This window comes from Marinobacter persicus, assembly GCF_002934325.1.
GTDB classification, from domain to species: domain Bacteria; phylum Pseudomonadota; class Gammaproteobacteria; order Pseudomonadales; family Oleiphilaceae; genus Marinobacter; species Marinobacter persicus_A.
The window spans coordinates 1-57,671 of record NZ_PTIV01000016.1 but is presented as its reverse complement, the minus strand read 5'-3'; the positions used below and the strand labels follow the sequence as shown (position 1 = coordinate 57,671).

Annotated in this window: 46 protein-coding genes and 2 riboswitches (1 of these 48 running past the window's edge); of the genes, 26 read left to right on the top strand and 20 right to left on the bottom strand. The window is 54.5% G+C overall.

Annotation, left to right across the window (positions count from 1 at the left end):
• Nucleotides 1-371, bottom strand: partial view of a DUF3833 domain-containing protein gene (locus BY454_RS09900; protein WP_181049683.1) — the 5' portion only. It extends 121 nt beyond the left edge of the window; only the first 371 of its 492 coding nucleotides appear in the window; its start codon is at nucleotides 369-371; its stop codon lies off the left edge, out of view.
• A 281-nt stretch (nucleotides 372-652) separates the two neighbouring features.
• On the opposite strand from BY454_RS09900, the gene thpD reads away from it, so the two are divergent.
• Nucleotides 653-1,588, top strand: a complete 936-nt coding sequence (gene thpD, locus BY454_RS09895; protein WP_104417330.1) for an ectoine hydroxylase — start codon at nucleotides 653-655, stop codon at nucleotides 1,586-1,588.
• A gap of 85 nt (nucleotides 1,589-1,673) precedes the next feature.
• On the opposite strand, the gene BY454_RS09890 is transcribed toward thpD, so the two are convergent.
• The 4 genes from BY454_RS09890 to BY454_RS09875 form a co-directional block, all read right to left on the bottom strand.
• Nucleotides 1,674-3,746: a hypothetical protein gene (locus BY454_RS09890; protein ID WP_219820626.1), complete on the bottom strand. Its 2,073-nt coding sequence runs from the start codon at nucleotides 3,744-3,746 to the stop codon at nucleotides 1,674-1,676.
• Nucleotides 3,747-4,151: 405 nt separating this feature from the next.
• A complete protein-coding gene (locus BY454_RS09885) occupies nucleotides 4,152-4,937 on the bottom strand; it encodes an ABC transporter ATP-binding protein (RefSeq protein ID WP_104417328.1) in 786 nt (261 codons plus the stop codon).
• Nucleotides 4,937-5,752 (bottom strand): ABC transporter permease, encoded by an 816-nt coding sequence (locus BY454_RS09880; protein ID WP_104417327.1) that lies wholly within the window; start codon nucleotides 5,750-5,752, stop codon nucleotides 4,937-4,939. Before BY454_RS09880 ends, BY454_RS09885 begins: the two co-directional genes overlap by 1 nt.
• A 51-nt stretch (nucleotides 5,753-5,803) precedes the next feature.
• Nucleotides 5,804-5,917: riboswitch (guanidine-I (ykkC/yxkD leader) on the bottom strand.
• A gap of 193 nt (nucleotides 5,918-6,110) precedes the next feature.
• Nucleotides 6,111-7,145, bottom strand: coding sequence for an alpha/beta fold hydrolase (locus BY454_RS09875; RefSeq protein WP_104417326.1), 1,035 nt, complete (start codon nucleotides 7,143-7,145; stop codon nucleotides 6,111-6,113).
• Nucleotides 7,146-7,284: 139 nt separating this feature from the next.
• On the opposite strand from BY454_RS09875, the gene glnT reads away from it, so the two are divergent.
• Nucleotides 7,285-8,643 carry a type III glutamate--ammonia ligase gene (glnT, locus tag BY454_RS09870; protein ID WP_104417325.1) on the top strand — a complete coding sequence of 453 codons (1,359 nt, stop codon included), beginning with the start codon at nucleotides 7,285-7,287 and terminating at the stop codon, nucleotides 8,641-8,643.
• A gap of 21 nt (nucleotides 8,644-8,664) precedes the next feature.
• Here the strand turns inward: glnT and BY454_RS09865 are convergent, their stop codons facing one another.
• From BY454_RS09865 to BY454_RS09845, 5 genes are all read right to left on the bottom strand, one after another.
• Nucleotides 8,665-9,297, bottom strand: a complete 633-nt coding sequence (locus BY454_RS09865) for a TetR family transcriptional regulator (RefSeq protein WP_104417324.1) — start codon at nucleotides 9,295-9,297, stop codon at nucleotides 8,665-8,667.
• A gap of 72 nt (nucleotides 9,298-9,369) precedes the next feature.
• Entirely contained in the window at nucleotides 9,370-10,437 is a 1,068-nt protein-coding gene (locus BY454_RS09860) for a putative urea ABC transporter substrate-binding protein (protein WP_104417323.1), read from the bottom strand.
• 53 nt (nucleotides 10,438-10,490) lie between these two features.
• Nucleotides 10,491-14,123 carry an urea carboxylase gene (gene uca, locus BY454_RS09855; RefSeq protein WP_104417322.1) on the bottom strand — a complete coding sequence of 1,211 codons (3,633 nt, stop codon included), beginning with the start codon at nucleotides 14,121-14,123 and terminating at the stop codon, nucleotides 10,491-10,493.
• Nucleotides 14,114-14,752: an urea amidolyase associated protein UAAP2 gene (locus BY454_RS09850; protein WP_104417321.1), complete on the bottom strand. Its 639-nt coding sequence runs from the start codon at nucleotides 14,750-14,752 to the stop codon at nucleotides 14,114-14,116. The genes uca and BY454_RS09850 overlap by 10 nt, the downstream gene beginning before the upstream one ends.
• Before the next feature lie 12 nt (nucleotides 14,753-14,764).
• Nucleotides 14,765-15,490 carry an urea amidolyase associated protein UAAP1 gene (locus BY454_RS09845; RefSeq protein WP_104417320.1) on the bottom strand — a complete coding sequence of 242 codons (726 nt, stop codon included), beginning with the start codon at nucleotides 15,488-15,490 and terminating at the stop codon, nucleotides 14,765-14,767.
• A gap of 58 nt (nucleotides 15,491-15,548) precedes the next feature.
• Nucleotides 15,549-15,654, bottom strand: a riboswitch (guanidine-I (ykkC/yxkD leader).
• A 549-nt stretch (nucleotides 15,655-16,203) separates the two neighbouring features.
• Here BY454_RS09845 and BY454_RS17050 point away from each other — a divergent pair.
• Nucleotides 16,204-16,782: a HigA family addiction module antitoxin gene (locus tag BY454_RS17050; protein ID WP_258075619.1), complete on the top strand. Its 579-nt coding sequence runs from the start codon at nucleotides 16,204-16,206 to the stop codon at nucleotides 16,780-16,782.
• 43 nt (nucleotides 16,783-16,825) lie between these two features.
• On the opposite strand, the gene BY454_RS09830 is transcribed toward BY454_RS17050, so the two are convergent.
• Nucleotides 16,826-19,048 (bottom strand): TOTE conflict system archaeo-eukaryotic primase domain-containing protein, encoded by a 2,223-nt coding sequence (locus BY454_RS09830; protein WP_258075618.1) that lies wholly within the window; start codon nucleotides 19,046-19,048, stop codon nucleotides 16,826-16,828.
• Nucleotides 19,049-19,581: 533 nt separating this feature from the next.
• On the opposite strand from BY454_RS09830, the gene BY454_RS09825 reads away from it, so the two are divergent.
• The 16 genes from BY454_RS09825 to BY454_RS09755 all read left to right on the top strand — a co-directional run bounded on the left by BY454_RS09825 (nucleotide 19,582) and on the right by BY454_RS09755 (nucleotide 36,912).
• Nucleotides 19,582-20,430, top strand: coding sequence for a hypothetical protein (locus BY454_RS09825; RefSeq protein WP_104417167.1), 849 nt, complete (start codon nucleotides 19,582-19,584; stop codon nucleotides 20,428-20,430).
• Complete coding sequence (locus tag BY454_RS09820) at nucleotides 20,423-20,836, top strand: hypothetical protein (RefSeq protein WP_104417166.1); 414 nt, start codon at nucleotides 20,423-20,425, stop codon at nucleotides 20,834-20,836. The genes BY454_RS09825 and BY454_RS09820 overlap by 8 nt, the downstream gene beginning before the upstream one ends.
• A gap of 70 nt (nucleotides 20,837-20,906) precedes the next feature.
• Nucleotides 20,907-21,296, top strand: coding sequence for a hypothetical protein (locus tag BY454_RS09815; RefSeq protein ID WP_104417165.1), 390 nt, complete (start codon nucleotides 20,907-20,909; stop codon nucleotides 21,294-21,296).
• 120 nt (nucleotides 21,297-21,416) lie between these two features.
• Nucleotides 21,417-22,046 (top strand): recombinase family protein, encoded by a 630-nt coding sequence (locus BY454_RS09810; protein ID WP_104417164.1) that lies wholly within the window; start codon nucleotides 21,417-21,419, stop codon nucleotides 22,044-22,046.
• A 41-nt stretch (nucleotides 22,047-22,087) separates the two neighbouring features.
• The gene (locus BY454_RS16880; RefSeq protein ID WP_165794771.1) at nucleotides 22,088-22,243 is read left to right on the top strand and encodes a hypothetical protein; all 156 of its coding nucleotides are present in this window, start codon (nucleotides 22,088-22,090) and stop codon (nucleotides 22,241-22,243) included.
• Nucleotides 22,244-22,351: 108 nt separating this feature from the next.
• Nucleotides 22,352-22,924, top strand: coding sequence for a conjugative transfer protein MobI(A/C) (mobI, locus tag BY454_RS09805; RefSeq protein ID WP_104417163.1), 573 nt, complete (start codon nucleotides 22,352-22,354; stop codon nucleotides 22,922-22,924).
• Nucleotides 22,925-23,131: 207 nt separating this feature from the next.
• Complete coding sequence (locus tag BY454_RS09800; protein ID WP_104417162.1) at nucleotides 23,132-26,047, top strand: TrlF family AAA-like ATPase; 2,916 nt, start codon at nucleotides 23,132-23,134, stop codon at nucleotides 26,045-26,047.
• Between the two features lie 50 nt (nucleotides 26,048-26,097).
• Nucleotides 26,098-26,418, top strand: coding sequence for a helicase (locus BY454_RS09795; RefSeq protein ID WP_104417161.1), 321 nt, complete (start codon nucleotides 26,098-26,100; stop codon nucleotides 26,416-26,418).
• Nucleotides 26,419-26,445: 27 nt separating this feature from the next.
• On the top strand, nucleotides 26,446-28,545 hold the full coding sequence (locus BY454_RS09790; RefSeq protein WP_104417160.1) for a GmrSD restriction endonuclease domain-containing protein: 2,100 nt from the start codon (nucleotides 26,446-26,448) through the stop codon (nucleotides 28,543-28,545).
• 458 nt (nucleotides 28,546-29,003) lie between these two features.
• Complete coding sequence (locus BY454_RS09785) at nucleotides 29,004-29,594, top strand: TetR/AcrR family transcriptional regulator (protein ID WP_104417159.1); 591 nt, start codon at nucleotides 29,004-29,006, stop codon at nucleotides 29,592-29,594.
• Between the two features lie 26 nt (nucleotides 29,595-29,620).
• Nucleotides 29,621-30,760, top strand: a complete 1,140-nt coding sequence (locus BY454_RS09780; protein ID WP_104417158.1) for an efflux RND transporter periplasmic adaptor subunit — start codon at nucleotides 29,621-29,623, stop codon at nucleotides 30,758-30,760.
• On the top strand, nucleotides 30,760-33,807 hold the full coding sequence (locus BY454_RS09775; protein ID WP_104417157.1) for an efflux RND transporter permease subunit: 3,048 nt from the start codon (nucleotides 30,760-30,762) through the stop codon (nucleotides 33,805-33,807). The genes BY454_RS09780 and BY454_RS09775 overlap by 1 nt, the downstream gene beginning before the upstream one ends.
• 10 nt (nucleotides 33,808-33,817) lie before the next feature.
• Nucleotides 33,818-34,306: a small multi-drug export protein gene (locus BY454_RS09770; protein ID WP_165794770.1), complete on the top strand. Its 489-nt coding sequence runs from the start codon at nucleotides 33,818-33,820 to the stop codon at nucleotides 34,304-34,306.
• Between the two features lie 311 nt (nucleotides 34,307-34,617).
• Nucleotides 34,618-34,815 (top strand): helix-turn-helix transcriptional regulator, encoded by a 198-nt coding sequence (locus BY454_RS09765; protein ID WP_104417155.1) that lies wholly within the window; start codon nucleotides 34,618-34,620, stop codon nucleotides 34,813-34,815.
• A 15-nt stretch (nucleotides 34,816-34,830) separates the two neighbouring features.
• A complete protein-coding gene (locus tag BY454_RS09760) occupies nucleotides 34,831-36,507 on the top strand; it encodes a DUF927 domain-containing protein (RefSeq protein WP_104417154.1) in 1,677 nt (558 codons plus the stop codon).
• A gap of 60 nt (nucleotides 36,508-36,567) precedes the next feature.
• Nucleotides 36,568-36,912 carry a helix-turn-helix transcriptional regulator gene (locus BY454_RS09755; RefSeq protein ID WP_104417153.1) on the top strand — a complete coding sequence of 115 codons (345 nt, stop codon included), beginning with the start codon at nucleotides 36,568-36,570 and terminating at the stop codon, nucleotides 36,910-36,912.
• Nucleotides 36,913-36,957: 45 nt separating this feature from the next.
• Here the strand turns inward: BY454_RS09755 and BY454_RS09750 are convergent, their stop codons facing one another.
• The 6 genes from BY454_RS09750 to rpmH form a co-directional block, all read right to left on the bottom strand.
• Complete coding sequence (locus tag BY454_RS09750; protein WP_104417152.1) at nucleotides 36,958-38,148, bottom strand: site-specific integrase; 1,191 nt, start codon at nucleotides 38,146-38,148, stop codon at nucleotides 36,958-36,960.
• Nucleotides 38,149-38,318: 170 nt separating this feature from the next.
• Entirely contained in the window at nucleotides 38,319-39,689 is a 1,371-nt protein-coding gene (mnmE, locus tag BY454_RS09745; protein WP_104417151.1) for a tRNA uridine-5-carboxymethylaminomethyl(34) synthesis GTPase MnmE, read from the bottom strand.
• 72 nt (nucleotides 39,690-39,761) lie between these two features.
• Nucleotides 39,762-41,471, bottom strand: a complete 1,710-nt coding sequence (gene yidC / locus BY454_RS09740) for a membrane protein insertase YidC (protein ID WP_104417150.1) — start codon at nucleotides 41,469-41,471, stop codon at nucleotides 39,762-39,764.
• 4 nt (nucleotides 41,472-41,475) lie between these two features.
• Nucleotides 41,476-41,769 (bottom strand): membrane protein insertion efficiency factor YidD, encoded by a 294-nt coding sequence (yidD, locus tag BY454_RS09735; RefSeq protein ID WP_104417149.1) that lies wholly within the window; start codon nucleotides 41,767-41,769, stop codon nucleotides 41,476-41,478.
• Entirely contained in the window at nucleotides 41,769-42,167 is a 399-nt protein-coding gene (rnpA, locus tag BY454_RS09730) for a ribonuclease P protein component (RefSeq protein ID WP_104417148.1), read from the bottom strand. The genes yidD and rnpA overlap by 1 nt, the downstream gene beginning before the upstream one ends.
• A gap of 15 nt (nucleotides 42,168-42,182) precedes the next feature.
• Nucleotides 42,183-42,317 carry a 50S ribosomal protein L34 gene (rpmH, locus tag BY454_RS09725; protein WP_091704626.1) on the bottom strand — a complete coding sequence of 45 codons (135 nt, stop codon included), beginning with the start codon at nucleotides 42,315-42,317 and terminating at the stop codon, nucleotides 42,183-42,185.
• A gap of 652 nt (nucleotides 42,318-42,969) precedes the next feature.
• On the opposite strand from rpmH, the gene dnaA reads away from it, so the two are divergent.
• The 5 genes from dnaA to gyrB are packed head-to-tail and all read left to right on the top strand — an operon-like array spanning nucleotide 42,970 to nucleotide 50,445.
• Nucleotides 42,970-44,418 carry a chromosomal replication initiator protein DnaA gene (dnaA, locus tag BY454_RS09720; RefSeq protein WP_374953547.1) on the top strand — a complete coding sequence of 483 codons (1,449 nt, stop codon included), beginning with the start codon at nucleotides 42,970-42,972 and terminating at the stop codon, nucleotides 44,416-44,418.
• Nucleotides 44,419-44,470: 52 nt separating this feature from the next.
• On the top strand, nucleotides 44,471-45,574 hold the full coding sequence (dnaN, locus tag BY454_RS09715; RefSeq protein WP_104417146.1) for a DNA polymerase III subunit beta: 1,104 nt from the start codon (nucleotides 44,471-44,473) through the stop codon (nucleotides 45,572-45,574).
• Nucleotides 45,575-45,594: 20 nt separating this feature from the next.
• Complete coding sequence (locus BY454_RS09710) at nucleotides 45,595-46,851, top strand: ABC1 kinase family protein (RefSeq protein ID WP_104417145.1); 1,257 nt, start codon at nucleotides 45,595-45,597, stop codon at nucleotides 46,849-46,851.
• A gap of 13 nt (nucleotides 46,852-46,864) precedes the next feature.
• A complete protein-coding gene (recF, locus tag BY454_RS09705) occupies nucleotides 46,865-48,031 on the top strand; it encodes a DNA replication/repair protein RecF (RefSeq protein ID WP_104417144.1) in 1,167 nt (388 codons plus the stop codon).
• Nucleotides 48,031-50,445, top strand: a complete 2,415-nt coding sequence (gene gyrB / locus BY454_RS09700) for a DNA topoisomerase (ATP-hydrolyzing) subunit B (protein ID WP_104417143.1) — start codon at nucleotides 48,031-48,033, stop codon at nucleotides 50,443-50,445. Before recF ends, gyrB begins: the two co-directional genes overlap by 1 nt.
• Before the next feature lie 303 nt (nucleotides 50,446-50,748).
• Here gyrB and BY454_RS09695 read toward each other — a convergent pair whose 3' ends face one another.
• The 3 genes from BY454_RS09695 to BY454_RS09685 all read right to left on the bottom strand — a co-directional run bounded on the left by BY454_RS09695 (nucleotide 50,749) and on the right by BY454_RS09685 (nucleotide 54,740).
• Nucleotides 50,749-51,507 carry a VC0807 family protein gene (locus BY454_RS09695; protein ID WP_104417142.1) on the bottom strand — a complete coding sequence of 253 codons (759 nt, stop codon included), beginning with the start codon at nucleotides 51,505-51,507 and terminating at the stop codon, nucleotides 50,749-50,751.
• A gap of 110 nt (nucleotides 51,508-51,617) precedes the next feature.
• Nucleotides 51,618-52,895 carry a 4-aminobutyrate--2-oxoglutarate transaminase gene (gene gabT, locus BY454_RS09690; protein WP_104417141.1) on the bottom strand — a complete coding sequence of 426 codons (1,278 nt, stop codon included), beginning with the start codon at nucleotides 52,893-52,895 and terminating at the stop codon, nucleotides 51,618-51,620.
• 75 nt (nucleotides 52,896-52,970) lie between these two features.
• Complete coding sequence (locus BY454_RS09685; protein ID WP_181049680.1) at nucleotides 52,971-54,740, bottom strand: ABC transporter transmembrane domain-containing protein; 1,770 nt, start codon at nucleotides 54,738-54,740, stop codon at nucleotides 52,971-52,973.
• A 222-nt stretch (nucleotides 54,741-54,962) separates the two neighbouring features.
• Here BY454_RS09685 and BY454_RS09680 point away from each other — a divergent pair, with 222 nt between their 5' ends.
• Nucleotides 54,963-56,756 carry an ABCB family ABC transporter ATP-binding protein/permease gene (locus BY454_RS09680; protein WP_104417140.1) on the top strand — a complete coding sequence of 598 codons (1,794 nt, stop codon included), beginning with the start codon at nucleotides 54,963-54,965 and terminating at the stop codon, nucleotides 56,754-56,756.
• Between the two features lie 295 nt (nucleotides 56,757-57,051).
• The coding region (locus BY454_RS09675; RefSeq protein WP_146082704.1) for a hypothetical protein at nucleotides 57,052-57,671 on the top strand (620 nt) is incomplete at its 3' end.

The following is a 57,671-nucleotide window of genomic DNA, read 5'->3' as shown; positions in this document are numbered from 1 at the left end:
TCCAGGGTGTCATCACCGTAGGGCACCCGAAGCACATAGTTCATGTGGATGGCATTGCCCTGCCAACGCATGGTGCCCGCCTCAACGACATCGCCGGCAGAGGCGTGATAGGTATCGCCTTTGGGCACCAGTGTCCATACGCGAGTCTGTACCTCACCGTCATCAAACCGGAAGACCTCGTCCAAGGTACCTACTCCGTTGTCGTCCCAGCTAGCGATGATGTCGGCGTCAAAGGTGCGAATCACCTCTCCGGAAAAATCCTTCACCACCCCCCGGGCGGACAACGTCCCGGAAAAGAATTCCTGTGGCACCAGTGTTGGCCGATTGTCACGGTAATCCTCCAGCGATGGCCCTGCACAACCCGACAACATCGCCAGTAAAAGCAGAACAAACCCCAGCTGCCCCAGACTGGTCATCCGCGTTTTTGTCGTCATCATCTTCCCACTCCGTTTTCAGATTCACTGAACAACTCTCCGGCAGGAAGATACGAGCGCCCTTGAAATCCCGATCTAAATCCTTACATCCTGTGCAGGTTATTCCGACCAAGTTATTCACTGAGACGTTATCCACTGAGAGGTTTTTCCGTCATCCGCAGCCTGCGGCGGATGGCCCATGCACATTCAGACAACGCATAAAAGAAGGAGGTTCGAAGATGGCCAATCGTACTGACGACTTTTATCCGACTCGCCTGGAGCGCCCGCTGCAAAGCTTTGAACGCAAAGATCCGGTGGTTCACAGCCAGGGGGAGGCTCGCGCCAACGGTCCGCTGAGCGAAGCAGAGCTGGACCAGTACGAACGCAATGGTTTCCTGGTCTTCAACAACTTCCTGGACAAGGAAACGGTCCAGCGTTTCCGGGATGACCTGCGCGCCTACGAGGATGATGACAGCATCCTGCATTCCGAGGGCACCATTACCGAACCCGGGAAACAGGAAATCCGCTCGATCTTTGGCATCCACGAGCTGTCCGACCGCTTCGACAAGCTGACCCGGGACCGCCGCATCCTGGACATGGTGCACCAGTTGCTGGGCAGCGATGCCTACATTCACCAGTCCCGGATCAACTACAAACCCGGTTTCAATGGCAAGGGTTTCAACTGGCACTCGGATTTTGAAACCTGGCACGCGGAGGACGGCATGCCCCGCATGCGCGCGGTGAGTTTCTCCATCTCGCTGACCGACAACAACCCGTTCAACGGCCCATTGATGCTGGTGCCCGGTACCCACAAGACCTGGTTCCCCTGCGTGGGCCGCACGCCGGAGGACAACTACCAGTCCTCCCTGAAAAAACAGGAGCTGGGCGTGCCCAGCCAGAAAGACCTGGACCGGATGATTCGGGAAAACGGCATTGAAACCGCCACCGGGGGTGCCGGCTCGCTGATCATCTTTGAGTGCAACGTCATGCACGGCTCCAACGCCAACATGTCGCCCTGGCCGCGCAGTAACCTGTTCTTCGTGTACAACAGCGTGGAAAACCAGCTGGAGAAGCCGTTCTGTGGCAATCGGCCCCGCCCGGACTTCCTGGGTAACCGGACCAATACCGACGCCCTGGTGCCGGTGGATTCGCCGGATCTGCGCCGGACCGGCTAAGGACAGCAAGCGCGCTCGCCAATGGCAGCATTGCCATAAAAAAGGGGAAGCCACATGGCTTCCCCTTTTTGGTTTCCGGAACCGGTTAATCGTCGCCGGAGAGGGTCAGGCCTGAGCCAGAACCCTCCTCGCCATTGAGGCTGATCATCCGGGTCTTGCTGATGCGGTGACGGAAGATTTCCCGCAAATACTTGATGGCTTTCTTCACATTGCCTCGACTCAGGCGAAGGTCGTTGATGGACACGAAGTTGTCCTGGTCGTGGCACATCTCCCGGTATTTCTTCTCATACATGGGCTTGATGGCGTACCAGTTGGTGTCCAGGATCTTGGCCGGATTCTCGAACTCGTTGAGCATGCTGTCCATCAATTCCTCATCCAGCTCCGGCGAGCGGATGAAGTCCAGCATGGCCTCGTCCAGACTGTCATCATAGCGCGTCTGGTCGTTGGCAAAGCACCGCTTGATGTAGGCCAGAATCAATGTGAGGAAGTCGTCGCTCAGACAGGGGCTCTTCACCACCAGGGTGGTCAGCGACAGGTTCGCCGAAGCACCAATCACCAGCGCGTAACGCTTCAGGGTGGTGTTCGGGAACAGTGCGTTGAGGTGCGTCTTCAGACGGTTGAGGTCCATGTAGGACAGCTTGTAGTCCTTGGGCAGGGACACAATCGAGACGATGGACGAGCAGTTCTTGAAGAAATGCAGGTCTTTCAGGTGGCTGGCGTCGTAGCCGGATTCTTTGTACTTGTGCAGGGCCTCCCGGTACCGGCTTGCCTCAATCGGCAGCAGGCTGACCCCTTCAATGGCCTCGGTAACCTTGTTGAAGTGCGGCAGGTCGATGGACCGGAAGAACAGGTCGTCGATGTCCAGACGGGACTCGCCATTGATGCTCCGGAACTCGGTGGCATGGGCATCCGTGGGCACGACTGATTCCGCGTAGGCCACTGCCACGGGACCGGCCAGGCTCATGAACAGGTCGTTGGCATCCAGGCGGATGGTCTCGCCGATATCCACACCGGCGCGACGGAAATAATCTTCATCATAATCCGTGGTCACCGCCTGGGCGGTGAGGATGTTGAAGATCTGCTGGGAGATGTACTGGTTGGCGTACTTCTCCATCGCGTTCACATCCACATCGCGGATCTTACCTTCATCCTGCTGCTCGGCGTAACGCATGATGTCGTTGGAAATCAACATCATGGCGTTCCACGGGCGGATGCGGTGCATCATGTCGGCGTCGCGGGTCTCATCGGCATCGAAGTTGTAGGAGAAGTCCCACTCCTCAGCCAGGTACTTGCACAGCAGACGGCCAGCGTTGATGTGCAGGGCCTCGGACATTTCAATCCGGTTGTCCTGAATATTGGGCAGGATACAGATGCCGCTGGTGAAGATCGGCTCGAATACGAAGGAATGGTCGCGGTTTTCCAGCTCCCGGTCTTCGAGCTTCGGGTCGAAGGTCTTGCGCATGTAGGAATACTGCTGCGCCAAACCAAACTCCGAGGCCATGCCCGAACCGGTACCACCACCGGCACTGAAAATGTAGAAATACAGCCGGGACTGGTTGGCCTTGATACCACAGGAATCAATCAGATAGCTGTGGATAAACTTCCATTCCTCATTGGAGAAATGATCGGTGTCCTTGTTCAGGATGATCCGCGCCAGGTACTGACCCAGGATCGGCGCGTTACCCGCACCACCGGCATGGACCTCCGACAGGTCCATGATCTTCATCTTGTTGTAGTCTTCCAGGAAGGTGCTTTCGTCGGCCCGACGGGAAAAACGGATGCGCCCTTCGATGTCCTTGTCCAGATCCCCCAGCATCACCATGGGTTCAATCAGGAACACCGGCTTCACGGTATTGGCCGTGGGCAGGTTCAGGCTCTGACGAATCCAGCGCATGGGGCCGATTTCTTTTTCCCGGCTGCGGCGCTCTTCGTTATCCAGCTCCTGCAGGTAATAGGACCGGGCGCTGTGCACCAGCTCGGCGACATCCAGGGCAATGTTGGAGCCACAGCGGCCAAGACCGATCAGGCACACCGACGGAAAGAACTGCTGCTTGCCTTCTTCTTTCTGGCTGTCGGTGAAAACCCGCGGGAAAACCGATTCCCGAAGGTAATCCAGGTTGGACAGAATCTGGTCCAGGTCCCGCTCGGTAAAGTACATGTAAGAGTCCGGAGCTTGGCTATCGGCGGATTTCGCGGCCGGGGCCTTGGAGGTTTTGCGGCTTGAGCTACTGCTGCTCTTGCTTTTTGAGGTGCTTCTGCTGGTTGTGGCCTTCTTGACCACCCGGGCTTCCGATGCCACGGCGGAACTGTTGTCCGCTCCCCTGTCCTGATTGCTGTTCTCGATGCTCTCGTCCATATCCGCAGGGTGCCTGTTACTCATGTCCGTAGTCCGGCCTGTGCATAAATGTCAAAAATTTAATACACAAGATACCAATGGATCACAGAATAGCCAGCGGAAATAGGCTTTAAAAACCCTACGGTTACAATTTTAAACACTCAGGACGTGGTACCGGACACACTTGGAACTGGCCATCAGCCCGCTGTTGGTGTCCGGCTCCCGGGGTCAGGCGGCCTGATTTCGCGCCGTGTTGGTGACTGACTGGTCAATGTCCCGCAGCAAGTGCTCATCGGTCTGGCCAATGGGCAAATCGTACGTAATGGTCGCCCCATAGGCGTTCGGAGCATGGGGATCGTTCCGAAGCTTATCGAACACCAGCAGGCGGGTGCCCAGGTAAAAACCCTCGTGCAGATCGTGGGTCACCATGAAAATGGTGATGCCGATTTCGCGCCAGAGTCGCAACAGCAGCTCGTGCATATCCTTGCGAATACCGGGGTCCAGCGCACCAAACGGCTCGTCCAGCAGCAGCACCCGCGGCCGCATGATCAGGGACTGGGCAATGGCCAGACGCTGCTGCATACCACCCGACAACTCGTGGGGCCACTTGTTGGCGGACGGCCCCAGGCCCACCAGTTCCAGCATGTCATCCACTTTCTCCAGCGCTTCGGCTCGGGCACTGCCAAACAGTTTGCCCAGTATCGGTTTCTGCTCAAGCTCCAGCCCCATCAACACGTTCTGGCGAACCGTGAGATGCGGAAACACCGAATAACGCTGGAACACGATGCCCCGGTTGCGATCCGGCTCGGCGGGAAAGGTGTCGCCCTCCAGCAGCAATTCGCCCCGGGTCTGGACTTCCTGGCCCAGGAGCATTTTCAGAAAGGTGGATTTGCCACAACCGGACGCGCCCACCAGGGTGCAGAACTCGCCCTGCTCCACTTCCAGGTTCAGGTTTTCCAGCACGACCTGGTCGCCGTACTCCTTCCACAGTTTGTTGACGCTGATAAAACTCATCAGTGACCTCCGGCGTTGTACCAGGGAAACAACCTGCGGTTGGCAAGTCGCAGACACTGGTCGATGACAATGGCAAGAAGGGTAATCCAGATGACATAAGGCAGGATCACGTCCATGGCGAGGTAACGGCGCACCAGGAAGATCCGGTAACCCAGACCTTCGGTGGAGGCAATAGCCTCGGCGGCAATCAGGAACAGCCAGGCCGGCCCCAGGCTCAGGCGCACGGCATCAATCAGCCGGGGCAACACCTGGGGCAACGCCATGCGGGTAACCACCTGCCAGCTGTTGGCGCCCAGGGTCTGGATCTTGATCAGCTGTTCGCCGGGCAGTTCGCTGACCCGCTGGGCCACATCGCGCATCATGATGGGAGCGGTGCCGATGACGATCAGCATCACCTTGGACAATTCACCAAGGCCAAAAACGATGAACAGGATGGGCAGAATGGCCAGTGGCGGCACCATGGACAATGCCGAGACCAGCGGCGCCAGGTTGGCCCGCACCAGCGGCAGCACCCCGTTGGCCAGGCCCACCACCAGGGCCATCAACGCCGCCACCCCGACACCCATGCCCAGGCGTTCCAGGCTGGCCAGGGTGTCGACCCACATCAGGTAATCGCCACTGCGGCGGTCTTCCTGGAAAGCCATCCGGTCGACGGCGGCGGTCATCTGCTCCAGGCCGGGCAGCAGCTTGTCGTTGGGGTTGTCGGCCAGCCGCTGTTGCGAGGCGGCGCCGTAGATCAGTAACAGGATAACGAAAGGCAGGACACCAAGCGCGGTGGCGGTCAGCCGGCCAGGCGTGCGGTTTATCAATCGCATGATCTTTCTCCTCTGGTCACAGAACACGGCCATGGAATCGCGTGCAATCCAATCTCCCGGGCTTTTGTCCCGCCGTGTAACCCCGTCCAGAGGTCGGTGACTCTCGGACCAGCCATCCGGGAAAGAGACTGTCTTCGCCGGACCGGAACCCTAGTCACCCATTGTGTCCGTTTGTCTGGCCGCACGAGATGCGGTGTTGCTGTGAACGGATATGGGTCTTCCGCCCCGCGCATCGGGGCTGACAACAGAAACTCTGCAGGCACTGTGCCAGTACCCAGGGTTCTCACGATTCCGGGCCTTTTGACACTCACCGGCGCAATGAGATGCACCTGACCGGTGCGTTTACCCCGTTTTTGCCTCATGACAACGCACCCCGTTCCAGTAATTCGGCGGCCGCCGCCAGTATGCGGCGGTGACATTCCGGCTCTCTTCCGGGTCCGCCCGCCACATGGCCCCAGTCCGAGTCCATTGGCAGGCAACGGCCTGCGGGCATGGCGGCGGTGTCGGCGCGGGCATCGGTGGTGGTGAAGTAGAGATCGGTCGCCGACGGCAGCATTCGCGTGGGCATCACCAGCCGCCCCAGCGCTTCCCGGTAACGTCCCTGGAACACGGGGTTGGCACTGATGTCTGCGGTTTGCCAGGTATTGAGCACCGCCAGCAGGTCATTGGCATCCTGTTGCAGGTGGTCCTTTTCCCAGAACGCCAGCAAGGCTTCGGGCGATTCAAAGCCCTGCTGGCGATAGCCTTCGTTGCGGAAGAACGCCTGGGAATAGGCCCAACCGGCGTACACCCGGGCAAAGGCTTTCAACCCACGCTCCGGAGGCTTGCCATAATGGCCATCGCGAAAAGCCGGGTCGCAGGTCAGCGCCGCCTTCACCCCTTCCAGGAAAACATGGTTATGGGGATAACAGCGGGCGGTGGCACAGACCGCCAGCACCGCCGCCACCCGGTCGGGAAACAGACTGCCCCATTGCAACGCCTGCATGCCCCCCATGGACCAGCCCATTACCAGCGCCAGCCGGGCGCCACCAAAAACCTCGTCCAGCAACCGTTTTTGCAGCATCACGTTGTCGTACAGGCTGATGCTCGGAAAGCCCGGTCCCGCCTGGGCCCCAACGGTATTGGAGGGCGACGAAGACTCTCCGGCACCGAGCATGGCGGGCACGACAATGCAGTACCGCTCGGGATCGAGCGGTCCACCCGGCGTTACCCAGGGGTGATTACCGGCGGCCGCACCACCGTAGTACGTGGGCAGCAACACCAGGTTGTCTTTTGGTGCGTTCAGGCGACCCATCCGGTGGTAGCGCAACCGGGCATTCTCCAGGATTTCACCGCTGGCCAGGGGCAGCGGCCCGGCCAGAAAATCGTCGATAACCCACTCCAAATCAGTCACTTGAGTTTCCCCTTTTCGGTTTCCGGACGCCTGTCCGGGTTCATTTACATACATGCTGGCATGTAAGTTGAATGAAAGATCCGTGCCAGACACACAGACCCGAACGCCCGTCCAACCGGGCCGATATGAGGAATGAGAGATGACCGAAATGACCGATACCCAGGCCCTGAAACGGCAACTGACCGACGCGGGCGTGAAATACGCCATGGCCAGCTACGTGGATATCCACGGCGTGAGCAAGGGGAAATTCGTGCCGGTGGCCCACCTGGGCCAGATGATGGAAGGCTCCGAGTTATACACAGGCGCTGCCCTGGACGGCGTGCCCCAGGACATCTCCGATGACGAGGTGGCCGCCATGCCAGACGCCGCCAACCACGCTATCTGCCCCTGGAACCGCCAACTGGCCTGGTTCCCCGGTGATCTTTACCTGAATGGCCAGCCTTTTGAGGCCTGTTCGAGAAACATTCTGCGCCGGCAGCTGGAGGTGGCCCAAGGCATGGGCTACCAGTTCAACCTGGGCATCGAAACCGAGTTTTTTGTGTTCCGGGAGACCGAGGATGGCGGCTTCGCCCCGTTCAGTGACCGGGATACCCTGGGCAAACCCTGCTACGACCCCCGCAGCCTGATGGACAACCTGCCGATCATGGACGAGCTGGTGGACGCCATGAACGAACTGGGCTGGGACGTGTATTCCTTCGATCATGAAGACGCCAACGGCCAGTTCGAAACCGACTTCAAGTACGCCGATGCCCTGACCATGGCCGACCGCCTGGTGTTCTTCCGCATGATGGCCAACGAAATCGCCCGCAAGCACGGTGCCTTCGCCAGCTTCATGCCCAAGCCCTTCAGTGACCGGACCGGCAGTGGCGCCCACTACAATATGTCACTGGCCGATGCCCGGACCGGGGAAAACTTGTTCAAGCCCAACGGCGACGATACCCACAACTGCGGCATCAGCCGGATCGCCTACCAATTCATCGCCGGTGTACTGAAGCACGGCGCCGCCATCAGTGCGGTGATCGCCCCCACCGTGAACAGTTACAAGCGCCTGGTGCGCCAGGGCAGTATGTCCGGCTCCACCTGGGCACCGGTGTTCCTGTGCTATGGCTCCAACAACCGCACCAACATGATCCGGATTCCGGGCGTGGGCGAGCGCATCGAATGCCGGGCCGCCGACATTGCCTGCAACCCCTACCTGGGTTCAGCCCTGATCCTGGCGGCCGGCCTGGAAGGTATTCGCGAAGGCCTGGACGCGGGCGCGCCGCACCACGAGAACATGTACAACTACAGCGACGCCGACATTGCCGAACAGGGCATCGAATACCTGCCCCGCAACCTGGGGGAGGCCATCGAAGCCTTCGAGGCGGACCCGCTGGCCAGAGCCGTGTTCGGTGACGACATGTTCCGGGCGTTCGTCGACTTCAAGAAAGACGAGTGGGAGAGCTACCACAACCACGTCTCGGAATGGGAAATCCAGCGTTACCTGAAGATGTTCTGAAGCCTGAACAGGGCCGGGAGGCTATGCGCTTCCCGTGCCTGTCGACGCACTCCCCAGCAGATGCCGGAACTGGCGCTGGAAAAACGGGATCTGTTGTTTCAGTGAAAACAACCCGGGCGCAAACAGCCAGGTCTGGGTGATCCCCATCAGGAAGGTGTAACACAGCAGCCCCAGGTCCTCGGGCTGCTCATGGCTCTTCAACTGGCCCTGCTCCAGGGCCTTGCCCGCCAGATCGCCAAACAGCGCCACAATCGAGCCCGTCAGCTCCCGCTCCCGTTTCAGGGTCCGGCTCATGGCGTCGGTCAGTTCGGTCTTGTTGAGCAGGATTTCGAACGACTGCCGGTAACGCCGGTCGTTGGCCAGCAACGACAGCCATTGCTCAAGGAAATGTTCCATGGCCGCCACCGGCCGGTCGGCCATGTTCCGGCATTCCTCCACCAACGCTTCCAGGGGCTCCTGGGAATAGGCCAGCACCGCTTCGTACAGGTCGTCCTTGTTCTGGAAGTGCCAGTAGATCGGTCCACGACTGCAGCCGGCTTCCCTGGCGATGCGGCTCAGGGTGGTCAGCGAATAGCCGTCCCGGCTGAACAGCGTGAGAGCCGCTTCCAGTACCGTCTGGCGGGTTTTCTCGGCCTCTTCCTTGGTTCGACGCATTGTATTTTTCTCGTAAAAAAAGGGCACGACTATCGTGCCCTCAGGTTCCCAACGAAACAAGTTGTGGATAAATCAGATCTCGCCGTCGGCGGCCATCTGCATGTAGTCATCGTTGAAGCGCAGTTTCACGTTACCGGTGTTCCCCATGACGGTGCCGTCCGGAAACTCGATACCGACGAAATCCGGGCTCATGGCGCCCTGCCCCAGCAGGCCCTTGTCGAAGGAGAACTGGCGCACGCTGTCCATGGCCTCAAAGGCCTGCTCACTGTTGATGAAATCCACTGACATCTGTGGCTCCCAGAACATTTTCATACCCGCCAGCTGGGCTTCGTAGCCAGCCTGGTCGGTGCCGGACAGCTCACCCAGGTGGGCCCGGGCTTCCTGGCCCTTCTCGCTGTCGGACTCGAGGATGCTCATGGTTTCATACCAGGCGCCCACGAGCGCCTTGCCCAGCTTGGGGTTGTCTTCCAGGGTTTCGGTGCTGACCAGGGTCAGGTCCTTGATGTGACCCGGAATCTGGCTGGAATCGAACAGCTTGGTGGCACCGGGATAGGCTTCCACTTCGCTCAGCAGCGGGTTCCAGGTGGCCACGTGGCGCACGTCGTCGGTCTGGAAGGCTGAAACCAGGTCGGCGTCGGAGATGTTGACCACGTCCAGATCCCGCTCACTCAGGCCCACGCTTTCCAGCGCCCGGGCCAGCAGGTAGTGGGACACCGACAGCTCCACCAGGTGCACGGTTTCGCCGTCCAGCTCTTCGATGGAGGTGGCGTCCTTGGACACCAGGCCGTCGTTGCCGTTGGAGTAGTCACCGACGATCAGGGCGGTGGTGTCCAGGCCGGAGGCCGCCGGGATCGACAGGCCGTCCATGCTGGTGGCCACCACGCCGTCAAACTGGCCGGCGGTGTACTGGTTGATGGATTCGATGTAGTCGTTCACCTGCACGATATCCACCTCGATATCGTACTTGTCGGCCCATTTTTTCATGATGCCGCTGTCTTCGGCGTACTGCCAGGGCACCCAGCCGGCGTAGATGGTCCAGGCGATGCTGAACGAGTCTTTTTCCTCGGCCATCGCGGCGGGGGACAGGGCGGCCGCCAGCACACCGGCGACCAGGGGTTTACACAGGTTACGTGTTTTCATGGCTTCTCTCCTCGGGCATGGCCCGTCTGGTCATCACTGATTGGTTTCAAGTGTCAGCTTGTGAGTTCTTCGACGATCACCACCGGCGCTCCCGGGGCGACGGCCTGACCGGCCTCCCGCCGGACTTCGATCACCTTGCCCGCCACCGGACTCAGCAATTCGATTTCCATCTTCATGGATTCCACCACCGCCACCGGGCGCTGGGCCTCAATCATGTCGCCGGGTTTCACCAGGCATTCCCAGACGCTGCCCGCAACATGGCTTTCCACCGCGTGCTGGCCCGCCGGCAGGTTGGCCGGGTCGTCCTCGCCGGTGTCCTCGATGGGGGATTCGGCACTGAAGTTGATCTGCCCGGATTCGATCCAGCGCTGCAGTTCCTCGTCAAAGGCCTGCTTGCGATGGTGGGTGAAGTCCTCGATGTCGCTCTGGTTGTCGGCCAGGAACTGCTCGTAGTCCTTCAGGTTGAAGCGGGTTTCCTCCACCTGGATCGGGTAATCGCCGTTGGGGAAATCCCGGCGGATCTGCTGCAATTCCTTGGCGCTGACTTCGTAAAAACGAATCTGGTCAAAGAAGCGCAGCAACCACGGCTGGCCCGGCTGGAAGTATTCGGTGGTGCGATACCGGTTCCACATCTGCAGGGTGCGGCCAACAAACTGGTAGCCGCCCGGCCCTTCCATGCCGTAGATGCACAGGTAAGCGCCGCCGATACCCACGGAATTTTCGGCCGTCCAAGTACGGGCCGGGTTGTACTTGGTGGTCACCAGACGGTGGCGCGGGTCCAGGGGTGTGGCCACCGGCGCGCCCAGGTAGACATCGCCCAGGCCCATCACCAGGTAGCTGGCGTCGAACACGGTCTTCTTGACCTCGTCGATGCTCTCCAGGCCGTTGATGCGGCGAATGAATTCCAGGTTGCTCGGGCACCAGGGCGCGTCCTTGCGCACCGACTGCATGTACTTGTTGATGGCCTGCTGACAGGCCTCGTCGTCCCAGGACAGGGGCAGGTGAACAATCCGGGCCGGCACGTCCCACTCCGGCTGTTGCTCCAGTTCCTTTTCGGCGCGAATCAGCAGGTCCAGCAGATCGCGCTGATCCAGTTGCTGGCTATCGTAGTGCACCTGCAGGGAACGAATGCCCGGAGTCAGCTCCAGAATCGCCGGGTGGGCCTGCTCCCGCAGCCAGAGCATCAGGGCGTGGGCCCGGAAGCGCAGGCGGATGTCCAGCTCCATGTCGCCGTATTCCACCAGCACGTAGTTATCGCCGGCGGCCCGGTAGACCACGCCGGTTTCGTGTTCCTCGGTGTTCAGGGCATCCAGAACCGGGGTTACCGGCTGGACCGGGGTAATCCGGGCACTGGCACCGGTCAGGGTGGCAATGGATTCATCCAGCGCCTGGCGCAGGACCACGGCCTGCTCCTGGCTCACCGGCACAAAGCGGACTTTGTCCCCGGCCTTCAGCTGGCCGAGTTTCCACAGATCAGCACTGACCACGGTTACCGGACACACGAAGCCGCCGAGGCTGGGGCCGTCGGGGCCCAGGATTACCGGCATGTCCCCGGTGAAATCCACGGTGCCCACGGCGTAGGCGTTGTCGTGGATGTTGGAGGGGTGCATTCCGGCCTCCCCACCATCACTGCGGGCCCATTCGGGTTTCGGTCCAATCAGGCGCACACCGGTGCGGCTGGAGTTGTAGTGAATCTCCCACTCGCTGTCGAAAAAGGTCCGGATGTCCTGCTCGGTGAAATAGTCCGGCGCGCCATGGGGGCCATAGGTCACGTGCAGGTCCCAGGTCTTGCCGATGGCCGGTTTCAGGTCGTTGGGGAGCGTTTCGGTGCTCGCTGACTCTGGCTCTGCTTCTGCCAGTGCCAGCACATCCCCGGCCCGCAAGGCCCGGCCACAATGACCGCCAAACTGGCCCAGGGTGAAGGTGCTGCAGGAGGTCAGGTATTCCGGGCAGTCAAGGCCACCACGGAACAGAACGTAGGCCCGGGCGCCATCGGCGGTGGTGGCACCCAGCTTCAGGGTGGCGCCGGCCGGTACATTCACAACCTGCCAGAACTTCACCGGCTGGTCGTCCAGGGTGGCGTCCAGCTGGGCGCCGGTCAGCACGATCTGGGTGGCCCGGTTGAATTGCAACACCGGCCCTTTCAGGGTGATTTCCAGGCCCGGCGCCCCTTCAGGATTGCCCAGCAGACGATTGCCCAGACGGAACGAGTAGCTGTCAAAGGGTCCGGAAGGCGGAACCCCGATTTCCCAATAGCCGATACGGCCCGGGTAGTCCTGAATCGTGGTCAGCGTGCCCCCCGTAAGCACATCCACGGTGGCGGGCCGGTAGTCGAATTCATTGAGGGTGCGGGTAAACAGGCGCCCTTCAACAAAACGCGGGTCGGCCAGCACCTGCTGTACGTAGGCCAGGTTGGTTTCGATGCCATACAGCCGGCTGTCGCCCAGGGCGCTCAGCAGATGGGTACGAGCGGATTCCCGCTCGGCTTCGTGGACAATCACCTTGGCCAGCATGGGGTCGAACAGCGGCGAGACTTCGGTGCCAGGCTGAATCCAGGTATCGATGCGAAGGCCGTCGTCTTCGGGCCAATCCACGTTGGTGAGCAATCCCGCACCGGGCTGGAAATCCTTGTTCGGGTCCTCGGCGTAGATGCGGGCCTGAATGGCGTGGCCGGCTGGGTTCAGATGGCGACTCAGTTCCGCAAGATCTGCCAGGGTACCCATGCCCAGTTCCACCATCCAGCGAACCAGATCAACGTTGTACACCTCTTCGGTGACACCGTGTTCCACCTGCAGGCGGGTGTTCACTTCCAGGAAGTAGAATTCGCCATTGTCCGGGTCGTAGATAAATTCCACGGTACCGGCGCTGCGATAGGCGATGCTCTCTCCCAGCTGGCGGGCGGTGGCGTGCATCCTCGCACGCACGTCATCGGTGAGACCCGGCGCCGGCGCTTCCTCGATCACCTTCTGGTTGCGTCGCTGGGCGGAGCAGTCCCGCTCGCCCAGGGCCAGTACCTGCCCCTGACCGTCGCCAAACAACTGGACTTCGATGTGACGGGCGTGTTCCACAAACTTTTCCAGGAACACGCCGCTGTTGCTGAAGTTGTTCTGGCTCAGGCGCTGCACCGATTCAAAACTCTTTTCCAGATCCTCGGCGCTGTAGCACCGGGACATGCCAATGCCGCCGCCACCGGCGGTACTTTTCAGCATCACCGGGTAACCAATGTGGCTGGCCGCCGCGAGCGCGTCGTCCAGATCGGTCAGCAGCTCCGTACCCGGCAATAACGGAACACCGGCTTCTTTGGCCAGGGCACGGGCGGTGTGCTTGAGCCCGAACTGCTCCATCTGCTCCGGAGTTGGCCCGAGGAACACCACGCCTTCGGCCTCACAACGGCGGGCGAAATCCGCGTTCTCGCTGAGAAAGCCGTAACCTGGGTGAATGGCACCGGCGCCGCTCTGGCGTACCACTTCAAACAGTTTGTCCTGATCGAGGTAAGTCTGGGCCGGGGTGCCCTCACCCAGCGGCCAGGCTTCGTCGGCCTGGCGCACATGCAGGGAGTCGGTATCGGCCTCGGCGTAGACAACCACCGAGGTAATGCCCAGGGTGCGCAGCGTGCGAATCACGCGACAGGCAATGGCACCCCGATTGGCGATCAGTACCTTCTCGACGGGTCGGTTCAGCTCCATACCAGCACCTCGATCGGCGTGGGGTTCCAGCCGTTACAGGGGTTGTTGAGCTGTGGACAGTTGGAAATCATCACCAGAACGTCCATCCTCGCTTCCAGTTCCACGTATTTGCCGGCATCGGAAATACCGTTGGCAAAGGTGAGTCCGCCATCAGCCGTGACCGGTACGTTCATGAAAAAGTTGATGTTGTGGGTGATGTCCCGTTTGCCCATGCCCAGTTCTTCGTGTTCGGTGACCGCCACCAGCCAGCTGTCGCGGCAGGCGTGCATGCATTTTTTCTCCAGCGCGTACCGGGTGGTGTTGCTCTCCGCCGCGCAGGCACCGCCCAGGGTGTCGTGTCGGCCGCAGGTATCGGCGGTGATTTCCAGCATCGGGTTGTTTTCCGAGGACATCAGTACGGAGCCGGCGGTCAGATAGACATTGCCCTGCTCGCGGATAGTGTCCATTACGCTGTAGCGCTCTGTGGGGTTGTGGGCGTTGTAGAACAGGGTGTCGGCGGCCTGGTTACCTTCCAGATCGAGAATCCGCACGGTCTCGCCCGCCTTCACCACTTTCAGGAAATACTCGCCCGCCGGAACGGTCTCCCGGAAGCTTGCGTTCTCGGGGTTCAATTCGCTTGCTTTGATCATGTCCGGCCTCCCTTACTGGAACGAGTGGTACAGGGCGTTATTGGCGAAGGCACGGGTGGCCTCCGGCGACGAGGTCTTGCAGGGGTCGGCATCGGTGACCGGCGCCGCCTTGAAGAGCTGGTAACGCACGGGGTGGCTGGGGTAATCACTGGCCGGATTCATCGGATGCGGGCAGGTGTGCAGTACCACGATGGTGTCCATCTCGAACCGCAGGTCGACGGTGGCGCCGGCGTGGGAGTGGTTTTCGGCGAAGGCCATGTTGCCTTGGTCGTCGGTCTGCACCTTGCTGAACCAGTTCAGGTTGGCGGTGAGGTCTTTCTTGCCGAGCCCGTATTTGGCCAGTTCATTCAGAAAACTGCTGATGCCGTTGCGGTGGTAGTGGTTGTGGGCCTGTTGATAAGTCTTCCGGCCCCAACGCTGTTCCACCAGCTCGGCGTTGCAGGTACCGCTGACGGTGTCGTGCCAGCCCAGGTCGTCATGGATGATTGAAGCGAACACGCGCCCCATGTCGGACATGAGCACGTGGCCCCGGGTCAGCAGAAAAGTATGCTGGTTTTTCAGGGTGTCCGGCATATTGTACCGCTCGAGGGGGTTCTCGGGGTTGTACATCAACATGCCAACGTTAGCGCCACCGTTCTCGTCAATCAGTCGCAGCACGTGGCCGCGACGCATGATGAAGGACCAGTGGGATCCGCCGGGAATCAGATCGTCGTAGAGGGGAGCTGCCGTTTCTAACATGGCCTTTTCCTCCTGGCTGGGCGTTTCAAAAAAACGAGAGGCGTCAGTAACTGAACGATCCTCCCGGGCTTTTGTCCCGCCGTGTAGCCTTGGAAAAGGCCGTCAACTCTCGGACCAGTCATCTGCCTCGGAAAAGGCAGATCGGAACCCTAGTCGACCATTTGTCAGATTGTCGCGCTTTGATTGTGGTTTCAGTCACCAACGTCTCGCTGCGTGACACTACCCAATCAAGGTCTGTGCCATTTTAATTCAACAGGCTGATTTTAAAGGGATACTGGTAACAGGAAGGGAAAACCGGAGGTTGAGGCCGGCGGGCGTACTGCCCGCCGTTGGTGCGAGTGATCCGATACTGTGCACTTGTGCGCGGTTTATTTGCCGATGCAGAATGTATAAAATACTTTAAAAACATGAGCTTATGAAACTATTGGAGCACCATTGGAGTGCTGAAATTTGCGAAAAAAGTGTAAATATTGGCAAATTTCCTCTTCATCGGCTCCTGACGACCCATTTTAGAACTGGGATAAGTGGGAAACTGGGAGCCTTGTATACGCTTTTATCTCTATGAAATCAGCGCCTTGAGATCGCTCTTTCAGCCCCTTTTTCCGAACAAAATTATAGTAACATCGTTTTCTAAACGGATCCGTTCTCATTTTGAATGAACTTGACGCACAACATTGTTGTGCATAAAATGATTAAAAAGCGATCAGATAACTATGGCGGTTGAATTCAGGGATACGTGGCTGGAGGTTTTTTACGAACAAGACCAAAGTCATAAGAAAATACCCAGCACTATTGAAAGCGCCCTCTTTAGAAAGATTCAGATTCTGGATGCCGCAACGCAGGAGTCAGACTTGAGGATTCCACCGGGTAATCGTTTTGAACATTTGCAAGGAAACCTGTCTGGATGGCACCGCCCAAGATACATATCTAGACCCGCATGTTTACAAGGGCTAGAGGAGGTTATGGTAATGAGGAATACAAAACGTCGGCCAGTGACCGTTGGCGAAATGCTGGTCACCGAGTTTCTGGAGCCGATGAACATCGAAATCAGTGAACTTGCCGAAGCAATGGGTGTGCACAGAAATACACTCAGTCGGATTGCGCATGACAAAGGCACGCTGACAGCACCCATGGCAATCAAACTCGCAGCGGCTTTGGGGAATACGCCGGAGTTCTGGCTGAATATTCAGCACGCAGTTGAGTTATGGGACGTCCGTCATCGTGCCTATGAACAAGAAGCTAAGAACGTGAGACGCGTAAAGCCCCACGAGTTACCTCTGAAGCAGGCCTGAAGCACATTTCGTTTCAGCCATGTTTCCCCTTTCTTTGGAAAGTTTACAGTAGCCGTGTTTGCGGCTCGGATTGGGCAAACTGGTATCCCATCGCCTTATAACCTTTCTCGCGCTTTCGGAACATGCGTTCAAGCATTGGCAGACTGTTGTCCAGGTAGTCGTACACAGTGACTTCCTGCTTGCCGTCGACGTCCCGGTGAATCCTGCCAGCATACTGCGACAGCGTTCCTTTCCAGGCTATGGGCAGGGCTAGAAACAAAGTGTCGAGCCGAGGCAAGTCAAAGCCTTCTCCAATGTATTTCCCGGTTGCAACAATAACCTGAGCTTCGTGTAGCTGCGATTCGACACCCCGGCGCTCTTTGACGCGCATCCCGCCGCGCAACACAACCAACGATATAGACTCAGCTTCCAACAATGTTGCCAGCGTCTCGGCGTGCTCTCGTCGTTCGGTCAGCAAAAGACAGTTGGCCCCGTTTTGTACGCAGTGTACGACATCCTGAACAATATCCTGATTCCGGGCGTTGCTTTGGGCGAGCCAACGGTAAACCGATGCTATGTGTGGTCGTTCACCATTATTCTGAAAGATGTCCGTCGGTGGCGTTTCATGACGTTCTCGAACAATGACACGCTGGACAAACTTAGACCCATGGTCAGCCCTGACTTTGTGACGAACGGGTCCCGCGACCATAAACATGATTTTTTGGTGGCCATCCTGACGGTCAGGCGTTGCGGTGAGGCCTACAACATATCGGGCGCTGACTTCGTTAAGCAGCATTTCATAACGGGGAGCTGAAATGTGATGGCATTCATCGATGATGACTTGCCCGTATTCTCGGATCTTGCTTGAGACCGTATTATCTTTCTTGTTGATCAGGCTTTGATAGGTGGCAACGTCGATCTGACCGGTAGGTTTCTTTTTGCCGCCGCCAATCACACCTACGGAGGCACCCTCAATAAAGGTCTCCAGGCGCTCCTTCCATTGATCCAGTAACTGACGACTGTGAGTGAGGATCAGCGTGTTTACCTGCCGCTTGGCGACAATGCCAATAGCGGTTACGGTTTTGCCGAAAGCGGTCGGAGCATGAAGTATTCCGGTATCGTGATCGGCAAGCGCCGTCACAGCCTTTTTCTGATCACGACGCAGCGTTGCTTTCAGGCTGACTTCCGGCAGCAACTGGCCGGGCATTCTGCGGTCATCGATTTCTACTGTTATTCCCTGTTCGTGCAACAATGCCTGAAGATCATCAAAACAGCCTCTCGGTACCGAGATATAACCTTGCTCAATCCGGGCACATGATATGTAACGAGGGATGCCATGAGTTGAAAATCGAAGTGCCTGGGTTTTGAAAAATACTGGATTGGCAAAGCTCGCCATGCGCTTTATTCGTGCCGCCAGTGTCCCTGGTATGTCTGACAACTTCATATAAATGTGATTGGCCAGGGTAAGCGTGATGCTCTCGGGACATCCTGAAATTATCCCTGTATCGACCGGTAAAGCTTGTTCCCACGGCAACGCAACTTCTGCTATCGCATCGGAATCAGGCTCATTTCCAACGATATCTCGAAGCTGAGCCGGCGAAACGGTCTTTTGCTGACTAAGTAGCGCCCACTGATCCGGATACGGGGTTAGCTTATCGTCGACGAATACAGTACATCCACGACTTCGCGCCTCATGCTGAAGCGGAAGGGCAATCAAATTGCCAAATCCACCATCGGGCATCGTATCCTGGTTGGGGAATAGCCGGTCATACGAATCGAAGGACAGGCCCGGGTGACGTTCCATGGCTTTGTCCAGCAGCTTGAACCCCAAAGCCCTCGCGGACCAGGCTGGAACAGCGTCCGAAAAGAAGACCCATAGGTGGGCACCCGCACCGGACCGGGAGATCTCTACAAGATAAGGGACACCTTCATCACGACAAGCCTGGGCCAGCGCACGAACATCTGCTCTCCAGTCCTCCTTATCAAAATCTACAGCCAGCAGATAACAGGAACTGTCCGGCAACAATGGGTATAACCCTGCTACATGCTTGCCGGACAGGTGGTCATACACTGCACTGAAATCCAGAGGCTTGAACTTTTTGTGAGGGCACTCGCTACATTTGATCCGGGGTTTCTGACAGATGCCCTGTACCCACTCATTTGCACAGGCGACAGCATAACCGGAACGTCCATTCGAGCTACTTTCCCAGCGAACCGCATAGACATCCTGTCGGCCGCGAAAGAGCTCCCGAAATAACTCAGCTTTTTGATTGGGAGTCAATTGCATTGATGTGGGTGATTGTGCAGCTCGCTGAAGCTCGTTCCTCCGGGAAAGTAAGGCTACTTTTTCCTTCTCAAGCTCAGATAACCTCAATGCAATGGCCGCAAGCTCTTCTTCTACTTGGATAAATGCCTCCCAACGCTAAATCAGTCAACCACAATAATCTTTCTTTGAATATTTGACTGATCCTATCAGATATAGATTTCTAATCAGTAAAACAAATGACCGCGTTTTCTTACCAGTAAACAGCCGGAGTCAATAAGAATGGCCCCGCGACCTTGGTTCCGGGTCATCCAGAATAGCACCTGCTACCGCCGTCAGAGTAATTGCGGCGACGCTTTCCATAGGTAACCTCTGCTGATCAAAAATACCATTTTCTTTTATAGCCAATGATATGCATGCCCCGCCAACTTTTCGCTACGTCCGGTTTTGAACTTTGTTGTTTTAGTACAAACTATTGATTTAAAAGAATTATTTTTAGTTTTCCTCTTGCATATTCTCAACCTCATGAGAATATTTAATGAAAGCAGGAGGACATAATGAAAAGATTAGCACCCTTAACTACGGCAATATTGGCCGCTGCCCTGGCTGGCTGCGCGGCCACCCCACGAGTTTACAATCAGGAAGAGTCTCGGGCTTTAAACCTGGCGAGAGCCGGTGGCATCTACGATATGGACTTGCGGGATTCTGGGGATGGCACTCGCTCCTACAGTAAAGGCATGTTGGTGCCATTACTGGATCTCGCCAGCCTGGCGACTTCATTCGATGCACCGCTTCGACATCTCTCAGGTAACCAGACGTTTTTGTTCAACGCTACTGACATCATGATGACTCCAGACAATCCGTCGGCGAGACCAAGCCTGATGGGATGGATGCCAGCGTCTATGGCCAGTTCGGAGGCTCAGGCCTATGAGCAGTATGTGGATCTGGTGGACCAGGCCATCCGAGTAGCTGCCAATGATATGGCGTTGAGGGCCACCAAACTCAGTAACGTGGAGACGCCCGAGATTGACGGCCATCCACTGGTGCTTTGGTCGATTGAAAGCGCTGAGCATGGATGTGGTGTGAATCAATGTGTGGTTGCCTACAACATCAAAACTCCGAATCGCTGGAAGTCACCGCTCTACGTGGAAGGTACTGGACCTGAAAGCTTCAACATCGCGGCCAATCATCCAGAGAATTACTCTCGCCTCATTTTCCGGCAGTCAGGTGAACAACAAAGCTTCCCTGTGGACGAGTTCTACCGCACGGTCAGTGGTGCCTTACCATCCTGGATGGTGATGTATTTTCCTCCCGGCACCGTCGTCCAGGATGGCGAACCGCTGCCGTACCCAGTGCTTTACGAGCAGGGCCAGCGACTGATGTTCAAGGAGCCAGATCATGAGTGACTGGCATGATGAACTTGAGTTCGCGCTGTTGCCGCTTGAAGACGCCAAAATCGATAGCAACTGCATGACCTCTGTGATCAGCAATGCTCTGAGTGAGCAAGGCATCTTCCATCAATGTCGTATCGGATACGCAGAGGACCGACTGAGCCGAATGGCCACCGCTCCCCATTGCTGGATCGAGCTCGAACAGGGCTGGTGTATCGATCTCCGGCTCAGACAGTGGCTGGGCGATGAGGACGACCTCCCTCACGGTGTATTCCAGCCATCCAGCTACCCCAGAGTTCGATACCAAGGCACTGCGTGGCTGGTTTCACGCCTGGACACGGAGGATTTGAGGGCGATGACAAATGATGCCTACAGCAAGGTGAAACTGCCATGGCTAGCCGGGCAAGCCGCTGCGGCCTGACGCCGGGCAAAACTTGCATTTTCTCAGGTTCTGGTAGCTTCGAAGTAAAGAGCTATCGGGGGCTGAAACCATGGTGAGAGTAACAAAAATAGTAGTAGTGGGGCTCGCCGGGATCGGCTTTGTGGAGCTCGTCTTTAGTGGCGTCGATGCAGCGCTTTACGCATGGTATCTATTGTTCTTGCTCTGGGTGGTCGTACTGCTTATTCGTTTCGCAATGGCCGCAGTCGATGCTTACAAGACGGTTTTCGCCAAGGGACTCGATGGGCAAATGACGTTTCCTGAATTCGAGAAAAAGATGGCGTCGTTTAGTCGAGGCGGTGGTAGGGAAGAAAACGGTCCAAGCAGCACGACAACCTCCGATACCGGGAGTCAAGAAGGCGCAGGCGATCTCTTCGATGACTTCAGAGTCAATCCGATCCTCCGAGAGGATGATCCGTTCGGGGAGTTTTTCGACTCTTGAGGTGGTTCCTGATGGGTACACATCAGGGGAACCAACTGCTCAGGCCGCTTACCATGACAAGTAACCATTTAAAACAGACCGGCCAAACGGAACCACTTATAACAGACTGAGGAGGCATGAATGTTTATACGCGCCTATTTGAGAGCATCGACCCAGGAACAAAATGCCGAGCGGGCCAAAGCATCGCTAATCCAGTTTGCCGAGCAACACGGTCAGCGCATTGCTGCCTTTTATACCGAGAACGTCTCCGGTGCCACATTGCATCGTCCCGAACTGATGCGACTGATTGCCGAATCTGGTGAAGGTGACATTGTGCTGGTAGAGCAGATAGACCGGCTTGCCCGCCTTAAACAGCAGGACTGGGATACGCTCAAACAGAAGCTGGCAGCCAAGCGGTTGGCGATTGTCTCGCCCGAGTTACCAACGAGTTGGCTGGCTCTGGACAAGAAAGACGACACCGGCTTTACCGAATCTATCTTGCAGGCGGTCAACAGCATGATGCTCGACATGTTGGCAGCGGTAGCCCGGAAAGACTATGAGGACAGACGTCGCCGACAGAATCAAGGGATCAACAAGGCTCGCAGCGAGGGTAAGTATCAGGGGCGTCAACCTGATCTGAAGAGGCGGCAACACATCGCCAGTTTACTGCGCACTGGCCATAGCTATAACGAAATCCAGGACATCCTGGGTTGTTCGCGCCATCTGATTGCCTCTGTCGCAAAGGAACAAAAGCAGTCAGGTGCAGCATAGGCTGCAATTTGCAATCAAAGAACGAAAACAGGAGAACTCACATGATCGATATGTTCGTCACACTCATTGCTTTCCTCGGCTTTGTCGCCGTTATCCTGGCGATCTGCGGCATCACATACCTGAATGCTGACAAGCTGGAAGCATTTCTCAACCGGAAGCTTAAAGCACGCCGCCAGATCGATAAAAATTCCAGATAATCTGGGGTAAACGGCTACTTTTGCCCAAATTGGCAAATTACAGACCCGTGGGTTTGTCTCTGCGGCCAGTAGCATTTCTCTTGAACATCAACCAACAGGAGAATGCTAATGAGCAAACCCAAAACCATTCAGGAAATCACCGATAAGTGGCATGAGGTGGCGCGCGCCGGGGAGTTTGACCATCATCAGGGGCGCCGAATGGCACTTGGTCAATGCAGACAGTATCTACAATCACTTTCCAAAAGCCTGGATATGGAGCGAGCGCGCCTTCGCTATCTCGCTCAGCGACTGTCGGACCATTTCTGGGCGCATAATGAGGCTCATCGAACCAAAGAAACGAGAGGCTATCCTGGCCATCACGGCTGCCGGGTGAGAATGCTGCACGGCAGCTTGGAAATGCACTGGTACTACAACACCTTCGTAAGAGTGAAAAACGGTAAGGGACATGCGGTTTTCAGTGAACACATCCGCCGTGCCCTGAAACACCGGTACTCAAAACCCGCATTTAACCGCGCTCACGACTGGGAAAGGCCCATCATTGAGGAGACCGAAGCCGGGTTTGAGATAGTGCGTATCATGAATGCAAACCTCACTCACATGCGCCGTCTCGTCAGGGCAAACCTGAAGCAGTTGGACAGTTTGGAGGCGCACTTCGATGGCCTTCGGCCTCCAGAATCCTAAACAAAAAATCGTTCAGGCCCGTCCCTTTCCGACGGGCTTTATGCATCTATTTTAGTGGATGATTACAAACAGTATTTGGCTTGAACTACGTAATCCTCTGGGTACAAGATTTGTCGAAAGACCTAGATTTTTTTGTATTCGCACCGACCTGTGTATACGATAGTTTGACAATAAAAAGCAATTCTTACGGTTGACTGCGAGGGATATGTGAAAAACTGCTCAAAAGGATCAATTTGGAGAAAGTGGGACCTCCATGTCCATACCCCATTTTCAATTCTGAACAACCAGTTCGGCGACGACTTTGACAATTACGTCAGAAAACTCTTTCGGTCAGCAATAGATCATAATGTAAGTGCCATTGGCCTGACCGACTATTGCCTTCTTGACGGCTATAAAAAAGTAGTCGAAGACTATATTCTCAACGATGATAAACTATCTGAGCTATTTGATGAGGATGAAATCAGGAAAATTAAGAATATTGCTATTTTCCCAAATCTCGAGTTTCGCTTGGACAAACTCGTAGTAGGCAAAGAGGTCGACTTAAAATGGAATAGGCGGACCAACTTCCACGTTATCCTTTCCAATGAATTGTCTCCCACATTAATCCAAAGAGAGTTTTTATCTAGAATACAGTTTGAAACTCACGCTGAAACAGGGCTTAAAGCAGAGAGAAGAGCCTTAACCAAAGAAAACTTGATAGAATATGGTGAAAGACTAATTGAAGAACACCCCGAGTTTAGAGGCCAATCTGCCCTTGCGGTAGGGATCTGCAATGCCTCGGTCAATACAAGCGAAATAGCAGAACTGCTCACCGAAGATGGAAGATTCAAAAAAAACTACTTGTTAGCTTTGCCGTGTGACGAAGACCTCAGCAGAGTAAGTTGGAACTCGGCCGGTCACGGTACTCGGAAGACACTTATTCAACAGAGCCAACTGATATTCTCATCTAACAAGCGTACGAGAAGCTTCTTGCTCGGAGATTATCACGATAATCCTACCTCTTTCAGAAAAGAATTTGGCTTACCTAAAGCTTGTATATGGGGTTCTGATGCACATGCATACGACACACTTTTTGAGCCTGACGAAGAAAATAACACTTGGATAAAGGCTGATCTTACTTTTGAGGGCCTCAAGCAGGTAGTATTTGAGCCGAGGTCACGGGTTGCTATTCAAGATACCTGCCCTGGCGATAAGGTAAGCTATGAAGTTATAGACTCTGTTCGATTCAAAGATTCCAGTGGGAAAAATATTTTTCCTGAATATAAAATAGAATTAAATTCGGATTTAAATTCGATTATTGGTGGCAAATCCTCAGGGAAATCGCTTTTACTCTATCATATTTCAAGGACGGCAAACAAAGAGGAAACCGTAAAGAAGTGTGATCTAGCAAAGGCAAGTACTTATCCAGAATTTGAAAATGAATCAAATTTCGACTTTGAAATCACTTGGAACGACAACACTAAACAAAGCTTTAGAGAAACAAACGACCAACGACCAATAACCTATATACCTCAGCTATATATAAATAAATTAGCCGAGGAAAGTGGTCGAGATCAACTCAATGAGCTTGTACTCGAAATTCTATATCAAGACAGGGAAATAAAGCTAGATGCTGAAGAGCTTTTTAAAAAATGTGATTCGTTGAATGAGAGCATCAGTACACAGGTTACAAAACTTGTATCCCTCAGACACAAGTATGCAAAAGAAAAGAGCGAAAAGGAAAAAATAGGAGCTGAGAATTCGGTAAATAATGAAAGAGAAAAAATAAAAGAAAAAATAGAAAAAATAAAAAAATCATCAGGTTTTACTCCTGAAGAAAGCAAGATTTATAAAAAGCTTAGCGACAGATTGTCAGTTAGTGAAAAAAGGCGTTCGTCTCTTTTAAGATATATTGAAATACACACTGAGCTAAAAAATGAATTAGTAAGAGAGATGGAAGACTCGTTTAGAAACGTAGCTCTTATGACGAATTCTGAAGAGTCAGAAAAAAAACGGTTTCACACTGGAAGCCGCCTTGTTCAGATAACACTGGCTAAGATTCAGAAAATTATTGATGACCTGCCAATAGAAGCGGGAAAGAACATTCGCCGCGCTAATAGCTTGATAGGCTCGCTAGATGAAAGAATTATAAATACCACGGAAAGTCTTGAAAAATTCTCGTCTAAAGTAAAAAGCCAAAACGAATTGAAAGGACTTCTAGAGGCGCAAAAACGGGAAGAAGCTAAGCTTAGAGCTATTCAAGAAGCAGGCAAGAAGGTCAAAAGCACTCTCGAACAAGGAAAAGCAGCTTCTGATCAGCTTAAAGCCCTGTATGAGCAGTTGTTTGACACATATGGTGAAATAGAGGCGCTTTTCAATGGTGCTGCGAAGATAGACAATGAAAATATAACGCTTCAAGCTAGCCTAGAATTCGATCACAATAGTTTCGATTCTTTCATAAACTGTTTTGATGCCAGAGGAAGCCTTGCAAGTATTCTAGGCGACTCGATTGATAGTGAAAACAATTATATTTACTCAAAAGACACGCATTTAGACTCTATATTCACCCTGAGCGAGAAGGTTCGAGATTTCTCCCAGATCGCCCATAAAGTTCGAAAGAGTGCGAACGAGGAACTAATCCTTAGAAATCTACTTCAGGATTGCTTTTACATATCTTTTAACTTGCTTTATAAAAATGACGACATTATCAGCATGTCGCCCGGTAAGCGAGGACTGGTGCTTCTCCATCTCATACTACACTTGAGCAATTCCTCTCACCCTATACTTATAGATCAGCCTGAAGATAATTTAGATAACCGAACAGTTTATAATGAACTCCGCGACTTTATTAGGGAAAGGAAAGAGAAAAGACAAATCATCATGGTCACTCACAACGCTAATATGGTTGTATCCACGGATTCCGAATGTGTTATCGTCGCGAATCAGGCTGGCCAGCAGCATGATATGGAAAACGAGCAATTTAGATTCGAATATGTTTCCGGCGCCATGGAGTGCACGTTTTTCGAACCAGATGCGCCTTCATTGCTTAAGAAATTCGGCATTAGAGAGCATATTTGCGAGGTTCTAGAGGGGGGGCAACTTGCATTCGAAGAGCGAGAGCGTAAGTACGCTTTCAAGCGATAAGGACAACTTAAGGCCCGATCGAGGTCGGCACCGGCCAGGGAGAGGAAGAGGTGCAGTTATCGACGCTGGTCGACAAGCTCAACGAGCGATTTGGTACTGAATTTACCCCGGCGGATCAGCTGTTCTTCGATCAGGTGAAGGGAACCGCTGTTGCCAACGAACAGCTACGGCAGGCCGTCATGGCCAACAGCCTGGAGAATTTCGAACCGGTATTTAACAAGCAGCTTGAGAATTTGTTTGTAGAGCGAATGGACGGCAACGAAGACATCTTCATACGCTTGATGAACGACGAATCCTTCCGCAATATCGCTTCTCAGTACCTGATGCGGGCTGTGTATAACCAGGTCAAAACCAGCGTTGAATCACAGTAACAGAACAAAAAAGGGATAACGTCCGTTATGAAAGCTACAGAAGCCAAGTTGCTCGACTTCCTGAAGAAGTCGCCACAATTTGTCATTCCGATTTACCAGAGAACGTATTCCTGGTCTGAACAGCAATGTCGCCAACTGTGGGACGACATTATGCGAGCCGGCACCAACGATGGTATATCAGCACATTTCATTGGCTCGGTGGTCTACATCGAGAAGGGGCTTTATCAGGTGTCCAGTCAATCACCATTGCTGGTCATTGATGGGCAACAGCGACTGACTACCACCATGCTGATTCTTGAGGCGCTATCTCGACACCTTGGGAACACAGAGACTCTGGAGGGGTTTTCGGCTAAGAAGCTGCGCAATTACTACCTGCTTAACCCGTTGGAAGACGGTGAGCGAGCTTACAAACTGCTATTGACCCAGACGGACAAAGAGAGCCTGCTGGCGTTGGTCACGCAGAAGCCGTTACCTGATGACGGTTCTCTTCGAATCCAAGAAAACTTCGAGTTCTTCAACAGCCAGATTGAGCGGCTAAACGGGGAACTGGAAACCCTCTGCCGGGGCCTTTCAAAGCTCATCATCGTTGATATTGCGCTGAGCCGAGACCAGGATAACCCGCAACTCATTTTTGAGAGCATGAATTCCACAGGAAAAGCTTTGAGCCAGGCTGACCTGATCCGGAACTATGTGCTGATGGGACTGGAGCCGGAGCATCAAACTCGGCTCTATCGCGACCACTGGCGTCCGATGGAGGTGGAATTCGGGCAAGAAGGCTATGGCGTTTACTTTGACAGCTTCATGCGTCACTACCTCACGGTTAAAACCGGGGAAATTCCACGGTTAGATGAAGTGTACGAGGCTTTCAAACAGCATTCACGTCGCGCCGAAGTTGCGAGTGCTGGTGTCGATTCATTGGTTGCCGAAATACATGCTTTCGCTCGGTATTTTTGTGCGATGGCATTGGGGAAAGAAACAGATAAACAGCTCGGAATGGCATTTAAAGATCTGCGTGAACTCAAAGTCGATGTGGCATATCCGTTTCTGTTGGAACTTTACCATGATTACCAACAGGACAATCTGTCCCAAGATGACTTTCATAGCGCTATTCGGCTGATCGAGGCTTATGTGTTCCGTCGTGCCGTTTGTGCCATCCCCACAAACTCGCTGAACAAGACCTTTGCGACCTTTCACAAATCATTGCAGAAGAACCGTTACCTGGAGAGCGTCAAGGCTCACCTGCTCGGTTTGAAGTCATACCGGCGTTTTCCGAATGACGAAGAGTTCAAAAGGGAACTGGCAGTACGCGATCTCTATAATTTCCGCAGCCGGAGTTACTGGTTACGCCGCCTGGAGAATTTCGAGCGCAAGGAGCGGGTTCCGGTCGACGAATACACGATTGAACACATCATGCCGCAGAATGAGAATCTGTCTGCTAGATGGAAGGATGAGCTAGGTCCGGAATGGAAGCGTGTGCATGAAACCTGGCTGCATACGCTGGGTAACCTGACTCTTACGGGCTACAACTCAGAGTACAGCGACCGAGCTTTCATCGAGAAGCGCGATATGCAGGGCGGATTCAAACAAAGCCCTCTACGGCTCAACGAGGGCCTGGGAGCTGTAGAAGCATGGAATGAGGACTCAATTAAGAATCGGGCCGCCAAGCTGGCCCAGGAAGCGGTGCGGGTTTGGGCGGCTCCGGTATTGCCGGACGAGATCCTCGATACCTACCGCAACGTGGCCGTCAAACCAGAAGCCTACAATCTTGAGGATCACCCTCAACTAGCAAACGGGACCCCAATGCGCGCTCTATTTGAGCAGCTCCGAAAGGAAGTCCAGGCGCTCGACCCGAGCGTCACTGAAGAAGTTCTCAAGCTCTATATAGCGTTCAAAGCCGAGACGAACTTTGTCGATGTGGTCCCGCAAAAGACCCGTTTGCGACTGTCTCTGAATATGCCGTTTCACGAGTTGAGCGATCCGAAAGGGATGGCTCGTGACGTGACCAACCTCGGACGTTGGGGAAATGGCGATGTAGAAGTAGGGTTAAGTGAGGAATCTGAGCTGGCCTATGTAATGGGGCTCATTCGACAGGCGTTCGAAAAGCAGATGGGGAACGATGCTGATTGAGCAGTGGGAACAGCGCCCCGGCAACTGGGGCGGAAAGTAGTGGCTGGACGATCACAATGAGCGAGAGTTCTCCAACAGCGGTCGGGGACTCTCCTGGAGGACTTTCCAATCGCTACACATACCTATCTGATTTGGATAACTTTGAGCCCATTCCATGCGCTCTAATAGGTCGCCTCTTGGAGATATGAGCAGCACATACGCTACTAATCTGGATAAGTTGTCGCCGGAATCCCAGTGCGTGGTTTTTCCAAATCAGGTGGAAACGACGTGCTCTCAGTCCAGTAACCTCCCTGCCAGCACTTCTCCCTCTCTTAAGAGCCTCGAAAAGGACTCTTTGCGCGATTGTTGGTGTAGATGTTTACTAATAGGGCTTGAATGGGGCTCTGAAAGGACCTTTATGGTTGACAATGCTACCGGTATATTATATAAATGATTATTCACTTAATTAAGGTGTGAAGATGTCGAATATTGGCCGTCCAATCAATTATGCTGCTCGTGAAGCGAAAATAGAGCGAATCATTAATGGTGCCATCCAGTGCTTCGTTAAGAAAGGCTTTCACGGGGCTGGAATCGCTGAGATTTCTCGAATGGCTGGCGTTAGTCAAGCTAGCCTCTACCAATATTTTTCCTCAAAAAATGAGTTGATCTTGGAAATCGCCAAGCGATATTTTTCAAGAGACATGGCTGCCCTCAAAAGAGTAGAAAGCGCCGACGACTTTCAAACAGCTCTGGAGAAAGAAGCGCACCTCACCGGTGACACGACCGGAACAATTATGTACTTAGAAATACTCGCGGAATCGTCTAGAAACCCCGAGATAAAGAAGATTGTACTTAATTCAAGCAAGGAGCTTTATGATGTTTCGTGCTCGATGTTTAAAAAGTCACAAGACACGGGCGTAATTAGTAATCACCTAACGCCTGAACAGATAACTCATTTTATTTTCGCATATATTGACGGAATATCCTGCCATATTGCAACGGCTGACGCCGAGTATTCGCCTGACATGTTAAGGCTGTTTATACAAACGCTTTTAAGACCTCGACCTTAGTATTTTCGTTTATAGGACTTCACAAATTGACATCGCTTATTTATATAAATGATCAGTTACATATTTATTATGCACGGGCTAATCGAGTTTTCGTATTAGGCATGCTTATTTGTACTTTACTGCTGTTACAGGGCTGTAGTGAAGAACCGACCCAAACTGCTACAGAAAACGTAAGAGCCGTATCGATTAACAGTGTGGCCGACGATGCTTATGTTAATAGCATTCGTTTTCCAGGAGTGACACAGACAGAAAACCGAAGCCAATTGTCTTTTGGTGTTGATGGTACAGTGAACGACGTTCTCTTCGATATTGGCGCGCAGCTCAACACCGGAGATGTGATGGCTGTTCTGGATCAGGAGCCCTATAGGCTTGCCCTTGAGAGCGCTCGCTCTGAAGCTGAGAAAGCGCGGGTTACATTTGAAGAAGCTAAAACAAATTATGAGCGACTCGTGCGGTTGCGTGAAAATAACTCTGTATCTGAACAGAATTTAGATGCTGCCAGATCGACATACGAAAACGCTCAATCGACGCTCCGTGATGCCCTGGCACAAATCAGGCTTGCAGAGCGAAACCTTTCTAAAACCGCTATCAAGGCACCCTATGATGGGGTCATTTCAAGTCGTAGTGTCGAACCCTTCGAAGAAGTCACTGCAAATCAAGTCGCTTTTACATTTGACGGCATGGAGAAGTTCATCGTTGACTCATCAATTCCCGGTGATCTGGCAGAGTATATATCAAATGACAAAGAACTAGAGATCACAGTGAACTATCGGGGGTCATATTTTAATGCCACCGTCGAGCATTTGGGTGAGCGAGCAAACGAGGGATTAAATTTCCCCGTTAGACTTCGTCTCGACACTTCCCGAGAAAAACGCCCTTTGCCAGGATTAGTGGTTAGCGTCAGTTATCGAATGCCCGACGGAGAAGGCGCGATATTTGTGCCTCACAGTGCTGTTGTTGCTGAGCCTACTGATGGGAATCCTTTTGTTTACCAGTACAACGAAAAAACCGGGAGAGTTAGTAAAGCAGGCATCCGTATTGTTAACGCTGAAGAAGGTGGCTACTGGATTAAAAGTGATCTTCAGAAAGGAGATTCGTATGTTGCTGCGGGTGCTGCCTTTATCAGTGAGGGTCAGAAGGTTCGACCGGCTGAGGAAGTACGATAATGTCTATTACTGCTTTTTCGATAAAAAACAGCCGACTTGTTTTATTTATTTTCATAATACTAACGATCACGGGTCTGGCATTATATCCGGATTACCCTTCTCGGGAGGAGCCCACCTTACCTATCAACCAAACCATCATAACGGCTTACCACCCAGCCTTAGATGTTTATGAGACAGAAGCCCTTATTGCACGACCAATTGAGCGAGCGTTGCGAGAATTAGAAGAAACGAAAAATATTACGACCTCAATAAGGGCAGGAGAAATTTATCTCTCTCTTGAAATAAAAGATGGTACGCCAAGTTATTCGCATGCGTGGCTTAGAGTCAGAGCGAGAATGCACGATGTACTTACTGAGTTGCCGGAGGGGGTATCAGGGCCATTCGTTAATGATAATTACGATGCGGTAGCCGTGATGACAGTAGCGCTAAGTGCAACGGATTATTCTTTTAGAGAGTTGAGGGACAAGGCAAATGAGCTTCGCAATTATCTTTATAGTATTCCAGGGATGGACAAAGTTACGTTGCACGGTGTTGCCGATGAACAGATATCAATAGAACTTAAGCCGTTTGTGGCATCACAGTATGCGCTGAACCCTAATGACATCTTTTTACAACTGAGTAAGAGCAATTCTCTCGGGGAAGTAGCGCGTATCAATTTTGATACTCAGCAAAGCCGAATTTTTGTTGAGAGCAGTTATGACGAACTGGCTGAAGTTAAGGAAACCGTGATATCGCTACCAGACGGATCTATGCTTCCGTTGAAAAATATTGCCGATGTCACCAGGGTTCCGGCTAGACCTCTGAATAGTGCAGCATACCTTGATGGTGATCAGGCCATTGTTGTTGCTGGTTATATGGCGCCTGGGCTTAATATGGTGGATTTTAACAAGCAACTGCGCCGTAAGCTGGACGAATGGGGGAGTGAGCTACCGGTAGGTTACCAAATGAAAACCATCACTGATCAGGGGAAAGTCGTTGATCAAGTGATATCGAAAATGATTTCAACGCTGCTCGAAACTATTCTAGTGGTGACGATCGTCACTGTACTTGCCTTGGGTCTTCGTGCGGGATCTTTGGTGGCACTGGCTGTTCCTGTCACGGGTGTTATCACGTTAGTTTTTCTAAGAATTTTTGGCGTAGAACTCAACGAAGTAAGCATTGCGTCGTTCATCATTGCCTTAGGTATACTCGTTGACAATCCCATGGTCATTGTTGAAGACATCTCAAAAAGGGTAGCGCAAGGCGAGGAGAGAGAGTCGGCTGCTTTATCTGCGGGAAAGACTCTGGGGACGCCCATTCTTATTGCTAGTTTAACCGTGATATTGGCTTTTGCTCCCCCGGTGTTCACTGACAATATTACTGCTATTTATATGCAGACACTAACTATTGTCATTGGTGTGATGCTGCTTGTTTCATGGTTTGTCGCTACGATGTTAACACCAATCATGGCTAAATGGTTTATCAATCAATCGTCCAAGACCCGGGGGATCTCTGGCGGTAAACCTTCCTATGTAATGAACGTAATGTCTTCCTTTTGGGACAAGGTTATTTCGCGTCCGAAGTTGTTTCTAAGTGCTTCGGTTTTAAGTCTTGTAGTGGCATTGTTTGTGTCAAGCACCATCCCAGAGGCGTTCTTCCCGCCTTCAGAACGTTCTCAACTACAGATTTCTGTTGAGCTGCCAGCGAACACGCCAGCGGAACAAACGGCTGCTGTAGCTGAAGAGATGACTCAGTGGCTAAGTAATGATGATCGGTTCCCGGAAATTACAGGTGCAACAGCTTATGTAAGTGAAGGCGGACCGCGCTTTATCCTTGGTTTAAACCCTCCTGAACCAGCACCTCACTCGGCATATTTTGTTGTAAACGTCACCAAAGATACGCTTGTCAGCGAGTTTGTCGATAAACTAAGAGCAGAAATGCCTCCTGAATATCCTTTTGCCGAACTCGAAATCAACCCGTTCTTTATGGGCTCCACGCCGCCAGGAGAGGCCGCTATTCGTCTTATTGGTAACAAGCAATCGAATATTCTAAAGGCTTCAGATGCTATTCAAGGAGCTCTCAACGAGGTAGAGCACACTATTAACGTAAAGCAAGATTGGGAACGTTCCGTTACGAACTTTCTGGTAAAGGTTGATCGTCCCGCAGCTCTATCCACAGGGGTGACTCGTGAGGATATCTTATTAGCACTCCGTGAACATAGTTTGGGAGAAAATGCCTCAGTACTTCGGGAGGGCGAGTATCAAATTCCAATCGTACTGAGCACGAATTTATCGGAGAATTTATCATTATCTCAATTGGAGAATATCCAAGTATTCCCCGAGTCCTCGTCTAAACCGGTATATCTATCTGATATAGCGATCATTGAAACCAGGCATGATCCGTCACTTATTAAGAAGCGCAACCTAACACCGACGGTCACGGTGACAGCATTGAATCCTTCAATGACATCAAAAGAATTAGTTAACTCCATATCAAACACTATTGATGAAGTAAAAGAGCAATTTGGCGTTCAAGTACAGTTTGGTGGTGAGATTGAAGAAAGTGAAGTTACAGCAGAAGCGATATTTGCTTTCTTACCATTGTGTATCTTAGCAATGATTATACTGTTTATTTATAAGTATAATTCGTTTAGAAAAGTGACAATTATCGTCTTGAGCGTACCTTTTTGTGCCATCGGCTTGCTGCTCGCGCTAGTTATCTTCCGTCTTCCTTTCGATTTTATGGCGAATCTGGCCATATTCGCCTTAATAGGGATTATTGTATCGAATGCTATGTTAATTATTGAGCAGGTCGATATTGAAAAAGAATCGGGGAAATCTGAGCTCGATTCCCTTAAATCGGCTTTGATGGAACGATTTCGTCCAATTATGTTAACCCAAATAACAACGATACTTGGACTTCTTCCGTTACTCATAGCGAATGATCCCTTATGGAGATCGTTTAATGTTGTAATTATGGGCGGACTTATCTCGGGAACCGTGGCATCTTTTATCGTTGTTCCAAGCCTGTATGTACTGTTTTTTAATAAAAAGAGCGCGAACGCGTAGGAACTTTTTCATGAATGAGTTGATGCTTTATGTAAGTGTATTTGTTGGGGCCGCGATTCCGGTTCTGGAAGTGTGGATTGCCGTACCTTTAGGAGTAGTGGCCGGTTTGCCGTGGTTCCCCGCAGCTATGGTTGGCTTTATCGGCAACCTTGTATCTTTACTACCGATTATCTACGCCAGTGAAAAAGTAACTGCTTTTGTCCGCCGTTGGCTAAAAAAATCTGAAACTGATGATATAGCTGAATCCGTACCTGAACGTAAAGACAGAAAACACCGAATTCTTGAAAAGTTCGGTGTTCCTGGCTTAGCTTTTCTTGGTCCTTTTCTTATTGGGGTCCATGCTGCGGCCGCATTTGCTATGGCAATGGGAGCTACAAAACGAAGTGTACTATTTTGGTTTACCTTGTCATTGATTTTTTGTTCGTTGCTCTTCGGCTTTCTAGCGGGAATAGGCATTACCGAAGTGTCAGATGGTAAACAGCTACCATTTTCAGGTTAGTGGCTGATGTAGAAAGTGGTTATCAGTTTCAGTGCATCAAAAAATGCAGCTGATAACGAGCACTGACTTTCACATGTGAAAGACACATAGCTAATTTGATCATAAAATGCGCAAAACCCACTCGCGCAAGCCATAAATTTCCAGTAATGACTTGTTTTTTTTAATTTATTTTGATTTTTATCTATTAATTATCAACAAGTTATCATCCACCCTCGCCTTTGTGCCCTTTAAGGGCAATTCCACGGTTCTCCCCCAAGACGAATATTTCCGATGATTACCCCCGATTGATTCACAAAAAATCAGGAGTAGTCATGAAGAAACAGATAACCACCTCAAAAGAGTGTTTGCTGACCTATGAGGAAGTTTGCACTGTTTTGAAAATGTCACAGGCAACTTTACGGCGCTACGTAAAGCAAGGCCGGTTTCCGGCACCAGTGAAGCCAAATCCCAATGGCCGAGCCGTTCGCTTTCGCTACCAGGATGTAAAAGCGTGGCTGGACAAGCTGTGAGAGGGGCTGCGTGATATGCAATACAAACTGCAAGATGACGGGCTCTATGCCTTATCAGGGGACCATTGGCAGCGTGTCGGTGGCTGGATTCAGGTAATGGCTCGCACCAGGCTAACTGACAAACGGCACGGGCACGGAGCGTTGCTGGAATGGCAGAATTTCGATGGTGTGAAGTTACGCGAGGTCGTGTATGCGCGAGATCTCAACAGTGACAATGCCCGGCAGGTACGGGATATGCTGGTTGATACCGGTTATCCACTGACACCCGGGCAGGCGAGCTGGAGCCGGCTTCAGCACTATCTGTTGGAACAGATGGCTCTGGCCGAACCGGCGACAGTGGTTAATCGAACGGGTTGGCACGGTGGAGTATTTGCCACCAGTAACTGGACGATCGGCTCAGCTGAAGAACCGTACCATTTCGTAGGCCAATTATCAGGCTCTCCGACGTTAGAGGAGTCTGGAAGTCTCAGCGACTGGCAGACTTATGTCGGGCAGCTATGCCGAGGCAATCCATTAGCAATATTCAGCATTGGCACGGCACTGGCGGCGCCACTGATTGCATCTGCTGGGATGGAAAATGGCGCTATCCATCTGGTTGGAACATCGTCGACTGGGAAGACGACCTTGTTGCAATTGGCAGCCAGCGTCTACGGGAACAACCGCTATGTCCGCAGTTGGATCTCAACCAGCAACGGATTAGCGGCAGTCTCCTCAGAGCACAACGACATGCTGCTGCCGTTGGATGAGATCGGTATGGCCCGTCCGGAAGACATCGATACGGCGATATATCAGATCATGAACGGCTCAGGGAAGCTACGCGCAAACGTTTCCGGCGAGCTGGCCGCAACGTCGCACTGGCGAACGCTGGTGTTGAGTAGCGGTGAAGTCTGGATTGCTGAGCTGCTTCAGCAGATCGGTAAACCGTTACGCGCTGGTCAGCAAATACGCCTGGTGGAGCTCCCAGTGTTTGGGACCTACGGTGCGTTCGACGAATTGCATGGTCACAAGCATCCTCAACAATTTGTGGACGAGCTTAAATCGTCTTGTCAGCGCTACCACGGCTCAGTCATTCGGGAGTGGGTTTCGTTACTGACCGAGCGTCACACTGAGCTCAGTCAGTATCTAAATCACGAGGTTGGTCGTTTGAGCGGTGCGTGGTCAAACGATCAGATGGCATCCCAGGTGCAACGTGTCATCCGGCGGTTTGCCTTGATAGGTGCAGCACTTTGTCTCGGAAGCAGAAATTTCATCCTACCATGGTCAGAAGAGGAGTCTCTATCGGCAGTCCACAGAACTCTGAAGGCTTGGTTGGATAATAGAGGCCACTCCAGAAACTCTGAGGAATTCCGGCTTCTCAAAGCGCTGGAGCGGGCAATGAAAGTCTGGGAGCGTAGTCTCAGTGATATTGAACAAGCGAGTGGCCAGGGGGGTGCTGGTTTTCGACGCTCACACGATGGGCGCGAGTTGTGGTTGATCTATAAATCGCACTTCCTGAAGCGGCTCGGGCTGCCGACCCATTACATGAGGGAAGTGGAAGTGCTGTTACAGCGTGACTGCCTGGTAAGTAATGAGCGTTCTCGGGGGACCTACAAAACCAGGGCCAATGGAGATTTACAGCGGTTTTTCGCGCTCAGGCCTGACCAAGTTAGGCGGCAACTTGAAGAGCTGGAGAGGGTTGAACATGAGGACTGACGTGGTGTTCCCAATTTCCCAGTTTTCCCACTTTGGTTATGGCGGTGTAGGGGTAGAGCGATGACAGAAAAAGAAATGTTACAGCGAGTATTGCAGGACATGATGATCCTTAAAAAAATCATTTTAGACCATATCAATGATAGCAAGGCGCCGGAGGCCGACAAGGAGATCATGAGCCTTGAGGAGTGTGCGGAATACACTGGGCTAAAGAAAAGCACCCTGTACCAGCTAACCTCCCAAAAGAAGATCCCTCATTTCAAACCAAATGGTCACCGGATTTTCTTTCGCCGTGCAGATATTCTGAAGTGGCTCCAGTCGAATCGGATTGCGACGGCGGACGAGATCGAAAAGGCGGCTGCTCAGCATCTGGTGAGCCATCGAAGACCAGGACGGCGGAGTGTTTGATGTGGGGCAGGTGTAAAGAGGGGCTTTGAAAGCCCCTCTCGTCACTTAGGCTGCACATTCCCCAACCTCGTCCAGTGTCTCCTCAAATATGTCAGGAAAACTCCTCATGGCCTCTGTACGGCGAGTTTCGAGTATGTCCGCATAGATTTCCGTTGTTCTGAGCTCGCTGTGGCCCAGAAGCCGGGACAACGAGTAGATATCCACACCCCTGGCCAGTTGATTGACCGCAAAGGTGTGCCGTCCGGCATGGAAAGTCACACTCTTGGTGATACCCGCTCGCATGACCCATTGCGCCAATGCAACGTTGGTGTAGGAGTCATACTTCAGACCTTTGAATACGCGATCACCCGGCTTGCCGCGATTCTCCAGGTTTAGCAATCTCACAGCCGAGTCTGGAAGATCCAGGTATTGCAGTGAGTTCCCGGCGTTCACAAGCTTCTTCTGCCGAAAAATGATGCGGTAGTGGCCATCGGCGAATTCCTCTATCTCACCCCAGACCAGCTTGTGGATGTCTGACCAGCGAAGGCCTGTGGTGCAGGAGAAAAGGAAAGCCCGCCGCAGCACTTCATACCGGCATTCGGCTTTGGTTAGAGCCCGGACCTCTTCGAGGGTCAGGTAAGTCCGCTTCGTGTTTTCCGGCTTGATGGACTTGACCTGTTGAACCGGGTTGTCACGGACAATGCCATCCCGATAGGCCTGGTTGAGCGCAGCCCGAACCTTGTTGAAGTAACTGCTGGTCGTGTTCTTGGCCAGTTTGGTACCGGATTTGGTGGTGGCTTCATGCTGAAGGTAGTGCCGGAACCCCTCCAGGAATCGCTTATCGACTTGTTCAAAGGTCAGTTCAGACAAGCCATGGAAGCGGTGCAGGTGATGACGGGTGGAGATCCAGATCGAATGGTTGGATTTGCTTCCGGAAGCTTTCTCGTCAGTCAGTTGATCGAAGTAATCGAAGAAGCTGGCAGAAAGCTTGGTCCGATCATCCAAGCCATGTCGTGACGACTCGATTTCCAACAGCCGCTTTGCCCGGATGGCCTCAGCCTTCTGATTCACGGTCTTGTTGTGCTCACGCTCCGCCGGAAGGCGGGGTTTGTCGTAGAGGAACAGGTTCAGGGGCTCATATGAGCGCTTCTGCGCCCGAGAACCGTTCTGACCCGTCTTGGAACCGTGATAGTAGACCAGTCGCAAGGCACGGTGGCCGTTCTTGTCTGGTTCGCGTTTTTGGATAGTGATTTTCATGTTTTGCTCCTTTTGTGCTCCGAGTGCTCCGAAAACTTATACTCGGAGCACACACGGAGCAAGAGGGGGCAAAACGGATCAAATTGCCTGCAAAGAAATAGAATGAATTTCGTTATAAAACAATGGCTTATTTGTATTTTATTGGATGCTTTTCGATCTTTTTGGCCGTTTCACTTCCCGATACAGAAAGAACTGAAGATCTTGCCCAACAGCTCATCCGGAGTCAGATGTCCGGTGATCTCACCCAATGCGTCCTGGGCGACGCGAAGATCCTCGGCCAGCAATTCACCGGCGCCATAGCCATCCAGCTGGGTCTGGCCCTGGAGCATGGATTGATGGGCCCGTTCCAGGGCATCCAGATGGCGCCGCCGCGCCAGGAATCCGCCCTCGGTGCTGCTGGCAAAGCCAATGCACTCCTTCAGGTGATCCCGAAGGGTATCCAGCCCCTCGGCGGACTTGGCCGCCAAGCGAATGACCGGGGCCGACTGGCCGGGCTCGGCCGAAATTCCCACCGGCTCGCCGGACAGATCCACCTTGTTGCGAATCACCGTGACCGGCGCGTTTTCCGGTAACTGGTCAATAAAATCCGGCCAGATCTCGTGGGGCTCAGTTTTGTCGGTGGTGGTGGCATCCACCAGCAACAGAATGCGATCGGCCTTGCGGATTTCTTCCCAAGCCCGGGCAATACCGATCTGCTCCACCTCATCCGGGCTGTCCCGCAACCCGGCGGTATCAATGATATGCAACGGCATGCCGTCGATGTGGATATGTTCTTTCAACACGTCCCGGGTGGTGCCCTCAATGGCAGTCACAATGGCAGTTTCCCGGCCGGCGAGGGCGTTCAACAGACTCGACTTGCCGGCGTTGGGGCGGCCGGCAATCACCACGTTCATGCCATCACGCAGAATGGTGCCTTGCTCGGCTTCGGCCAGGATCGCCCGCACCTGGTCGATCAGCCCGGCGAGATCGCCGGCCACCTTGCCGTCGGCCAGGAAATCAATTTCCTCTTCCGGGAAATCAATCGCCGCCTCCACGTAGATGCGCAGGTGGGTGATGGCGTCCACCAGCTGGTCGATGCGCTGGGAGAAGACCCCCTGCATGGAGCGCACGGCGCAACGGGCCGCCTGTTCCGAACTGCTTTCGATCAGATCGGCAATGGCTTCGGCCTGGGCCAGGTCCAGTTTGTCGTTGAGGAACGCCCGCTCGGAGAATTCCCCCGGTCGGGCCAATCGGGCGCCCTGGTCGCAGACCTCGCGCAACAGCAGATCCAGAATCACGGTTCCGCCATGCCCCTGCAACTCCAGCACGTCTTCACCGGTGAAGGAATGGGGGTTGGGGAAAAACAGCCCCAGCCCCTCGTCAATCAGTTCGCCCTGACTGTCGAGAAACGGCCCGTAATGGGCGTAGCGGGGCTTGGGGTCAAAGCCCAGCATCTGGCGGGCAATGGTACCGGCTTTGGGGCCGGAGACCCGGACAATCCCCACCCCGGCCTGGCCTGGGGCGGTGGCGATGGCAGCAATGGTGTCAGTAGCTGGCTGCATGAAATCTATCCTGGATAAAAACAACAAAGGCTCCGCAAGGGAGCCTTTGAGTGGTGAAAGTGACTGACGGCGTCAGTATTTCTTGCCCGCGGTTTCCGCTTCGATCTTGCGGGTAATGTACCACTGCTGAGTGATCGACAGAATGTTGTTGGTCAGCCAGTAGAGTACCAGACCGGCCGGGAACCACAGGAAGAACACTGTGAACACCAGCGGCATGGCCTTCATCAGCTTCGCCTGCATGGGGTCCGGCGGCGTCGGGTTCAGGTGCATCTGGATGAACATGCTGGCGCCCATCAGGATCGGCAGAATGAAGTACGGGTCCATCTGCGACAGGTCGTTGATCCACAGGAAGAACGGCGCATGGCGCAGCTGTACCGATTCAAACAGTACCCAGTACAGGGAAATGAACACTGGCATCTGTACCAGGATCGGCAGACAGCCGCCCAGCGGGTTGATTTTTTCCCGCTTGTACAGCGCCATCATTTCCTGGGACATACGCTGACGGTCATCCCCATAGAGTTCCTTGAGGCGATTGAGCTGCGGCGCTACCGCCCGCATTTTCGCCATGGAACGGTAACTGGTAGCCGACAGGTGGAAGAACACCGCTTTGACCAGAACCGTCAACAGGATGATGGACACGCCCCAGTTGCCCACCACCTCGTGGAACCACTTCAGGATGTAGAACAGCGGCAGGGAGATGAAAAACAGCCAGCCAAAGTCCACGGTGCGGTCCAGGTTCGGGGCCAGGGACTCCAGGCGTTCGATGATCTTGGGACCGACATAGGCGGTGGCGCCTACTTCCGCAGTCTCACCCGGTGCCACGGTGGTGGCCGGATAGACAAAGCCCATTACGTACAAATCGCCGCGTTGGGTGGTCTGAAATTGAGCCGGTTGCTCTGGCTCAGGTACCCAGGCGGTCAGGAAGTAATGCTGCAGGAACGCCAGCCAACCCCCGGTCACCTGCTTGTTCAAGCGTTCTTCAGACAGATTTTCGAAATCGTATTTCTCGTAGGGATCCTCTGGGGTACTGACCACCAAACCCAGATACGCGCGCACGCCCATGCTGGCTTGCGCAGTGGGGTCAGGAGACTGATCACGAACGATCTTGCCGGTAAAGTTACTGGTCCAGGCGTTATCGGACTGGTTGTCGATCAGGTAGCGAACGTCAATCTGATAACTGTCACGGTTCAGTTCATAACGCTTGGTGATCACAACACCGCTATCGGTGGTGTACGTCAGGTCAATCTGCAATTGATCCTGATCTTCCGCAAGCGTGTATTCACTACGCTCGGCGCTGAATACCGGGGCTTTGGCGGAGTTGCGACCATCCGGACCATCCTGGCCAATCAGACCACTTTCCAGGAGGTAAGTGCGATTGGCGGTGTTGGTCAGCAATTTGAGTGGCGCCTTGCTGTCCAGGGATTTGTCGTAATCCAGCAGGGAGCTGGACACCAGGTTGCCGCCAACCCGGTCAATTTTCAGCTCATAGACATCGGTGGTCACCGTGAGGTAACGGTTTGCCAGTTTTTCCGTGTCAGCGGAGTTAGAAGCACTCAGACCACCGGTTTCGGGCGTTGCAAACTCGCCTTCTCCGGATGCCTCGGTACCGCTTTCAGGCAATACCATTTCGTCGGACGAGCCGTTACCGGCACCGATGCTGGCATTTTCTGTCTGGGCAACCTGTTCCGTGGCTGGCTGATGGTAGTCCTCGTTCCAGGCCAGGACCATCAGGTAGCTGACAATCGCAAGACCGGCAAACAAAACGATGCGTTTGATATCCATAAACTTAGTGTCTGGTCTGAGTAGTGGAATGGGGGCGTTCAGTCTGATGGCAGTCCTGTGATTCACAGGTTGATACAGACGTGTCGGTTCCTTGTACCGGATCATAACCGCCTTCAGCCCAGGGGTGGCATCTCAGAAGACGGGCAACGGCCAGATAACTTCCCTTGAGTGCACCATGATGCTGAATAGCTTCGACGGCGTATTGTGAACAGGTGGGATGATGTCGGCAATGGCTCGCCATCATCGGACTCAGTGCGTATTGGTAGAAACGGATCGGCAGGAGCAGTATTTGACGCATTAACTCGTACCTCGAGGCTTTGCGTCTGAGCGTTCAGACGAAATCTGGCGATGTTTTTTCTTTACACGTTGCCAGAGTTCATTGAGGGATGACTGCACCGTTGCATTATCAAGACGGTTCAGTCCCTGACGGCCGAGAACAACGATATCCAGCCCAGGAAGATCCTGCTGGAGTCTGAACGTTTCCCTGACCTGGCGCTTTATCCGGTTTCTCTGGACGGCCAGTCGCAGGTTTTTCTTCGAGAAAATCAAACCGACCCTGGCGTGGCCCAACTGGTTGGGCGTTGCCAGGATCAGAAAATTCCTGTGCGGAACTTTCAGAGCTACGTCATTAAAGACTTTGCTGTAATCCGAAGGCTTCAGAAGCCTGTGAGATTTCGGAAACCCCAAAGTCTTCATGAGGTAATCCCGCAGTTACGCTGACAGACGTGCGCGACCTTTGGCACGACGACGGGACAGGACCTTGCGACCGTTTGCAGTCGCCATACGGGCACGGAAACCGTGAGCACGCTTGCGCTTCAGGACGCTCGGTTGAAATGTTCTTTTCATGGTGAAGTTCTCACAAATTCGTCAATGGACTTTGATCGTTGGCTGAAAAACAGACAGCCAAAACAGGAGCGGCATTCTAGTCAAATCCCGGGGCAAGTTCAATGTTTCTGGCAAGGGACGTTGGTATTTCTGATCGGAGCAGCGCAGAGGATGACGAATCATAAAAATCAGTAGGGTTTTTTAATTCTTTTAAGGATTATTTATTACTGTTATTAGGCAGGCTGTTTTCTGTGAATAAGCCAAATTTATGAACGAAAAACAGTTGCTTGGGATATTGATAAGGGTCTTGATGATTGCCGATGAGCTCTGTGGAAAGTCGAGGCAGGAAATGTGTAAAAAGCCGCTTTGGCGAAAAAAACGGAGTTGTTCATGGTTCGGTGCAACGGTTTCACACAGGGTTGAGAACGGGGTATGCACACCAACCTGTGGGTAAGTTTTTTTGAGATGATTTTCTGTACACAAGGCTGTGTATATATCCACAAGCTGATGAAAGAAAAAACAAAATATTTCCACAGGCTGTTCATGAAGAAGATTGATGGCCTTTTACTGGTTACACTCTCGGGGTAGAATTCGGGGTCATCTTGAACGTCCCTCCCCGGGTTGTATGGCGCGGGAATAGCGGTTTTCAGCAACAGGCGGTTTGTCGAGCAGTATGTGGCATCAATGTCTTGAAGTACTCCGGGACGAGTTCCCGGCACAACAGTTCAATACCTGGTTGCGGCCTCTGCAGTCTGATCTGCGGGAGGGGCAACTGATGTTGTTCGCGCCGAACCGTTTCGTGATGGACTGGGTCAACCAGAAGTATCTGCGCCGTATAGAGGAAGTATTGAAAGACCTTAACGGTGGCCAGGCCCCACGGGTGGTAATGAAAGTGGGTTCGGCACCGAAGGAAAACGAGCCTGTGAATCGCTCGGTGGACAAGCCCGAGCCGTCCTCGGCGGTGGAGGAAACCGGCCGTACGGTCACTGAAGAAGAAAAAAGTGTGGCCGCGACAGTACCGGCCGCGACCACAGCACCCGTTTCGCCCGAGCGGCGCAGTCAACAGCGCCGGGACGTGCAGGTGGAAGGCGATATCAAGCATCAGAGTTTCCTGAACGAAAGCTTCACCTTTGAAACGTTTGTGGAAGGTAAGTCGAACCAGCTGGCCCGGGCGGCGTCGATGCAGGTGGCGGAAAATCCCGGTGGCGCCTATAACCCGTTGTTTCTCTATGGTGGCGTCGGTCTGGGTAAAACCCACCTGATGCACGCCATTGGTAATGAAATCGTTCGTCGCAATCCCGGCGCGAAAGTGGCCTATTTGCGCTCGGAACGTTTTGTGGCGGATATGGTCAAGGCGTTGCAACTCAACGCCATCAACGAATTCAAACGCTATTACCGGTCGGTCGATGCCCTGTTGATCGATGACATCCAGTTCTTCGCCCGCAAAGAGCGTTCCCAGGAAGAGTTTTTCCACACGTTTAATGCCTTGCTGGAAGGTGGGCAACAGGTGATCGTGACCTGTGACCGCTTTCCGAAGGAAATCGTGGACATGGAAGAACGCCTGAAGTCCCGTTTCGGTTGGGGCCTGACGGTGATGGTCGAGCCGCCGGAACTGGAAACCCGGGTGGCCATCCTGATGAAAAAAGCGGAGCAGGCGAACGTCAAGCTCAGCAGCGAAGCGGCGTTTTTTATCGCGCAGAAAATCCGGTCTAACGTCCGGGAGCTTGAAGGCGCGCTTCGTCTGGTGATAGCGAATGCTCACTTCACAGGTTCGGAAATCACCCCGCCGTTTATTCGTGAAAGCCTCAAGGATCTGTTGGCCCTGCATGAGAAGCAGGTTAGCATCGACAACATCCAGCGCACCGTGGCGGAGTACTACAAGATTAAAGTGGCGGACCTGCTGTCCAAACGCCGGACCCGTACCGTCACCCGGCCGCGCCAAGTGGCCATGTCCCTGGCCAAAGAGCTGACCAACCACAGTCTTCCGGAAATCGGGGACGCCTTCGGGGGGCGGGATCACACCACGGTCCTGCACGCCTGCAAGAAAATTGTCGAGCTCCAGGAAACCGATCCCGGTATCCGCGAGGACTATCAGAACTTCATGAGACTGCTGACGACCTGACGGAATCGGGTCGTTGCCAAACATTCACTTCCGATAACAGAAACCGAGTGCCATGAAACTGACAATCAGCCGTGAATCCCTGCTCACCCCGCTGCAAAGCATTGCTGGCGTGGTGGAAAAGAAACAGACCATGCCGGTGCTGTCGAACGTGTTGCTGGAGGCGGAAGACAACACGCTGACACTCACGGGTACCAACATGGAAGTGGAGCTGGTGGCCCGGGTTACCCCGGTGCACGTGGATCAGCCCGGTCGTATTACCGTCCCGGCCCGGAAACTGGCGGACATCTGCCGGGCGGTCAGTGACGAGGCTCCGATTGACATGGCGCTGGAAGGAGATCGGTTGCACCTTCGGGCGGGTAACTCCCACTTTACCCTGTCTACCCTGCCCGCCGAGCATTTCCCGAACGTGGAAGATGAGGAAGAAAGCTTCCGTTTGGAGATGTTCCAGAAAGATCTTAGCCAGATGCTGGATGCCACGGCTTTTGCCATGGCCCAGCAGGACGTGCGTTATTACCTGAACGGCCTGTTGCTGGAGGTGGATCAGGGTCACGTTCGTACCGTTGCCACCGATGGCCATCGACTGGCCATGGCGCATCAGGACATGGAAACCGGCTGCCCGGAACTGCGCCAGGTGATCGTGCCGCGTAAGGGCGTGCTGGAACTGGCTCGTTTGCTGGACGATGTGGAATCGCCGGTGACCCTGGTGATTGGGGATAACCACCTGCGGGCCACCGTCGGCAGCTATACCTTCACTTCCAAGCTGATCGAGGGCAAATTCCCGGACTACAACCGGGTGATCCCACGCGGGGGTGACAAAGTGGTATTGGCGGACCGGGCGACCCTGAAAAATACTCTGCAGCGGGCCGGCATCCTGTCCCACGAGAACATTCGTGGTGTCCGCCTGAATCTGTCGTCCGGCCAGTTGCAGGTCTTTGCCAACAACCCGGACCAGGAGCAGGCCGAGGATGCGCTGCCGGTGGATTACGAAGGCGAAGCGCTGCAGATCGGCTTCAATGTGGGTTACCTGGTGGATGTGATGAATGCCCTGGACGATGACCAGGTGAAGATCACCCTGTCCAACCCGAACAGCAGTGCCCTGATTGAATCGGAAACCGATGTCGGCTGCCTGTACGTGGTTATGCCCATGCGCCTGTAAACGGGAATTTCAGACACTTCATGGCAGTGGTGACGGATGGCATCCGGGGCGCGTTACGAATTGGCCAGACCCTCTCGGTACTCGGACGTACCGGCGTAGACTGGCTGCGGGGGGATCGGCCGCCCGCGCCCCGCATGTTGCGCCAGACGTTTGAACGTCTTGGCGCCACCTACATCAAGCTGGGACAGTTCATTGCCAGTTCGCCCACGTTTTTCCCAAAAGAGTATGTGGACGAGTTCCAGTATTGCCTGGATAGAACCCCTAGCCTGCCCTTTGGGGAGATCCGAAAGCTCATCGCCCGGGAACTCGATCAGCCGCTGGAAACCGTTTTCAGTCATATCGAGCCCACCGCCCTCGCCTCGGCGTCCATTGCCCAGGTGCATGGCGCCCGGCTAGTCACCGGCGAACGGGTGGTGATCAAGGTCCAGAAGCCGGGCGTGGAAACGACCCTGGGCACCGACCTTAACTTTCTTTCCCTGTCTGCGCGAATCATCGACACCCTGGCCCCGAACCTGTCCTGGGCCTCGCTTTCCAGCATTGCCCGGGAAATCCAGCATTCGATGATGGAAGAGTGCGATTTCCACCAGGAAGCGGCCAACCTGAAAGCCTTCCGTCAGTTTCTGGAAGCGACGGACAACCAGGCGGTGACGGTCCCCAGGGTTTACGAACATTGCAGCACCCGGCGCATATTGACCATGGAGCGTTTCGACGGCGTTCCGTTGACGGATCTGGATAGCGTTCGACAGGTCACCGCGGACCCGGAAGGCACGTTGATATCGGCGATGAATACCTGGTTTTCCAGCCTTACTCGCTGTGAGTTCTTCCACGCCGATGTCCATGCGGGAAACCTCATGGTCTTGCAGGATGGCCGCGTGGGCTTTATCGATTTCGGCATTGTTGGGCGGATACGACCGGAAACCTGGTTGGCGTTGCGCGATTTTGGCAGTACTTTCCTGGCGCAGGATTTTAACGGGATGGCTGATGCCATGACCCGGATTGGTGTGACCGGCACCAATGTGGATCGCCAGGCATTGGCCCGTGATCTTCAGCGTCTGGCCCAACAACTGGAAAGCCCTTCTGAAAACCCATCCCGGGTGGAGGAGGACGTGAACGAACTGTTGATGGAAGTCGTGCGCGTGGGTGAGAATCACGGACTGCATTTCCCACGGGAGTTCGCGTTATTACTGAAACAGTTTCTCTATTTCGATCGTTACGTGCATATCCTCGCGCCGGGAATGGATATGCTGAAAGACGAACGATTGACCCTCATGCATTGAGGCCCTTCTCATTATGGCGCTCGTAAAACTCCAGACCCAGCATTTCCGGAATCTGGCGCCGGACACCATCTCCTTTTCCCCTTCGTTTAACCTGATTTATGGTGCTAATGGCAGTGGCAAGAGCAGCGTGCTCGAAGCCATTGGTTATCTCGGGCTTGGTCGTTCATTTCGTGTCTCCCGTCATCAGGCAGTGGTGGCCCACGGGCAGCAGAAGTTGACCGTATTCGGTGGGCTTGACCAGGGGCTCGAAACTGATCCGACGTCCGATGAGGCGGACCCGGAGCGGCTCGCCCATCGTCTGGGGATTTCCCGGGATATAGGACAAAAGGAAACGCTGCTGCGGGTGGACGGCGAAGCGGTTCGCAACCTGTCGCTGCTGGCCATGCACCTGCCGGTATCGGTTATTGACCCAGGGGTGTTTGATATCGTCGCCGGCGGCCCGGGGAAACGAAGACAGTTTCTGGATTGGCTGGTGTTCCACGTGGAACCTTCCTTTTCCACACTGTGGCAACAGTGTCAGAGAGTGACATCGCAGCGGAACAAAACGCTCAGAAATGGTAGAATGGACGAATCCCTGCTCCGGGTGTGGGACGCCCAGTACGGCACCCTGGCTGAGAAGCTCAGTGACGCCAGAGCCGAGGTGTTCAAACGGTTCAGAGTGGCGTTTGATGAGGTTCTTCAGGAGTTGGATGCAGGTTGGGCACAGGGGCTGAAAATGGATTTCTATCCAGGTTGGGATCGCTCCAAGCCGCTGACCGACGTGCTGCTGGGACACCGGGAGCAGGAGTTCCGGATGGGCCACACCCTGTACGGGCCGAACCGGGCGGATATTCGTCTCAAATTGGGCGGTCGGCCTGTGGCTGAAACCTTTTCCCGGGGCCAACAGAAAGCCTTGGTGATTTTGATGAAAATCGCCCAGGGGAAAGTTCTTAGCGATCAGGGAAAGCAGGTGACATTTCTGCTGGACGATATCAACGCCGAATTGGACGTGCGCCATCGGCAAATGTTGGCCCGAAAACTACAGGCCCTGCGGTGCCAGGTGTTTATTACTTCGATTGAACATCCGGAGCCAGAGGTGCTTTGGCCGGAAGGCGATGCACCGGAATACAGAATGTTCCACGTGGAACATGGCAAATTGACGGAAGAAAAAACCGGGGAACCCCCTCAGGAGTCTCATTAATGAGTGAATCGAACTACAATTCCTCCAGTATCAAAGTCCTAAAGGGACTGGATGCGGTGCGGAAACGCCCGGGCATGTACATCGGCGACACCGATGATGGCACCGGCCTGCATCACATGGTCTTTGAGTTGGTGGATAACTCCATCGATGAGGCGCTTGCGGGCTACTGCTCCGAAATTGGTATTCGAATCCACCCGGATGAATCCATCACCGTTCAGGATAACGGTCGCGGTATCCCCGTGGATATGCACGAAGAGGAAGGTGTCTCGGCGGCCGAAGTTATCATGACTGTTCTGCACGCCGGCGGTAAGTTCGACGACAACTCCTACAAGGTGTCGGGTGGTCTGCACGGTGTGGGTGTTTCCGTGGTCAACGCCCTCTCCTCTACCCTGACTCTCACCATCCGCCGGGACGGCAAGGTGTATGAGCAGTCCTACGAGCACGGCGTGCCGAAGGCACCGCTCACGGCGGTGGGCGATACCGATGCCTCGGGTACCAAGGTCCACTTCATTCCGTCTCCCGAGACCTTTACCCAGATCGAATTTCACTACGACATCCTGGCCAAGCGCCTGCGGGAACTGGCCTTCCTGAACCGCGGTGTCCGTATCCGATTGACCGATGAGCGTTCCGGCAAGGAAGAAGTCTTTGAGTACGAAGGCGGTCTGCAGGCGTTCGTTGAACACCTGAACACCAACAAGACGCCGATCAACCGGGTATTCCACTTCGACAACGAGCGTGAAGATGGTATCGCTGTGGAAGTGGCCATGCAGTGGAACGACGCCTTCCAGGAAAACATCTACTGCTTCACCAACAACATCCCCCAGCGCGACGGTGGTACGCACCTTGCCGGTTTCCGGGCCGCCCTTACCCGCTCCCTGAACAACTACATTGAGCAGGAAGGCCTGGGCAAGAAAGCCAAGGTCCACACCTCCGGTGACGACGCCCGGGAAGGTCTGACCGCGATTATCTCGGTAAAAGTCCCTGATCCGAAGTTTTCTTCCCAGACCAAGGACAAACTGGTGTCTTCGGAAGTGAAGACCGCCGTGGAGCAGGAGCTGTATCAGAAGTTTGCAGACTACCTGCAGGAGCAGCCGAACGAGGCCAAACTGATCGTCAACAAGATGATCGAAGCGGCGCGCGCCCGGGAAGCGGCCCGCAAGGCCCGGGACATGACCCGTCGCAAGGGTGCCCTGGACATCGCCGGCCTGCCCGGCAAACTGGCGGACTGCCAGGAAAAGGACCCCGCCCTGTCTGAGCTGTTCATTGTGGAGGGTGACTCGGCCGGCGGTTCCGCCAAACAGGGCCGGGACCGTAAGACCCAGGCCATCCTGCCGCTGAAGGGTAAGATCCTGAACGTGGAAAAGGCCCGTTTTGACAAGATGCTGTCTTCCGCCGAAGTGGGCACACTGATCACCGCCCTGGGCTGTGGTATTGGTCGGGAGGAGTTCAACCCGGATAAGCTGCGTTACCACTCCATCGTGATCATGACGGACGCCGACGTGGATGGCTCCCACATTCGCACCCTGCTGCTGACCTTCATGTTCCGCCAGATGCGCGAAATCATCGAGCGCGGCCACGTGTTTATTGCCATGCCTCCACTGTATAAGGTCAAGCGCGGCAAGCAGGAGCAATACCTGAAAGACGAAAAAGCCAAGGAAGCCTACCTGACCCAGACCGCCCTGGAAGGCGCTCAGCTGTTCGTGAACCCGGACGCCCCGGCCATCAAGGATTCGGCCCTGGAGACCATGGTGAAGGACTACCAGGCAGTGATGGCGATGATTGATCGCTTGTCCCGGGCCTACCCGGCCCTGGTACTCCAGCAGATGATCTACAACAGCACCCTGTCGCCGGAAGACCTGAAGGAAGAGGAGCCGGTGGCACGCTGGGTGGCCCGCCTGGGCGAAGGCCTGGACCTGGATACCCGTACCGGTACCAAGTACAGCTTCTCCGTGGCCCGGGACGAAGAGCGGCACCTGTACCTGCCCAAGGTGACCCTCTATGTGCATGGTATTCCCTACGAGCACGTGTTCGGCCATGACTTCTTCGAATCGTCCTCCTACAAGGCCATTGCCCGCCTGGGCGAGACCCTGGAAGGGCTGATCGAGGAAGGTGCCTACATCCAGCGCGGTGAGCGCAAGCAGGCGATCCTGTCGTTTGAAGGCGCCCTGGGCTGGCTGATGAAGGAAGCCCAGCGCGGTCTGAACATCCAGCGCTACAAGGGTCTGGGTGAAATGAACCCGGAACAGCTGTGGGAAACCACCATGGACCCGGAAACCCGCCGGATGATGAAGGTGACCATCGAGGACGCCATCGCCGCGGACCAGATCTTCACCACGTTGATGGGCGACGATGTGGAGCCGCGTCGGAACTTCATCCAGAGCAATGCGCTGGAGGTCAGCAACCTGGATATCTGATGGTTGCTGTGGGTTTTAAGCAGGCATAAAAAAACGGTGGCATCCGCGAGGAGCCACCGTTTTTTGTTTCCAGCCGTTAACTCCGTGCCAAGCAAGGGGGAGAGCTTTCAAAAACACGCTGTGAATACATCCCTGTAACGCTCGAGCTCCGCCCTTCAGCGCTTACTGCTCCTGCGTCGCGCTGAAGGTCCTGGGCTGGCCATCCTTGGCCAGCCCGTGAAGAGCTATTCGCTCTTCACCCATGGCTCCGCACGGTTTTTGAAAGCTCTCCCCCTTACTCGGCAATCATAGTAGGCCTCAAATTTAACCTCGCTCTTTCTTCCGCTGCTTTTCCTTCTCTTTCTCCACCAGATGCGGCGCCATCACCTCTTCCAGCGTATGGCCGGTCAACCGGCGAATGGTGCGCCACAGGTAATAGAAGATCAGCATCATCATGACCATCGAAGGGATGGCGATCATGGGGTAGCTGACCAGGGTCATCCGCCCCAGCTCCTCGTTAAAGGCCTCGGTGCCGGAGGGACTGACCACGATCCATTTGGCCAGGATGTAGTTCATGATCGAGGAAAATAGGAAAGTGCCGGCGAAGAAGTAGCTGGCTTTCAGCAGCCGGTTTTCAAACTCTTCCACACCACCGCGCTCCTCGAGTGAGGCATGGATCTTATCCACATCCAGCACGTTAGGGTTGTACAGCAACGTGCGAACCAGCGGATATTTGGTTCGGGTGGAAATCAGAACCGCCAAGCCAATAACGGCGGGCACGGCCGCTTCCTTAATCGCCAGCCAGCCGGCATCGAGTTCCAACAGGCCAATGCCTCCGGTCAGCGCAACACTGATTAGGCCCAGTAAGGCGATAAAGTTTTTCTTGTGGTAGCGGACCAACTCAAAAAGGCCCCAGCCCAGAGGAAAGGCCAGGCCGATGATCAGCGCGTTAACGCTGCCAAGATGCTCTTCTCCGCTGAATTTCATCAGGATGACCGAGGGAATAACGATGCTGACCAGCAGGTCGATCCAGGGGCGGGGTTGGTGGTCAGGTGTAGTGTTGGGTGACGATTGTGATGTCATGGAAATACCTGGGAAAAACAAAAGGCGCCGGAACCATCGTGCTCCGGGGGTGACCGGAGCAGTATACGATGATTGCGGCGCCTTTCGCGATCCTGTTAAAGCCGGGTTTTTCAGGCTCCGGCTTCTTTCAGGGCCTCTTCCACGATGGCCAGGCCCTCTTCCAGGATTTCGTCTTCAATGGTAACCGGCATCAGGAAGCGAATCGTGTTCCCAAACAGGCCACAGCTGAGCAGGATCAGGCCTTTTTCCTTGGCCTTCTTGATGACTGCTGCTGCCAGATCTGGCCGGGGCTTGTGGGATTCCTTGCTTTCCACCAGCTCGAACGCGGCCATGGCACCCAGGTTGCGGGAGTTATGCACATGCGCGAATTGGTCTTCCCACTGCTCGAACCGTACCCGGAGCTTTTCGCCCAGGTGCTGGGATTTCTCCAGGATGTTTTCTTCGGCAAAGACATCAAACACTGCGAGCGCAGCCGCACAGGCGGTCGGGCTGCCGGTGTAGGTGCCGCCGAGTGAGTTCGGCCCGGAAGAATCCATCACCTTGTCGGTGCCCACGATGGCGGAAATGGGCATGCCGTCGGCCATGGATTTCGCCATGGTCATGATGTCCGGCTGAACGCCGCTGTGTTCGACGGCGAACATCTTGCCGGTACGGCCAAAGCCACTCTGGACTTCGTCGACGATCATCAGGATGTCGTTGTCGTCGCAGATCTTGCGTACGGCCTTCAGGAACGCAGGCGATGCGACATAGAAACCGCCCTCGCCCAGCACTGGCTCCAGCACGATGGCCGCCGTGTTATGGGCCGGAGAGTCTGCCTTCATGGCAAGCTCCAGGCCACGAAGCGCTTCTTCCTCGCTGATGCCATGATAGGGAATCGGATAGGGGGCGCGGTAAACCAGGCCGGGCATGGGGCCGAAATCGGTCTGGTAAGGCGCGGCCTTGCCGTTCATTGCCATGGTCATGAAGGTGCGGCCGTGATAACCGCCGGTAAAGCAGATGACGTTGGTCTTCTTGGTCGCTGCCCGGGCAATCTTCACGGCGTTTTCCAGCGCCTCGGCACCGGAGTTCGCCAGCATGACCTTGGCGTGGCCTTTTACCGGTGCCACGCCAGACAGTTTTTCAGCCAGCTTCACGTAGCCTTCATACGGCATAACCGTCTGGCAGGTGTGCATGACTTTGTCCAGTTGGGCCTTCACGGCCTCAACCACTTTCGGGTGGCGATGACCAATGTTCAACACCCCGATACCGCCGGCGAAATCGATCATCCGTTTGCCGTCGGCATCCCATACTTCCGCATTCAGAGCGTGGTCAGCAAACTGGTTGTTAGGGCTGGCTGCCCCGGCTGCCACATAGCGTTCTTTGAGTGCCTGCAATTCTTTATTGCTCACGTTGTCGTTCTCCTGGGTTCAGGTTCACAAGTTTCCATTACAGTGTAGGTAGTCCGGTGCCAGGAAACAAACCCACTATTGAGCGCTTTCGGGCGGTTCATTGCGAAACTGGAGTTTGGCCAGTCGGCGGTAAAGTGGGCTATCCCGCATCAGTTCCTCATGGCTGCCCACGGCCAGCAGTCGCCCCTCGTCCAACACCGCAATGCGATCAGCGTCCCGCACGGTAGCTAACCGGTGGGCGATCACCAGCGTGGTGCGCTCGCTGGTGAGTTTCGGCATGGCCTGCTGGATGAGGTGTTCACTTTCCGCATCCAGGGCACTGGTGGCTTCGTCCAGCAGCAGAATCGGTGCATTGGCCAGCAGGGCTCGGGCAATGGCCAAGCGCTGTTTCTGGCCACCGGAGAGCCCGGCACCGGCGTCGCCCAGCTTGGTCTGGTAACCGTCAGGCAGGGCCTGGATGAATTCATGGGCATGGGCGATGCGCGCCGCCTGCTCTACTTCAGCCTGGTTGGCTTCCGGCCGGGCGTAACGGATGTTGTCCGCGACCGTGCCATGGAACAGGGCTGGCGTCTGGGGCACCAGGGCAAAACATCGGCGCAGGTCCGACAGGGACAGCCCCGCGGTGTCGATACCATCAATCAGGATGCGCCCGGCATCCGGCTGATAGAAATGCAGCAGCAGATCAAACAGGGTGGATTTGCCCGCGCCGGAAGGCCCCACCAACGCCAGGGTTTCCCCGGCCCGGACGGTCAGGTTGAGATCCGACAGGGCCGGTCGTTCTGGGCGACTGGGGTAATGAAAATCCAGTCCTTCAATCCGGATCTCGCCCGCTACTGCATCCGGCAACACCCGGGATACTTTTTCTCGCACAAATGCGGGCCGGGTCTGTAATAACTCGAACAGCCGGGCGGCGGACCCGGCGGCCCGCTGCAGCTCGCCAATGACCTCGCTTATGGCCCCGGCGGCCACCCCCACCAGCAGACTGTAGAACACAAAGGCAGCCAGTTCGCCGGGAGTGATCCGGCCATGGATCACGTCCAGCCCACCAATCCAGATCACAATGCCCACTGCGCCCATTACCAGCCCGATCACCAAGGTGGTCAGCCGGGCGCGTTGGCGGATGCGGGCCCGGGCCACCTCGAACGCATTTTCTGAAACGCCGGCGAAATGCTGGCGATCATGGGGCTGGTGGTTGAAGGCCTGCACGGTTTTGATCTGGGTAAGGTTCTCCCCCACGTAGCTGCCCACGTCCGCTACCCGGTCCTGGCTCAAGCGAGACAACTGACGTACTTTTCGGCCGAAAAAAAGGATCGGTGCAATCACTACCGGAAACCCCAAAAGGATGATGCTGGCCAGCTTGGCGTTGGTAACAAACAACAGCATCAGTCCGCCCACCAGCATCACGGCATTGCGCAGGGCAATGGAGACGGTGGAGCCAATGACCGATTGCAGTACGGTGGTATCGGCGGTAAACCGGGACTGTATTTCCAATGCCCGGTTCTCTTCAAAAAAGCCGGGGTGCAGGTCAATCAGGTGGTTGAAGACTTTCTTGCGAAGATCGGCAATCACCCGCTCGCCAATCCAGGACACCAGGTAAAAGCGGGCAAACGAACCGAAGGCCAGCCCCAGGACCAGTACGAAGAACAGGCCGATGGCCTTGGAGAGGTTTTCCGGTGACTCGGTGGCTAATCCCTGATCCACCAGAATACGTAAACCCTGGCCGAGGCCCAGCGTTACCCCGGCGGTAAACACCAGTGCTATCAATGCTCCGGCGACGGTGCGCTTATAGGGGCTGATGAATTCCGCGACAAGCTTCAGGGCTTTGCGGTGTCGGCTGTTAATCATGTGCCTCCGGGGTGTGGGCTACTGTAAACTCGGGCCTTTATACGATTCGTATCTTTGACAGGACCTGTCAACCTACGGGTGAAGCACGTATGGCCGGGAACACTTTCCGAGACACGCTGTGAATACGTCCCTGTACGCTCGGCAAAAGCCATCCCTGGCTTTTGACGGTCCCGGAAAGTGTTCCCGGCCATACGCGCCCAAACTTTGGAGTTACCGTTAACTGTGCGCGCCTACGCTGACAATGACTACCCCGCTGACCATAAACCGGACTGGAAAATCATCGCCGGCTTATGGCCCTACCTGACCGAATTCCGGGGTCGTGTGGCCCTGGCGTTGTCTTTGCTCGTGCTTGCGAAACTGGCCACCGTTTCCACCCCCATTGCCCTGAAATACATTGTGGACTACCTGGATCAGAACAGTGGTCAGGATTTGCTGCTGTGGATTCCGGTGCTTCTGGTGGTGGCCTACGGCCTGCTGCGTTTTGGCAGCACCCTGTTCAATGAATTGCGCGACGCCGTCTTCGCCCGGGTGGCGGAACGGGCGATGCGGCGGGTGTCATTGCGGGTGTTCGAGCATCTGCACCAGCGGGAGCTGGGCTTTCACCTGGATAGAAAGACCGGCGGTCTGGCCCGGGATATCGAGCGGGGCACCAACGGCATCAGTTTTTTGCTGCGTTTCACTCTGTTCAACATCGCCCCTACCCTGCTGGAAATCCTGCTGGTGGCGGGCATTTTATTGGTGGTGTTCAACGCCGGCTATGTGATTGCCATCTTGGTCGCCGTAGTGGTGTACGTGGTGTTCTCCATCAAGGTGACCGAGTGGCGAACCAAGTTCGTGCGCGAGGCCAATGCCCGAGACAACCAGTCCAATTCCCGCGCGGTGGACAGCCTGCTGAACTACGAGACGGTCAAGTACTTCAACAACGAGCGTTTCGAAGCCCAGCGTTACGACTCCGATCTGGAGGAATGGGAGCAGGCGCGACTGAAAAACCGCCTGTCCCTGGCCACCCTGAACGCGGGGCAGGCCCTGATCATCGGGGTTGCCCTGATTGTGATCATGGCCATGGCGGTCACCGAAGTCGCCAGTGGTGAGATCACCCTGGGCGATTTCACCATGATCAACGCGTACCTGTTGCAGCTGTTCATTCCCCTCAACGCCCTGGGGTTTGTCTACCGGGAAATCCGGCAGGCGCTGGTGAACGTCGAGCGGCTGTTCAAACTGCTTGGGGATAAACCCGCGATTGAAGATGCCCCGGATGCCCGCGAGCTGGCTGTGGATAAGGGCGAGATCCGTTTCGAACACCTCCACTTTGCCTACCGCAAGGACCGTCCGATCCTGCAGGACGTGGACTTCACCATCCCGGCCGGCCACAAGGTCGCAGTGGTGGGCGCCAGCGGTGCGGGCAAATCCACGCTCGCCCGCCTGTTGTTCCGTTTTTACGACGTAGATGAAGGCGCCATCCGCATCGACGGCCAGGACATTCGCGATGTCACCCAAGACAGCCTGCGCGCGGCCATCGGCGTGGTGCCGCAAGACACGGTGCTGTTCAACGACACCCTCTACCGGAACCTGGCCTATGGCCGACCGGATGCCACAGAAGAAGAAGTTCATCGGGCCGCGCGGATGGCCCATCTGGAACACTTTATCCACAGCCTTCCAGACGGCTATGACACGAAAGTCGGCGAGCGGGGACTCAAGTTGTCCGGCGGGGAGAAACAGCGGGTGGCCATTGCCAGAGTGATCCTCAAGAATCCGCCCCTGCTGATACTGGACGAAGCCACCTCATCACTGGATTCGTTGTCGGAACAGGCCATCCTGGGTGCACTGAAGGAAGTCAGCGAACACCGCACCACGCTGGTGATTGCCCATCGCCTGTCCACCATTCGGGACGCGGATACGATTCTGGTGATGGACGGAGGTAGAATCGTAGAAAGTGGTAGCCATAACGAGTTGTTGGCAACCGGTGGCCACTATGCCCATCTTTGGGAGCAGCAGCATCGGGGTGGGGATAACTAAAGGTTAAAGGATTAACGGCTAGGCCATCCAAAAGCCTGCTACTTCGGCGTGTTTATAGAGCTTCTTGTTGCTGGAGCCCCTGAGGTAGATGCCGTAATCTTGAAGTCGATAACAATGTGGGATAGCCTCTCGACCATTAACGGTCGGCCAAGATGGGCTGTCCGAGATAACAATCCCAAGGATGGAAACTGCTCATGGATGAGTCAGGTACGCTCCCCTTTTTGCTCTCGAAAGCCTTCCACGCCCCACAGGCCCTGCCCGACCCTCTGGATGACACCGCAGGAGGGGAAGCCTGATGACCATGCAAGCCCATGGAGAGACCACCACCAAGTTGCGCGCCAGAGGGCAGGATGTGTTTATTGAACCTGCCGACCAGCTCTTTTACATGGTGGGGCATAACACGCTGCTGGCCGTCCCAAAACAGCAGATGCTCGCCATGCTCACGGAAATGCGGTTACTTGAGGCCGTGGTCGAGGCGCAACAGAACGCCATCGCGCACCTGAAAACCCTTCAGGATAGTTACATTCAGGTGAAGCAGGCGAACTACTTCAAACCAGAAGGACGAGCCCTGATCGAACAGTCCGATAGACCCGAGATCCTGGAAAGAAAAATCCGGGTCGCCCAGGGTGAGCTGGACAGTGCCAATGAAAAACTGAGGGGCGTGCTAGCGCCCGTCAGCGGAGCCCAAGACCCATCCAACCCGATCGTGGAGCTTATTCCGATACAGCGCCGGGGAAGTCACGCCAGTCCCAACGGCTTTCGCATGGCCTACGCCCGGTTAAAGTCGATTCCCGCCGAATGTCGCCGATACTCCTCCAAACTTGAAAGCACGGCTCCGGTGGGCGACGACAACCTGCTCACAGACGGAGCGGTGGATTGGAATAAGCTAAAACAACAAATCACGGATATCGCGAA

Bases quoted from the DNA above. Each gene is read 5' to 3' on its own strand.
- thpD (WP_104417330.1), top strand. From the start codon at position 653: ATGGCCAATCGTACTGACGACTTTTATCCGACTCGCCTGGAGCGCCCG.
- BY454_RS09890 (WP_219820626.1), bottom strand. From the start codon at position 3,746: ATGTACTTTACCGAGCGGGACCTGGACCAGATTCTGTCCAACCTGGAT.
- BY454_RS09885 (WP_104417328.1), bottom strand. From the start codon at position 4,937: ATGAGTTTTATCAGCGTCAACAAACTGTGGAAGGAGTACGGCGACCAG.
- BY454_RS09880 (WP_104417327.1), bottom strand. From the start codon at position 5,752: ATGCGATTGATAAACCGCACGCCTGGCCGGCTGACCGCCACCGCGCTT.
- glnT (WP_104417325.1), top strand. From the start codon at position 7,285: ATGACCGAAATGACCGATACCCAGGCCCTGAAACGGCAACTGACCGAC.
- BY454_RS09865 (WP_104417324.1), bottom strand. From the start codon at position 9,297: ATGCGTCGAACCAAGGAAGAGGCCGAGAAAACCCGCCAGACGGTACTG.
- BY454_RS09860 (WP_104417323.1), bottom strand. From the start codon at position 10,437: ATGAAAACACGTAACCTGTGTAAACCCCTGGTCGCCGGTGTGCTGGCG.
- uca (WP_104417322.1), bottom strand. From the start codon at position 14,123: ATGGAGCTGAACCGACCCGTCGAGAAGGTACTGATCGCCAATCGGGGT.
- BY454_RS09850 (WP_104417321.1), bottom strand. From the start codon at position 14,752: ATGATCAAAGCAAGCGAATTGAACCCCGAGAACGCAAGCTTCCGGGAG.
- BY454_RS09845 (WP_104417320.1), bottom strand. From the start codon at position 15,490: ATGTTAGAAACGGCAGCTCCCCTCTACGACGATCTGATTCCCGGCGGA.
- BY454_RS17050 (WP_258075619.1), top strand. From the start codon at position 16,204: ATGGCGGTTGAATTCAGGGATACGTGGCTGGAGGTTTTTTACGAACAA.
- BY454_RS09830 (WP_258075618.1), bottom strand. From the start codon at position 19,048: ATGCAATTGACTCCCAATCAAAAAGCTGAGTTATTTCGGGAGCTCTTT.
- BY454_RS09825 (WP_104417167.1), top strand. From the start codon at position 19,582: ATGAAAAGATTAGCACCCTTAACTACGGCAATATTGGCCGCTGCCCTG.
- BY454_RS09820 (WP_104417166.1), top strand. From the start codon at position 20,423: ATGAGTGACTGGCATGATGAACTTGAGTTCGCGCTGTTGCCGCTTGAA.
- BY454_RS09815 (WP_104417165.1), top strand. From the start codon at position 20,907: ATGGTGAGAGTAACAAAAATAGTAGTAGTGGGGCTCGCCGGGATCGGC.
- BY454_RS09810 (WP_104417164.1), top strand. From the start codon at position 21,417: ATGTTTATACGCGCCTATTTGAGAGCATCGACCCAGGAACAAAATGCC.
- BY454_RS16880 (WP_165794771.1), top strand. From the start codon at position 22,088: ATGATCGATATGTTCGTCACACTCATTGCTTTCCTCGGCTTTGTCGCC.
- mobI (WP_104417163.1), top strand. From the start codon at position 22,352: ATGAGCAAACCCAAAACCATTCAGGAAATCACCGATAAGTGGCATGAG.
- BY454_RS09790 (WP_104417160.1), top strand. From the start codon at position 26,446: ATGAAAGCTACAGAAGCCAAGTTGCTCGACTTCCTGAAGAAGTCGCCA.
- BY454_RS09785 (WP_104417159.1), top strand. From the start codon at position 29,004: ATGTCGAATATTGGCCGTCCAATCAATTATGCTGCTCGTGAAGCGAAA.
- BY454_RS09775 (WP_104417157.1), top strand. From the start codon at position 30,760: ATGTCTATTACTGCTTTTTCGATAAAAAACAGCCGACTTGTTTTATTT.
- BY454_RS09770 (WP_165794770.1), top strand. From the start codon at position 33,818: ATGAATGAGTTGATGCTTTATGTAAGTGTATTTGTTGGGGCCGCGATT.
- BY454_RS09765 (WP_104417155.1), top strand. From the start codon at position 34,618: ATGAAGAAACAGATAACCACCTCAAAAGAGTGTTTGCTGACCTATGAG.
- BY454_RS09760 (WP_104417154.1), top strand. From the start codon at position 34,831: ATGCAATACAAACTGCAAGATGACGGGCTCTATGCCTTATCAGGGGAC.
- BY454_RS09755 (WP_104417153.1), top strand. From the start codon at position 36,568: ATGACAGAAAAAGAAATGTTACAGCGAGTATTGCAGGACATGATGATC.
- BY454_RS09750 (WP_104417152.1), bottom strand. From the start codon at position 38,148: ATGAAAATCACTATCCAAAAACGCGAACCAGACAAGAACGGCCACCGT.
- mnmE (WP_104417151.1), bottom strand. From the start codon at position 39,689: ATGCAGCCAGCTACTGACACCATTGCTGCCATCGCCACCGCCCCAGGC.
- yidC (WP_104417150.1), bottom strand. From the start codon at position 41,471: ATGGATATCAAACGCATCGTTTTGTTTGCCGGTCTTGCGATTGTCAGC.
- yidD (WP_104417149.1), bottom strand. From the start codon at position 41,769: ATGCGTCAAATACTGCTCCTGCCGATCCGTTTCTACCAATACGCACTG.
- rnpA (WP_104417148.1), bottom strand. From the start codon at position 42,167: ATGAAGACTTTGGGGTTTCCGAAATCTCACAGGCTTCTGAAGCCTTCG.
- rpmH (WP_091704626.1), bottom strand. From the start codon at position 42,317: ATGAAAAGAACATTTCAACCGAGCGTCCTGAAGCGCAAGCGTGCTCAC.
- dnaA (WP_374953547.1), top strand. From the start codon at position 42,970: ATGTGGCATCAATGTCTTGAAGTACTCCGGGACGAGTTCCCGGCACAA.
- dnaN (WP_104417146.1), top strand. From the start codon at position 44,471: ATGAAACTGACAATCAGCCGTGAATCCCTGCTCACCCCGCTGCAAAGC.
- BY454_RS09710 (WP_104417145.1), top strand. From the start codon at position 45,595: ATGGCAGTGGTGACGGATGGCATCCGGGGCGCGTTACGAATTGGCCAG.
- recF (WP_104417144.1), top strand. From the start codon at position 46,865: ATGGCGCTCGTAAAACTCCAGACCCAGCATTTCCGGAATCTGGCGCCG.
- gyrB (WP_104417143.1), top strand. From the start codon at position 48,031: ATGAGTGAATCGAACTACAATTCCTCCAGTATCAAAGTCCTAAAGGGA.
- BY454_RS09695 (WP_104417142.1), bottom strand. From the start codon at position 51,507: ATGACATCACAATCGTCACCCAACACTACACCTGACCACCAACCCCGC.
- BY454_RS09685 (WP_181049680.1), bottom strand. From the start codon at position 54,740: ATGATTAACAGCCGACACCGCAAAGCCCTGAAGCTTGTCGCGGAATTC.